The sequence below is a fragment of the Pseudomonas sp. NFACC42-2 genome (assembly GCF_900116055.1).
Classification (GTDB): domain Bacteria; phylum Pseudomonadota; class Gammaproteobacteria; order Pseudomonadales; family Pseudomonadaceae; genus Aquipseudomonas; species Aquipseudomonas marginalis.
The window spans coordinates 1-56,174 of sequence record NZ_FOZO01000025.1; the positions used below are offsets into that span (position 1 = coordinate 1).

The window sequence follows — 56,174 nt, forward strand, 5'->3', positions numbered from 1 at the left end:
CTGCAGGAAAAGACCGAATACGGTGACGATGGCAGTCAGCTCGTTACTCGCTACGAGCGCGATCACGCCGGGCGGCTCGTACGAAAAAACCTGCCCGACGGTAGCCTTGTTGAGTATGCCTACGACCGCCAGGGCAACCTCCTCAGCGTCGACGACGGCCACTGGGCGCTGGCCTACGAATACGACCGCCAAAACCGCCTCACCGCCGAACACCAGGGCTGGGGCACCTTGCGCTACGGCTACGACGCCTGCGGCCAGCTTCAACACCTGCGCCTGCCCGATAACAACCGGCTGGTTTTTAATCATGCGAAAGGCGGCCACCTCGCCAGCGTCGCGTTAAATGCCACGCTGCTGACGTCTCATCTGTTCAGGACCGGCCGTGAACACCAACGCGCCCAGGGAAAACTGCTCAGCAGCTACCAACACGACGAACAGGGCCGCCTGTTCAACCACGGTATCTGTGACAGCGAAGGCGCGCTGTACCAACGCCAATACGACTACGACAAAACCGGCAACCTCACCCGCCTGCTCGACACGCGCAAAGGCGAACACCACTACCATTACGACCCACTAGGCCGCCTCACCCGCGCCGACCACTCCCAAGACCTGCAGGAACGCTTCGGCCACACCCCGGCCGGCAACCTGCTCATGCAAGACCGCCCCGGCCCCGATATCGTCGCCGGCAACCGCCTGATGATCCAGGGCGACCGCCACTACGACTACGACGCCTTCGGCAATCTGATCCGTGAGCGACGGGGCCGTGGGCACATGCTGGTCACCGAATACCGCTACGACTGCCAGCACCGCCTGATCGGCATCACCCAACCCAACGGCCAAACCGCCAGCTATCGCTATGACCCGTTTGGGCGGCGTATCAGCAAAACCGTGGACGGCATCACCACGGAGTTTTTCTGGCAAGGCGACAGGCTGATTGCCGAGCACCATGCGGATAGCCATCGCAGCTATCTCTATGAACCCGACAGCTTTCGTCCGTTAGCCTTATTGGAAGGCTTCGGACCAACGAAAACGAAGCCCTACCACTACCAACTCGACCACCTCGGCACGCCGCAGGAACTGACCGACCCCGACGGCGAAATCGTCTGGTCCGCGCACTACCGCGCCTACGGCCAGATCAGCCGACTCGACAAAGGCAAAATCGATAACCCGCTACGTTTTCAGGGCCAGTACTTTGATCAGGAAAGCGGGCTGCACTACAACCGTCATCGCTACTACAATCCGGATGTTGGTCGCTATCTGACGCCTGATCCGGTGAAGTTGGGCGGCGGGATCAATGCGTACTTGTACGCGCCCAACCCTACTGGGTGGGTGGATCCCCTGGGACTGAGCGTCTGCCCAGGTGGGGATGGATGTAAACCATCCTACAACGCTGAGAGCCCAACAAAGCACGCAAAAGCTAACAATGGCGAGCCAACGCTCCCCGCTCCCGCGTCAAAACAAGACACCACCGTCAGAGTACGGCATTACACAAGCAGAGCAGGCTCAAAAGGAATTGAAAAAACAGGAGTGATATTGGCCCAAGATAACAACAGAGTCTATCTCGAACCTGCAAAGAGCAAAGTGCTAAGTCCTAGAGATGCACAGGAAAAATATCAGATCGACAAAAGCAAAGGCCGAGATTACATTGAAACGGACGTACCTGAGTCACAATTAGAACTGGTAAAAAACCCCAGATACAGCACCATGGAACTAACCGTAAAAGGTAACCTGACATTAAACAACCCTACCTTTACGAGGAGAAAGTAATGCTAGAGCAAAATCAAAAAATAGTTCTTACCGGAAAAGAAGCACTTGACGCCCTTAAAGAAATTGAATACATACTTATATCCCTACACAAAATGGGCAGCTTTTATGCTGAAAAACCTGGCGCTCTGGAAGAGTATCGCAAAGCGACCACTGACTTTATCGATGACTGTGCCGTTACCCAACGATTGTCAAAGGTACGCACGATAATTTCTCAACACTTTGACGACTCTCTCGGCGATGACGAACTGGATGATATAGAGAGACATTTTTCCGACTTGAAATTTTGGAAACCCGATCAACCCTTGAATAAAAAAACACCTGAAACAGAAGTACTGGAAGTCTCGAAGGGAACCATTCAACAAGTAACGTGCAAGCGTAACGAATTACTGGTGGTTTTTACCAACCAGCAAGGTGAACTTCTACTAATCACCTTTCACAACCCCGTAGCATTCAAAGGCATTAGCGCGATTGGAACCGAAACAGATGGCCTTTTTAAAGAAGGAGACAATACGCTTTTAGAAGACGAAAAATGCATTACCCCTCTGCAAAATACGGAAACTTATTGCTTCAAAGCAACCACGAGCAGAGAGATTATTTTTATAGTAACTTCAGAAGGATACAGCGTTGAAAAGATATGATTGAAAACGCAACAGCCTTTCCAGATCAAAAATTCAAATTTTAGCGACTGCCCAACGTATGAAATACTGATCAATACTCCTAATGAGCAAACCGCTACTTACCGTGATTCGGTTTGTGACGAAGCGCATTGCATAAATATCCAACAACCAGAAGAAGCACTCAGAATCTTCTCCAAAATACCACGACACACATATATTCTTCAGAGAAATCCAGATTGGATTGCTTGCATTTCATTTGAGGGCGATATCGACTTCACACTATTGAACCCCCCTACACTACAAAGACCCATGTATTGAATGGCGCTGCCGATTCCAAAACACTCTATATGTACAAAATATCAACCTAGTTGGACGAGAACGCTACTGCTTTATGGTGAGCGATGCCAGGTAGGTAATCTTCCAGTGGTTGCTGATCGATATATGATCCAAGAGGCATAAGTCAAAATTTCACATCACAAAAACTACAGAAAACACCGATCACCAGACTAGACCCTGCGCCGAATCCACAGCACAATCGGCTCACCAAATGAGCCGAATAACCTCTTTATTCGGCTCACGCACCCCAGGCATTCCACCATGGCTCATCCGCACTGGATCTGGCAACACGCCGACTGGCCTCACTTCCACTGGCAACCCGGTCGCCTCGCGGCTTTGCTGCGCGAATGCGGACAAGCCCAGGGCAAGTTGTTGGGCATGCTCGGCTCCGTCAGCCAGGCAGTGAGCGCACAGAATGAACTGGATGCGCTGCTGCAAAATATCCTGACGTCCTCGGCGATTGAGGGTGAACAGTTGAATGTCGGCTCAGTGCGCTCGTCCCTGGCAAGGCGGATGGGCCTGGAAGCGATGGAAGACGGTCAGGTAAGCCGCCGCAGCGAAGGCCTCGCCGAGTTGATGATGGATGCTACTCAACAATTCACCCAGCCGTTTACCCTCGCCCGCCTATTGAACTGGCATCACTTATTGTTCCCGGCCCCGGAAGCGGGCTATGCCGCTCGAGCGCTCAATATTGGATCCTTGAGGGGAGATGAGCCGATGCAAGTGGTGTCGGGCCGGCTTGACCGGGCGACCGTGCATTTCGAGGCCCCGCCACGTCTGGGACTGGAGCAGGCACTGGCGGATTTCCTGGAGTGGTTCGAAACCAGCCGCGATCAGCCGGAACTGGACCCATTGGTACGCGCCGGCGTCGCGCACTTCTGGTTTGTCACACTGCACCCCTTCGATGACGGCAATGGTCGCCTGACACGCGCTATCACCGATTTGGCACTGGCCCAGGGTGAACACCAGGCCATCCGTTTCTATGCCATGTCAGCCAGCATCCTCGAAGACCGCACCGGCTACTACAACGCGCTGGAATCCAGCCAGAAGGCCTCCCTGGATATCACTGCCTGGCTGGAGTGGTTCCTTAAAACCCTGTTACGCAGCATGCAGCAGGCCATGGCGCGGATTGACCGGGTGCTGGAAAAGAGTCGGTTCTGGCAGCAACACCGCGACATCCCTTTGTCGGCTGAACAGATCAAGGTCCTCAATCGACTGCTCGACGGTGGTGAGAAGGGCTTCGAACATGGCATCAGCGCGGCGCAGTACCAGGCGGTCGCAAAGGTCTCCAAGGCGACAGCGACGCGACACCTGGCGGACCTGCTGGAAAAAAACTGTCTGGTCCGTCTCCCCGGAGGCGGCCGCAGCACGCGTTATCAGGTCAATACAAGGGGCGAGTGACACCCCACTCATTTGCCCGCTCATTTGCCCAGAATCCCCATGTCTGCTAGTGTCGCGCCGGTTTACCGTCTACCGGAATAGCCGCCATGGCCCGCAAAAAAGTTGCACTCGATTTCGAACAATCCCTCGCCGACCTGCAAACATTGGTCGAGCGTCTGGAGAACGGCGAGTTGTCGCTGGAGGACTCGCTGACGGCGTTTGAGCAAGGCATCGGCCTGACCCGTGACTGCCAGAGCGCGTTGGCGCAGGCGGAGCAGAAGGTCCAGGTATTGCTGGAGCGTGACGGAGAGTTGGCCGAAGAACCTTTCGATGCGGAACAGCCGGAATGATCGACGCGTATCAGGCCAGTAGCCAAGCCCGGGTGAATGCGGCGCTGGAGCCCTTGTTTGTTGCGCCAAGCCCGGAAATGAAGCGTCTGTATGAAGCCATGCGCTACAGCGTGATGAATGGCGGCAAGCGCGTGCGCCCGTTGCTGGCGTATGCGGCCTGTGAAGCGCTGGGCGCGCCGGCCGAGCAGGCCAACGGTGCCGCCTGTGCGGTCGAGCTGATTCACGCCTATTCCCTGGTACACGACGATTTGCCGGCCATGGACGACGACGATCTGCGTCGCGGCCAGCCCACCACCCATAAAGCCTTTGATGAAGCCTATGCGATCCTCGCCGGCGATGGCTTGCAGAGCCTGGCGTTCAGCGCGTTGCTGGACCCACGCCTGAGCAGCGTCAACGCCGAGATCCGCCTGCGCATGGTCACCGCACTGGCCCTGGCTGCCGGCCCTGCGGGCATGGTGGGCGGGCAGGCGATCGACATGGGTTCGGTCAGCGTCAAGCTGGATCAAAAAGCCCTTGAGCACATGCACCGCCACAAGACCGGCGCACTGATCGAAGCCGCCGTGCACTTGGGAGCCCTGGCCAGCGGGCGTGCCGAAACCGCGCAATTGGCGGCCCTGCAGACCTATTCCCGGGCCATTGGCCTGGCGTTCCAGGTGCAGGACGACATTCTCGACGTGGAAAGCGATACCGCCACCCTGGGCAAACGCCAGGGCGCCGATATCGCACGGGACAAACCGACTTATCCTGCGCTGCTCGGGCTGCAAGCCGCCAAGGGCTACGCCGTGGAACTACGCGATCAAGCGTTGGACGCCCTGCGACCTTTCGACGCGGCGGCCGAGCCGCTGCGTGACCTGGCGCGGTATATCGTCGAACGCCGCCACTGATTACGGCGGCCATTGCAGCCGCATATCGGCCAAGTTCGGAGCTCTGCGTGGGCAGTTTGCGATGCTTGAGGTAAACTGCCGCCTCTTCTATACCTATAACGATTCGCCTGATGCCCACGACGTTTCAAGAGATTCCCCGCAAGCGCCCGTCCACGCCCCTGCTCGACCGTGCTGCCACGCCGGACGGCCTGCGTCGTCTGGGTGAAGCCGAGCTGGAAACCCTGGCCGATGAGTTGCGCCTGGAATTGCTCTACACGGTCGGCCAGACCGGTGGGCATTTCGGTGCCGGCCTGGGCGTCATCGAGCTGACCATCGCGTTGCACTACGTGTTCGACACCCCGGATGACCGGCTGGTGTGGGACGTGGGCCATCAGGCGTATCCGCACAAGATCCTCACGGGCCGTCGCGAGCGCATGGGCACGCTGCGCCAGAAGGACGGCGTTGCCGCCTTCCCGCGCCGCGCCGAAAGCGAGTACGACACCTTTGGCGTCGGCCATTCCAGCACCTCGATCAGCGCAGCGCTGGGCATGGCGATTGCCGCCCGCCTGCAAGGCAGCGACCGCAAGGCGATTGCCGTGATCGGTGATGGCGCGCTGACCGCCGGCATGGCCTTCGAAGCGCTGAACCATGCGCCGGAAGTGAACGCCAACATGTTGGTGATCCTCAACGACAACGACATGTCGATCTCGCGCAATGTCGGTGGCCTGTCCAATTACCTGGCCAAGATTCTCTCCAGCCGCACCTATGCCAGCATGCGCGAAGGCAGCAAGAAGGTGCTCTCGCGCCTGCCTGGCGCGTGGGAAATTGCCCGGCGCACCGAAGAGTATGCCAAGGGCATGCTGGTCCCCGGCACGCTGTTCGAAGAGCTGGGCTGGAACTACATCGGCCCCATCGACGGCCATGACCTGCCGACCCTGATTGCCACGCTGCGCAACATGCGTGACCTCAAGGGCCCGCAGTTCCTGCACATCGTCACCAAGAAAGGCAAAGGCTTCGCCCCGGCGGAAGTCGACCCGATCGGCTACCACGCGATCACCAAGCTGGAACCCCTGGACGCCCCCGCCGCTGCGCCGAAAAAAGCCAGCGGGCCGAAGTACTCCGGTGTGTTCGGCGAATGGTTGTGTGACATGGCCGCCGTCGACCCACTCCTGGTGGGCATTACCCCGGCGATGAAGGAAGGCTCCGACCTGGTGGCGTTCAGCGAGCGTTTCCCGCTGCGCTATTTCGACGTGGCCATTGCCGAGCAGCACGCGGTGACCTTCGCCGCCGGCATGGCCTGTGAAGGCGCCAAGCCTGTCGTCGCGATCTACTCCACCTTCCTGCAGCGCGGTTACGACCAGTTGGTGCATGACGTCGCGGTGCAGAACCTTGATGTGCTGTTTGCCATCGACCGCGCCGGTTTAGTCGGCGAAGACGGCCCGACTCACGCGGGCAGCTTCGACTTGTCCTACTTGCGTTGCATCCCCGGCATGCTGGTGATGACGCCGAGCGACGAAAACGAACTGCGCAAGATGCTCAGCACCGGCCACCTGTATAACGGCCCGGCCGCCGTGCGTTACCCACGGGGCAACGGCCCGAATGCGTTGATCGAGAAGGACCTGGAGCCGATCGAAATCGGCAAGGGCATTGTGCGTCGCCAGGGCAGCAGGACCGCGTTCCTGGTGTTTGGCGTGCAATTGGCCGAAGCGCTCAAGGTGGCCGAGAAGATCGACGCTACCGTGGTCGACATGCGCTTCGTCAAGCCGCTGGATGAAGCCCTGGTGCGCGACATCGCCGCTAGCCATGAGCTGCTGGTGACCGTCGAAGAAAACGCCATCATGGGCGGTGCCGGTGCGGCGGTCAGTGAGTTCCTGGCGCGGGAAAACATCCTCAGGTCGGTGCTGCACCTGGGCTTGCCGGATACCTACGTCGAACACGCCAAGCCAGCGCAGATGCTGGCTGAGTGCGGGCTGGATGAAGCAGGGATCGAGGCTTCGGTGCGCGAGCGCCTGGCGCTGCTGGCCCTGTAGAAACCGGGCCCCAATGTGGGAGGGGCTTACCCCCTCCCACATTTGATTGGAGCCATCCTCAACGCCATGGACAGCCCATGAAACACCTGTACCTTGCCCTGATGCTTCTGCCCTCCCCTGAATTGCTCGCCGACACCCGCGACAACGCCCTGAAACTCCCCGACGTCGTCATCAGCGCCAACCGCCAGGTCCAGGCACGCAACGACAGCAGCGCCGCCAACACCGTGTTCACCCGCGACGACATCGACCGCCTGCAACCCACCAGCCTCACCGACCTGCTCAGCCGTGTGCCCGGCGTACAAGTCGCGCCCTCCGGCGGCCGTGGCAGTTTGCCGGGCATCTACCTGCGGGGCACCAAGTCCGCCCAAAGCCTGGTGCTGGTAGACGGCCAGCGCATCGCCAATACGACGTCCGGCGACAGCGGCCTGCAATACCTCAACGTCGACCAGATTGAGCGGGTGGAAGTGCTGCGCGGCTCGCGCTCGGTGATCTACGGCAGCGACGCGCTTGGCGGGGTGATCCAGGTATTCACCCGGCGCAATGCCGAGCAAGGCGTGCAACCGCGGGTGAAACTCGGGTTCGGCAGCCACAACACCTGGGAGCGCAGCCTTGGCCTTTCGGGTGGTGACAAACAGACGCGCTTCAACCTGGGCGCGAGCCTGGATGACACTGCCGGCATCAACTCAACCCGCCAGTCGTTCCCCAGCGACGGTGACCATGATGCTTATCGCAACCAGTCCGTGAGCCTGAACCTCAGCCACTCCTTCAGCGATGAACTGGAGGCGGGCTTCAATCTGTTGGATAACCGTGGCAAGTCGGAGTACGACAACAGCTTCGGCCGCTACGACGCCGCCACCGGGCAAACCGTCGGCCAGAAACCCTACACCGACTACGCCGTGAGCAGCGCCAGCGGCTATGTCGACGCCACGCTCAATGAGCACTGGCAATCGCGCCTGGAGCTGGGCCACAGCGAGAACCGCGACACCAAGCGCGACACCCTCAGCAAGGATTTCAGCGTATTCAACACCTACCGTGATTCGGTCAACTGGCAGAACGACCTGAGCCTGGACGACCAGAACAGCCTGATCCTCGGCGGCGACTGGTACGAAGACCGCTTCCACGGCTCCACCACCTTTACCGAAAACAGCCGCTGGAACCGCGCCGCCTTCGTGCAGCATCGCTTTCACAGCGCGTGGTTTTCCACCGAACTGGGCCTGCGTCACGACCAGAACCAGCAGTTCGGCGGGCAGAACAGCTGGAGCGGTACCCTGACTTTGCCGGTCAACCCCGACAATGACCTGCTGCTGAGCTACAGCGAAGGCTTCCGCGCGCCGACCTTCAACGACCTCTATTACCCGGATACGCAGTACAGCAACCCCCACCTGCAGCCCGAAACATCAAAAAGCTACGAACTGCAATGGCGCAGCCAGTTGAGTGACAGCACGCGCCTGGAGGCCTCGCTGTACCGCACCGATTTGAGCGATGCGATCATTCTCGACCAAACCGGCAAGCCGCAGAATGTGGCGTCGGCACGCATCAACGGTATTGAGGCGGCGCTCAAGCAGGACCTGTTCGGCTGGCAAAGTAACCTCGGGCTGTCGATCATCGACCCGCGCGACCGCGACAGTGGCCACACCCTGGCCCGCCGGGCACGGCGTACGTTGAGCCTGGACCTCGACCGGCAATTCGATCAGGTGGGCGTGGGCGCCAGTTGGCAGGCGATCAGCCACAGTTACGACGATGAAGCCAACACCCAGCGCCTGGGCGGCTATGGGTTGCTCGGGTTGCGTGGCAGTTGGGCGGTGACGCGGGAAGTGGCGTTGTCGCTGAAGGTCGACAACCTGCTGGACAAGTCCTATGCACGGGCACGCTACAGTTACAACGATCCGGCATTCGTCAACAATCACGATTACCGTGAAGAAGGCCGGGTGTGGATGTTTGGCGTGACCTGGACACCTGAAAGCTGATTGTGGCCTGGACCGGCCTCAGCGGCTCGGAGCAATCACCTGACACAGCCGCGCCAGCGCTTCCAGCATCTGCCCGCTGGGCCGTTCCAGGCCTCTGTCCGGAACCAGCCGTACCCGCGCCGCCATCGCTGGCCAGACCTTCCAGGCGTCCTTCTGAGCCTGATCGCCCACCAGGATCATCTCGGGATTGCGCTGCAATACCGACTCGATGCTGACCTGCGGCGCGGGCAGCTTCAGGTCGTCAAACACATTGCGCGCACCGCACACGCTCAGCGCGTCGCTGATGATCTGGCCGCCGCCCACGGTGTACAGCGGCTGGTTCCACACCTGGTAGAACACCCGCACTGGTTCGGCACGTTGATAGCGCTGACGCAACTGCGCCAGGCGCTGGCGCAGTTGCGCGGCCAATTGCCGGCCAGTGTCGGCACGGCCCAATTGCTCGGCGATGGCCTGGACCTGGGTGGTGAGCTGTTCGAGGCTATGGGGTTCGGCGACGTACACCGGGATATTCAGGCGCTGCAGTTGCTCGCGCTGGGCGGGGCCGACGCTGCCGGGCCAGAGCAGGATCAGGTCGGGCTTGAGGCTGAGCAGGCGCTCCATATCGAGCTGCCCGTAGCGCCCAACCGACGGCACGTTCGCCAGTGCCACCGGCCGGTCGCCGCCATCGAGCACGCCCACCAGCAGGTCGGCAGCACCCAGCTCAGCCACGATTTCAGAAAGTGAAGGCGCCAGACTGACGACACGTTCGACCGCCAGGCCCTGAGCACTGAATGCCAGCAGCAGAATCGCCAGCCAGCGGCGCATCATCCCAACTGACGCGGGATGCGGTAGAGGTAAAACAACACCGTCGTCGACAGCGCCAACAGGAAAAGCGGCACCGCTTCCAGACCGACGAACACCGCCAGTGCGCCCACCCAGGCCGGCACGGCCGCCACCATCAAGGCCGTGCGCCGACGCGCCGCCAGGGTGATCCAGGCAGCCGGTTCTTCAGCGGTATCGAGGGCTTTGGAGGTGGCGATCAGGGCGTGTTTATAGCCGTTGAAGTAGCGCAGGCTGAGGAACATCGACGCCACGCCGGCGATAAAGAACGGCATGGCCAGCACCGGCAACAAGGGCTCGGCCTGGCCAAACACCAGGTTGATCACGAACAGCGGGAGCAGCGCCAGGGCCAGATACTGCCACCAGCTGAAGGACAGTCGCCGTTTCACCTGGCCACGGGTCACGCGCGGTCGACCTCGCCTTGATGCTCATTGCCCATCATGTGGTCGAGCTTGCTGGCCTTGGTCGCCAGGTAGAGTTTGTTATGCGGGTTGTGCCCGGTGTGCAGCGGTACGCGCTCGGCCACGGTGATGCCCATCTCGGTCAAGGCCTTGACCTTGCGCGGGTTGTTGGTCATCAGGCGCAGGGACTTCACGCCCAGGTGCTCCAGCATCGGCAGGCAGATCGCGTAGTCACGCTGGTCGGCGGCGAAGCCCAGGCGCTCGTTGGCCTCGACGGTATCGGCGCCGCCGTCCTGCAGCTCGTAGGCGCGGATCTTGTTCAGCAGGCCAATGCCACGGCCTTCCTGACGCAAGTACAACAGCACCCCACGGCCTTCACGGGCGATGGCGCGCATCGCCGCTTCAAGTTGCGAGCCGCAGTCACAGCGCTGGCTGAACAGCGCATCGCCGGTCAGGCACTCGGAGTGCACGCGACCGAGAACCGGTGCGCCATCGGCGATATCGCCGAGGCTGAGCACAACGTGCTCGCGCCCGGTGGCTCCTTCGAGAAAGCCGCTCATGGTGAACGTGGCAAAAGGGGTAGGCAGCTTGGAAGCAGCGACGAAAACGACGGGCACCGTGTGCTCCTGATTTCAGATTTCACAGAGGCAGGCATTGTAACAGCAGGTTCCTACAGACGCTTAAGCTGAATTATCGCTGATAAAGATCAATCGGTTTGATTGGCCTTCGTCCCGGTTCTATGCAGGTCAGAACGGATACGGCAGTTTCCAGCGCAGGAAAATCGGCTTCAGTTCGCCGCTTTTCACCAGGACCGCCATGCGTTGGTCAAACACGGTGCGTAATGCCCGCCCACGCTCGGTATCGGCAAAGCCAACGTAGAGCGGCAGGTCAATGATGTGGGTGAGCCGGAACTGGGACGGGGCGTCCGCCTGACTGAGGACGTATCGGGCTTCGGTGAGCGCATCAATGTAGAAGTCGACACGACCGTGCTGCAGCATCGGCAAGATGCCATCGCGCCGCTGGATCTGATTGAAACGGCGCACATGGGGCAAATACGCCTCGTACTTGTAGCCCCGCACCCAGGCCAGGCGATAATCCCCCAGCGTCGCGGCGCTCGGTATCGGCGAGGTCGCCAGCCCAAGGGCGTAGATGGGGTCGGAATCGAAGTTCCAGTGCGGGTAGAGCACACCCTTGACTTCATCGCGGTAGGAACCGACCCAGCCATCCACTTCACCGCGCTGGGCCAGGCCGACCGAGCGGGTATAGGGCTCAATGCGGGTTTGCAAAGTGATCCCGACCGGTTCGAAGACGTGTCGCAACACATCCCAGGCCAGGCCGCTGCCGTCGGCATTGGTGTAGTCGTCCCAGGCCTCGCTGGCCAGCATGACCTTGCCGGGCACCACCGGCACCTCCTGCGCCTGGCCCCATGCCGGAAGGACACACAGCAGCATCAGCAGCCAGCGGCGTACATCCATGGCGATGATCTCCTGCAAATCCAACATCCATAACGACGTAATAGAGCGTAGCGCAGCACGCCGACTCAGGGTGCCGGGCAAAAATGTTGATAGCCACGGATGGCCGGGGTGATGTCTTGCCCGAGAGCGTCAAGCAGCGTTACGCCCTGCCCCGCCTGGACCTGGCCGATAACATGCACCGGCCAACCGTCAGCCAGCAACGGCGCCAACTCGACGGGCGGCAGGGTGAACACCAGCACGTAGTCATCGCCGCCGCTCAATGCGGCGACCCGCGCCTCGTCATCACCGACAAACGCCAGCAATGCGTGGGACAGCGGCAGCTTCTGGCGCTCGATCAACAGGCTGACAGCCGAGGCCTTGGCGATATGCCCACAATCGGCCAGAAGACCGTCAGAAATATCCATCGCCGATGTGGCCTTGCCCCGTAGAGCCAGGCCCAAGGCCAACTGCGGTTGTGGCGACCAGTAATGGGCCAGCAGCGGGTCGGCAATCGCTGCATCGGCGCTGCGCTGCCCCAATACCAGCGGCAAGGCACCGGCGGCATTACCCAACTCGCCGCCGACACACAAGAGATCGCCCGGCTGCGCGCCGCTGCGGGTCAACGCTTGACCGGCCGGGACACGACCAAACACGGTCAGGGTCAGGCTCAGCGGACCGCGCGTGGTGTCGCCGCCCACCAGGCCCACACCGCAGTTTTGCGCCATGGCGTTCAACCCCTGGGCATAGCGTTGCAGCCAATCGGCATCGACGGTCGGCGTAGTGAGTGCGAGGGTAAACGCGAGGGGGTGGGCGCCCATGGCCGCCAGGTCGCTGACCGCCACGGCCAGCGAGCGCTGGCCGAGCAGGAACGGGTCACAGGGGTCGGCAAAGTGCACGCCGGCCACTAAGGTATCGGTGGAAATTGCCAGCTGCTCCCCGGCGGGGAGCGCCAGCAGGGCACAGTCGTCGCCGATCCCCAGGGCAATGCCCTCACCGCCCTGTGCGCACGGCGCGGCGGCGAAGTACTGGTGGATCAGCTCGAACTCGCCCATTCAGGACTCAAGCGCAGGTTAGCGCTTGTACGCCTTCACTTCGGCTTCACGCAGGCGCGGGGCCAGCTTGTCGAGCACGCCGTTGACGAACTTGTGACCATCGGTCGAACCGTAGACTTTCGCCAGTTCGATGCCTTCGTTGATCACCACGCGGTATGGCACGTCGACGCGCTTGAGCAGCTCCCAGGTGGACAGGCGCAGTACGGCCAGTTCAACCGGGTCCAGCTCTTCGAGGGTCAGGTCCAGGCACGGCGTCAATGCCGCATCGATCTCGGCCAGGTTGGCCGGAACGCCGTGCAGGATGTCGTGGAAGTAGCTCTGGTCGGCAAACGTGAAGTCGTTATCGACGCGAAACTGCGCTTCGATCTCGTTCAGCGAGGTGCCAGCCATGTGACGCTGGTACAGCGCCTGGGTGGCGAGCTGGCGGGCAGCACGGCGCTTTTCGCTTTTCGACGGCTTGCCGGCGTCCGCTGGGCGCTCGTCGCGTGGGTTGAAGCAATCGCTCTCGTCGGAAATCACTTGGCCTCCAACTGCGACAGCAGGCTGACCATTTCCAGGGCGGACAGGGCAGCTTCAGCGCCTTTGTTACCGGCCTTGGTGCCGGAACGCTCGATGGCTTGTTCGATGGAATCCACGGTCAGTACGCCGAAAGCGACTGGCACGCCGAACTCCATGGACACCTGGGCCAGGCCCTTGGTGCATTCGCCGGCCACGTATTCGAAGTGCGGAGTACCGCCACGAATGACCGCGCCCAGGGCGATGATCGCCGCGTATTCACCCTGCTGAGCAACTTTTTGCGCAACCAGTGGAATTTCGAAGGCGCCAGGGGCGCGGATGATAGTGATGTCGCTCTCGCTCACACCGTGGCGAACCAGGGCATCCACGGCACCGCTTACCAGGCTTTCAACCACGAAGCTGTTGAAGCGGCCAACCACCAGGGCATAGCGGCCTTTGGGGGCGATGAAGGTACCTTCGATGGTCTTCAGGGTCATTCGACAAATCTCTTAAAGAGCCGGGACGCGAAAAGTGCGTCCCTCAGTGATGATTTAACCGCGAACAAGGGGCAAAAAGCGCCGGCCTTTATTCGGAGGGCACGTATTCTACAACTTCCAGATCGAATCCGGATATCGCATTAAATTTCATCGGTGCGCTCATCAGGCGCATTTTGCGCACACCGAGGTCACGCAGGATCTGCGAACCGGCGCCGACGATGCTGTAGGTGGTCGGCGTTTTCACCTGGGTCTGCTCGGCGGTTTCGCGAATATGCGCGAGCAGCACGTCGCCATCCACCGGGTTGCCCAGCAGCAGCACCACACCGCTGCCGGCCTCGGACACCGCAGCCATGGCGGCGCGCAGGCTCCAGCGGCCCGGTTGCTTGACCATCAGCAGGTCGCGCAACGGGTCCATGTTGTGCACGCGCACCAGGGTCGGCTCGTCGGCGCAGATGGTGCCCAGGGTCAGGGCCATGTGCACGTCGCCTTCCACCGAATCACGGTAGGTCACCAAATTGAATTGGCCCAGTTCGCTGTCCAGTGGCTGCTCGGCAATCCGCTGAACGGTACGTTCGTGGATCATCCGGTAGTGAATCAGGTCGGCAATGGTGCCGACCTTGATGTTGTGTTCGGCGGCAAAGGCTTCGAGTTCGGCACGGCGGGCCATGGTGCCGTCGTCGTTCATCACTTCGCAGATCACGCCGCAGGGCTCGAAACCGGCCATGCGCGCCAGGTCGCAGGCGGCTTCGGTGTGGCCGGCGCGAGCGAGGGTGCCGCCCGGTTGAGCCATCAACGGGAAGATGTGGCCGGGGCTGACGATGTCTTCGGCCTTGGCGTCCTTGGCGGCAGCGGCTTGCACGGTGCGGGCACGGTCGGCGGCGGAAATGCCGGTGGTGACGCCGGTGGTCGCTTCAATCGATACGGTGAACTTGGTACCAAACCCTGAACCATTGCGCGGCGCCATCAACGGCAGCTTGAGCAGCTCGCAGCGCTCGCGGCTCATGGGCATGCAGATCAAGCCACGGGCGTGCTTGGCCATGAAGTTGATGTGCTCAGGCTTGCAGGCCTCGGCGGCCATGATGATGTCGCCTTCGTTTTCGCGGTCTTCGTCATCCATCAGGATGACCATCTTGCCTTGGCGGATGTCTTCAACCAGTTCTTCGATGCTATTGAGCGCCACAGGGCACCCCCTTGGTCAGGATTTCAGGTAGCCGTTAGCGGCCAGAAAACTTTCGGTGATGTTCCCGGCTGCAGGCTCTGCGGCCTTATCGCCCAACAGCAGGCGCTCCAGGTAACGGGCAAGCAAGTCGACTTCCAGGTTCACCCGGCGACCAGGCTGGTACGACGCCATGATGGTCTCGCTCAGGGTGTGGGGAATGATGGTCAGTTCGAATTCGGCGCCATTCACGGCGTTCACGGTCAGGCTGGTGCCGTCGACGGTGATCGAGCCTTTGTGGGCAATGTACTTGGCCAGCTCCTTGGGCGCGCGGATGCGGAATTCCACGGCGCGCGCATTTTCGCTGCGGGCCACCACTTCGCCGACGCCGTCGACGTGGCCACTGACCAGGTGGCCGCCCAGGCGAGTGGTCGGGGTCAGGGCTTTTTCCAGGTTGACCGGGCTGCCGGCCTTGAGGTCGTTCATCGCGGTGCAGTCCAGGGTTTCCCGGCTGACGTCGGCGGCAAAGCCGTTGCCCGGCAGTTCGACGACGGTCAGGCACACGCCGCTGACGGCGATGCTGTCGCCCAGCTTGACGTCGCCGAGGTCGAGCTTGCCGGTTTCAACCAGCAGGCGCACGTCGCCGCCCTTGGGGGTCATGGCGCGGATGCTGCCGATGGATTCGATAATGCCGGTGAACATGGCCTTCTCCTGGAAAACGGTGCGGGCACTTGAGCGCCCGGTCAGAATTATACGCTCGCTGCTGGCACAGGGATGGCAGTGACTCGCCAGTCGTCGCCTACAGCGCGCATTTCAGTGATCTTGAGTTGGGGAGCGTCCGCCAGCTTCTCAAGTGGCCAGTCCAGCAAAGGCCGGGCAGCGGAGCCGAGGAACTTGCCGGCGACGAAAATCACGTATTCGTCCACCAGGCCCTGCTGGGCAAACGCGCCCGCCAGGCTAGGGCCGGCTTCCACCAAGACGTCGTTGACGCCACGGGCAGCCAGCGCCACCAGCGCCGAGCGCAGGTCGACCTGGCCGTCCACGCCCGGCACCACCAGGCATTCGGGGCCACGGGGGAACTGGTTTTCCGCGGTGACGCAGGTGATGACCAACGCCGGGCCGGCCTTGAAAAACGGTGCGTTGAGCGGCACGCGCAAACGGCCGTCGATCAGCACACGCAGCGGCGGGCGCGACATGGCCAGGGCCGTGGTGGCGTCGTCCAGGCCGAGTTCGGCGGCGCGTACGGTCAGGCGTGCGCCGTCGGCCAATACGGTGTCGGCACCGGTCAGCACCACGCTGGCCTCGGCGCGCAGGCGCTGCACGGCGGCGCGGGCGGCGGGGCCGGTGATCCATTGGCTTTCGCCGCTGGCCATGGCAGTGCGGCCGTCCAAACTCATCGCCAGCTTGACCCGCACAAACGGCAGGCCATGCTCCATACGCTTGAGGAAGCCCTTATTCAGGGCCCTGGCTTCACCTTCCAGCACGCCGCTGCGCACCTCGATTCCGGCCTGGGCCAGGCGCTGCATGCCGCGCCCGGCGACTTCCGGGTTGGGGTCCTGCATCGCTGCGACCACCCGCGCCAGCCCGGCACTCACCAGCGCATCGGCGCACGGCGGGGTATGGCCGTAGTGGCTGCAGGGCTCGAGGGTTACGTACGCCGTGGCGCCGCGCGCCTTGTCACCGGCAGCCCGCAAGGCATGCACTTCCGCATGGGGCTCGCCGGTGCGCACATGCCAGCCTTCGCCGACAATCTGCCCAGCGCGGACAATCACGCAGCCCACACGCGGGTTGGGGTGGGTGGTGTACAGGCCGTTGCGCGCCAGTTCGAGGGCGCGGGCCATGTAATGGGCGTCCAGCACAGCCTGTTCAGCAGAAAGTGGGTTCATTCTTTGACCGGCTCACGGGCCAGGCGGTCGATCTCTTCGCGGAACTCGTTGAGGTCCTGGAAGCGTCGATACACCGAGGCGAAACGGATATAGGCGACTTCGTCGAGCTTTTGCAACTCGCCCATCACCAGCTCTCCCACCACCAGGCTCTTGACCTCGCGTTCGCCGGTGGCGCGCAGCTTGTGCTTGATATGCGCCAGCGCCGCCTCCAGCCGCTCGACACTCACCGGGCGTTTTTCCAGGGCGCGCTGCATACCGGCGCGCAGTTTTTCTTCGTCGAAGGGCTGGCGGCTGCCGTCGGACTTGATCAGGCGCGGCAATACCAGTTCGGCGGTTTCGAAGGTGGTGAAACGTTCACCGCAGCCAGAGGCCAGGCATTCGCGCCGGCGACGCACTTGATCGCCCTCGGCGACCAGACGCGAGTCAATGACCTTGGTGTCGTTGGCACCGCAGAAGGGACAGTGCATGGTGGCAGGCAACAAAAAAAGGGAGGGCCATGGTAGCGCATCCCTGTGGCAAGACAAGCCATAGCCTTTACGGTATATAGGCAGGCCTATATGTTTCTTATATTTCAAGCCACGGATTTTGTCCTTTTCTGGAGCCGTACATGCAGTTACGACCATTTGTTTTGCTCACCGTGTTCAGTGTCCTGGTCGCCTGCAGCAGCGAAGCCCCCAAGCCGGCCGCCCCTCAACCGACGCCCGCACAAGAGAAAAAAGTCCCCGGCATTGAAGACCTCGGTCCCCTGCCCGTCTATCAACGCGAAATCAGCGGCAGCCTCACCAACGTGCCGGCCGGCGCCGAAGTCGAGATGGCGCTGCTGGTGATCGATGACCGTTCGCGCCCGCAACAACTGTTGGCGAGCAGCGTCTTGACCGGCAACGGCAAGCCCCTGGCCTTCCGCCTGCGCTACAACCCCGAGGCGTTCCCGGCGGGTGCGCGGGTTGAATTGCGTGGCCGTGCCAGCCAGTCCGGCCAGTTGATCCTGCACCTGCCTGCCGTGCGCATCACCCAGGCGATCACCCAGACCACCGGCCCCCTGGAACTCGTCAAGGCACCATGACGCCGCCGCTGGACTTGCAGCGCGCCCTGAGCGCGCTGATCGGCGACGCCCAACTGGTGCCCTGCCCGCTGCCGGGTACCGCGCTTTCATTGTGGCTGCTGGATGCGGACAACATGGACCGCGCCTTCAGCCCCGAGGAAACCCGACGCATCCTGCATGAACCGCCCTACTGGAGTTTTTGCTGGGCCAGCGGCTTGGCGCTGGCGCGGTATCTGGCGGCGAACCCGCAATGGGTGAAAGGTAAGCGTGTGCTGGATTTCGGCGCAGGCTCCGGTGTGGCCGGGATTGCCGCGGTCAAAGCCGGCGCGCTGGAAGTGGTGGCCTGCGACCTGGACCCGCTGGCGTTAGCGTCCTGCCGGGCGAATGCCGAACTCAACGGTGTGGAACTGAGTTACTCGGCGGACTTTTTCGCCGAAGCCGACCGCTTCGACCTGATCCTGGTCGCCGACGTGCTCTACGACCGCGCCAACCTGCCGTTGCTCGACCACTTCCTCAGCCGAGGCCGCGAAGCGCTGGTGGCGGACTCGCGCGTGCGGGACTTCCAGCACCCGGCTTATCGGCGGCTGGAGATACTCGATGCACTGACGTTGCCGGACCTGGCCGAGCCTTGGGAGTTTCGCAAGGTGAGCCTGTACCATTCGCGGCGTTAAACCTGCACGTTAAAAATGTTCAGCAATAGATTGGTTAAGACAACGAAAGGAGGCGCATGGAAAATGCCCTCCTTTTCGCACGCGGCGTGGACAATCGACCTGCATGCTTTTCCAAACAGTTTCACTCATTGCTGACCACGCAACCCCCTTGCAAAAAACGGGCAGCTCACTAGTCTTTGCGGCAATACACCCGCCACGCCTCTGGTTGCGTCAGTAGCCAAGCACAAATTGTGCGGGTTTTTTATGCCCGGTATTTTTTGGGTATGAGGACATTCAGCAAACCCGCCATTGACGTTCCTGCCCAGCTTGAACTGCTCAAGCACCGCGGCTTGAATGTTCAGGACAAGGTTGGCGCCGCGTTTTTTTTGCAATCGGTCAGCTTCTTTCGGCTCACTCCCTATATGCGGCCGTTTCAGCAGCCGGACGATATCAACCATCGTTTTCGTGACGGTAGCCAGTTTGAACAGTTAACTCGTCTCTACGACTTCGACCGACAGCTTCGCTTGCTGACCATGGACGCCATCGAGAGAGTCGAAATAGCATTGCGCTCGGCCATCAGCAACCACATGGGGCCCGCCCATGGCAGTCACTGGTATATAAACTCGCAGATGTTCCATCAGATGTTCGATCATCAGCGGCTGCTTACGACGCTGTCCCTCAAACAATCCACAGCCATGCGTCACTTCCAGCGCGAATGCGAGAGCATCGATCGATTGCGCGCGGACGACATGAGAAAACGCCTCCTTAAACGCCAAAGAGCTAAAGAAAGCTACGCCCGTTACTACCCAGCAACCTACGTCCACCCACCTCTTATGCCAGGCTGGGCCATGTTGGAGGAACTGACGCTGGGTGATTTATCCCACTTATATAAGGGCTTGGCGAAAGACGCGGATAAAAAGGCCATTGCCAAGCGCCTGGGACTTGCGGCCCCCCTCATGCAGTCCTGGCTGCACACCCTGACCACCATTCGAAACATGTGCGCCCATCATTCACGACTGTGGAACCGAGAGTTAGGCATTCGTCCCGAACTGCCAAGGAAAGCCAACTTCTTATGGCCGGGACAGCTCTTTCAGCCAGGGCCACACACCCGCATTTTTGCAGCACTCTGCATTCTGAATCACTTGATGCATCAGGTGAGCCCCCACAGTCACTGGGATCAACGCCTGCATCGCCTGATTTACGAATTTCCGGAAGTTAGCCTGAAAGCGATGGGCTTCCCTCTCGATTGGTATCAGGACCCTTTTTGGCATGCGCTTGGAAACAGAACACCCCGCTGCTTCCGGTAGCCTTCGCCAGCCCTTATAGTTGCCCCATTCCCGCTTTATTCGAGACGCCCCATGAGTGAACCCACGCCGTACATCTTCGACGTCACCAGCGCCAATTTCGACCAGGCCGTGATCCAGAACTCCTTCGAAAAACCCGTGCTCGTGGATTTCTGGGCCGAGTGGTGCGCGCCGTGCAAGGCGTTGATGCCCATGCTGGCGCAGATTGCCCAGAGTTATCAGGGTGAGCTGCTGCTGGCCAAGGTCGATTGCGAGGCGGAGCAGGACATCGTCGCGCGGTTTGGCATTCAAAGCCTGCCGACGGTGGTGCTGTTCAAGGATGGCCAGCCGGTGGATGGATTTGCCGGGGCGCAGCCGGAGTCGGCGGTGCGGGCGCTGCTGGAGCCTCACGTGAAGATGCCACCACCGGCGGCGGCTGACCCGCTGGAGCAGGCCCAGGCGCTGTTTGCCGATGGCCGCATCAGCGACGCCGAGGCCGTGCTGGTGGCGCTGCTGGGTGAAGACAACACCAACGCCGCCGCGTTGATTCTGTACGCCCGCTGCCTGGCCGAACGCGGTGAGTTGGGTGAAGCCCAAACCGTGCTCGATGCGGTGAAGAGCGATGACCACAAAGCCGCCCTCGCCGGCGCCAAGGCGCAAATCACCTTCCTGCGCCAGGCCGCCGACCTGCCGGACGCCGCCGAGTTGAAAAGCCGCCTGGCGCAAAACCCGCAGGACGACGAAGCCGCCTATCAACTGGCCATCCAGCAACTGGCGCGCCAGCAATACGACGCGGCGCTGGAAGGCTTGCTCAAGCTGTTTATTCGCAACCGCAGCTACAGCGAAGGCCTGCCGCACAAGACCTTGCTGCAGGTGTTCGAACTGCTGGGCAATGATCACCCGCTGGTGACCGTGTACCGCCGCAAGTTGTTCGCCGCGCTGTACTAATCGCCGATCCAACTGTACAGCGGCGTATCCCCGCCGCTGGCCACCTTGACCTTGGCGCTATGGCGCAGGCGCACCAACAGGCGCTTGCCCGCCGCAGCATCCCCCGCCAAACCTTCCAGTCGATCAAGCAGTTCCAGGCCGCTGAGTTGCCCGGCGTTGCGCAACAGGTCCTGGGCGTTCCGCCACAGATCATCGTTCGGCTTGACCGGCGCTGCCGGCGCGGCGGGTGCACTTGCCATGGACGTTGCCTGCAACTGCGCGCCGAGTCGCGCCCAATCGCCGTCGTCCAGCTCCAGGGTCAAGTCCACCGGCAGGTCGCCGATGGTTCCACGAATTCGCAACATCGTCCTTACTCCTGCATTTTTTCTGACGAGCATGCTCCCATGCGGCTTGCGCAACGCCAAGCGGGCGGTCAAACTCTCGGCACTATTGTTATAAGATCACATAACAAAACTTTCATCTCCTGGAGCTTTCCCATGCGCCGTCTGTTGCTTGCTTTGCCGTTTGCCCTGTTGCCACTCGCCATCGCTCACGCCGCTGACGAGCATGACCACGATCACGAACACGGCAGCCTCGGCGCCCACGAACACGGCGTCGGCCGCCTTAACGCGGTACTCGACGGCCAGGCCCTGGAACTTGAACTGGACAGCCCGGCGATGAACCTGGTGGGCTTCGAACACCTCGCCACCACTGCTGCCGACAAAGCCAAGGTCGCCGCCGCACGCAAACAGCTGGAGAACCCACTGGCGCTGTTCAACCTGCCCAAGGCCGCCGGTTGCGTGATCAGCTCCCAGGAACTCAACAGCCCGCTGTTCGGCGACAAACCGGAAGCCGACCACGACGACGATGATGACCACGACGCCAAAGACGGTGCTCACGAGCATCATCACGATCACAGTGAAATCCACGCCCACTACCAATTCACCTGTGCCACGCCGAACGCCCTGGGCAACCTGGACCTGACCCAGGTGTTCAAGACCTTCCCCGCCACCCAGAAAATTCAGGTACAACTGATCGGCCCGAGCGGCCAGCAAGGTGTTGAAGCGACCGCCACAGCAGCCACCCTGAAGTTCTGAGTGCCCATGACCCACCCATTGATCGAACTGTCTGACCTGGGCTTTAACTGGCCCGGTCACCCACAGTTACTGGACATCCCCGCGTTCCGCCTGGAAGCGGGGGAAACCCTGTTTCTCAAGGGACCGAGCGGCAGTGGCAAAACCACCTTGCTCGGCCTGCTCGGCGGTGTGCAGAAGCCCAGCCAGGGCAGCATCCGCCTGCTCGGCCAGGAGCTGACCGAACTCTCGGCCGGCGCGCGGGACCGCTTTCGTGTTGACCACACCGGCTATATCTTCCAGCAGTTCAACCTGCTGCCGTTCCTGTCGGTGCGCGAGAACGTCGAGTTGCCCTGCCACTTTTCCAAGCTGCGCGCGCAACGGGCAAAGCAGCGCCACGGCAGTGTCGACACAGCCGCCGCCACATTGCTGGCGCACCTGGGCCTGAAGGATAAGGACTTGCTGGAGCGCCGCGCCGACTCGCTGTCCATCGGCCAACAGCAGCGGGTGGCCGCCGCCCGTGCGTTGATCGGCCAACCGGAGTTGGTGATCGCCGACGAGCCCACCTCGGCCCTGGACTACGACGCCCGCGAAGCCTTCATTCGACTGCTGTTCGCCGAATGCCGCGAAGCCGGCGCCAGCCTGTTGTTTGTCAGCCATGACCAGAGTCTGGCGCCGCTGTTCGATCGCAACCTGTCGCTGGCCGAACTCAATCGCGCCGCCACGCCCGCAGAGGTTTGAGATGTATCTGTTTCGTCTAGCCATGGCCAGCCTGGCTAACCGCCGCTTTACCGCGATCCTCACCGCCTTCGCCATCGCCTTGTCGGTGTGCCTGCTGCTGGCGGTGGAACGCGTGCGCGTTGAGGCGCGCAACAGTTTCGCCAGCACCATCAGCGGCACCGACCTGATCGTCGGCGCACGCTCCGGTTCGGTCAACCTGCTGCTGTACTCGGTGTTCCGCATCGGCAACGCCACCAACAACATTCGGTGGGACAGCTACGAGCACTTCGCCGCCAGCCCCCAGGTGAAATGGGCGATCCCGATTTCCCTCGGCGACTCCCACCGCGGCTACCGCGTCATGGGCACCAACGAGTCGTACTTCGAGCACTACCAGTACGGGCGCAAACAGAACCTGGAACTGGCCAGCGGCCGCGCCTTCGCCACCGACCCGTTCGAAGTAGTACTCGGCGCCGAAGTCGCCGATGCCCTGCACTACAAGCTCGGCGATAAGCTGGTGCTGGCCCACGGCGTGGCGGTGGTCAGCCTGGTAAAACACGATGACAAGCCGTTCACCGTGGTCGGTATTCTCAAGCGCACCGGCACGCCGGTGGACCGCACGCTGCATATCAGCCTCGGCGGCATGGAGGCGATCCATATCGACTGGCACAACGGCGTACCGGCCCAGGGCAAGGGTCGCATCAGTGCCGACCAGGCGCGCAACATGGACCTCACCCCGCAAGCCATCACGGCCTTTATGCTCGGCCTGAACAACAAGATTTCCACCTTCGCCCTGCAGCGGGAGATCAACGAATTCCGTGGCGAGCCGATGCTGGCGATCCTGCCCGGCGTGGCGCTGCAAGAGCTGTGGAGCATGATGGGCACCGCCGAAAAAGCCTTGTTCGTTATCTCGCTGTTCGTGGTGCTGACCGGTTTGATCGGCATGCTCACGGCGATCCTCACCAGCCTCAACGAACGCCGCCGCGAAATGGCGATCCTGCGCTCGGTGGGCGCGCGGCCGTGGCATATCGCAACCTTGCTGATTTTCGAAGCCTTCGCCCTGGCCCTGTCCGGTGTGATCGCAGGCGTGGGCTTGCTGTATGTGTGCATCGCCGCATCGCGCGGGTATTTGCAGGCCAATTACGGCCTCGACCTGCCGATGTCGTGGCCCAGCGAATATGAATGGACCCTGCTCGCCGGTATCCTGGCTGCAGCCCTGCTCATGGGCAGCGTGCCCGCGTGGCGCGCCTACCGACAATCCCTGGCCGATGGCCTGTCCATACGTTTATGAGGAAGGCTTCGATGCGTCGCGCTCTGTTTGCGTTATTGCTGCTGGTGGCGGTGCCGGCCTGGGCGGAGGACCAGCCCAGGGATTTGTCCTGGCAGGAGATGATTCCGCCGGACGCGCCGCCGGAAATCCCCAACATGAAACCGCTGCACAACCTGTCGAACATGGCCGATGCCTTGTCCGTCGAAGCGGCGCCAGCGGCCAAGCAGGATCTGCCCAATGCGCCGGTGGTGCAGAGCCTCGATGGCCAGCACATCCGCCTGCCCGGGTATATCGTGCCGCTGGAAGTCAGCGAAGAAGGCCGCACCACCGAGTTCCTGCTGGTGCCGTACTTCGGCGCGTGCATCCATGTGCCGCCGCCGCCATCGAACCAGATCGTGCACGTGAAAAGCGAACTCGGCGTGAAGCTCGATGAGCTCTACCAGCCGTACTGGATCGAGGGGGCGATGCAGGTCAAACCGTCCACCAGTGAACTGGCCGACGCCGGCTACCAGATGGATGCCGAGAAAATTTATATCTACGAACTGCCGGAATAACGCTGATCGCCCTTTCATTGAGCTGAGTCAAAAGACCGAACGGAACGATCTTTACCATTGGACGTACAACTTCTAAACGTCCTCTGGAGCTCCCATGAACAAGTCTCTGCTCGGCGCGTCCCTCTTCGCCCTCGCACTCGCCGCCCCTGCCGTCCACGCTCACGAAGCGGGCGACATTCTGATTCGTGCCGGTGCAATCACCGTGAACCCGAAGGCAGACAGCAGCACCGTCAAAGTTGACCAGGGCCCACTGGCCGGCGCCAACCTGGGCGGCAAGGCGACCATGAGCAGCGACACCCAGCTGGGCCTGAACTTCGCCTACATGCTCACCAGCCATGTCGGTATCGAACTGCTGGCGGCTACGCCGTTCGAGCATGACGTGAAGATCAAGGGCACCGCCCTCGGCGCCGCCAACGGCAAGCTCGGTACGCTGAAACACCTGCCACCGACCCTGAGCGTCGTGTACTACCCGCTGGACAACAAATCCCCGTTCCAGCCGTACGTAGGCGCCGGTATCAACTACACCTGGATCTACGACGAACACGTCGGCAGCCGCGCCTCCGAAGCCGGCTTCAGCAACTTCAAGGCCGAGAACTCCTGGGGCTGGGCTGCGCAGATCGGCGCGGACTACATGATCAACGACAAGTGGATGATCAACGCCCAGGCGCGCTACATCGACATCAGCACCAAGGCCACCGTGGAAAACAACGCCGTGGCGCCTGGCACCCGCGCCAAGGTCAATGTGGACGTTGACCCGATGGTTTACATGGTGGGTATCGGCTACAAGTTCTAAGCAACACTGCATAACCAATGTGGGAGGGGGGTTGCTGTGGTGAGGGGGCTTGTCCCCCGCTGGGTGCACCGCGGTCCAATGGGACTGCTGCGCAGTCCGGCGCGGGGCAAGCCCGCTCACTACAGCAAGCCCCCTCCCACATTTTGCTTTGTGTCGTGTCAGCTATGGCGGTAGAACCGGTCCAGCAACGCCGGTAACCCCGCTCGCCACGCCCGCGGCTTGATGCCGAAGGTGTGGAGGATTTTCTTGCAGGCCAGCACCGCATGCTGCGGTTCGTCTGCCGCATCTGGCCGGGCCGCGTGGGCCTGGGCGGTGGGCGCTTCGACGGCCAGCGCATGGTAGCTGCGCGCTTCGGTGAGGATCGCCTGGCCCAGCGCCAGCGGCGTGGTCGCCTCATGCCCGGCGTAGTGGTAAGTGCCCCACAGCGGCGCCGCGCAATCGAGTTGCTTGAGCACCGAGATGATCACCCGCGCGGCATCGTCCACCGGCGTCGGGTTACCGCGTCGGTCGTCCGCCATCAACAACTCATCCGGTTTCTCGGCCCGCGCCAGGAAGCGCCCGAGGGTGCCGTCGACACTGTCATCCAGCAGCCAGCCAAAACGCAACAGCACATGCTGCGGGCACGTCGCGCGCACGCTCTGCTCGATCCGCCACAACGCCTGGCCACGCAGGCCCAGGGGCACCGGCTCGTCCTTTTCGCTGTAGGCGGTGGCGCGGGAGCCATCGAACACGCGGTAGCTGGACGGTTGCAGCAGGGTAATGTTGTGGTGCTGGCACAGTTCGGCCAGGCGCTCGATGGCGAACTCCTGGGCGGCCAGGCGGGTTTCGCTGACGGCTTCGGCCTGGAACCAGTCGAAATAGTAGGCGAGGTTGATCAACGCATCGGGACGGGTGTCGTCGAGCAATTGGGTGAGGCTTGCGGCATCCCAGCCGTCTTGGGGCGGTTTGGGTGCGAGGAAACCAATGTCTTCCTCTGCACCGAGGCGAATCAGCGCCTGCCCGAGGGCATTCCCGCCGCCCAGTAACATAAGGCGCATTCGCATAGATTGAGCAGGCCCGGTCTGTTTGGAACGATGGTTATGGTCGGCAGGCGGGTGAGGCATGCCGTAGGTTTATTCCAGAATCGTTGCATTTTGCGGGTTTGTAGCGCAACCGTCACGGATAAAGTGCGGGGTTGCAACTTGTTGGAGTGGGCTGCATAACTTAGGCATGAACCTTCCTGAATCAACCGACACGGTCTTGAACGGCTTCCACCCCGCCGTCAGCACCTGGTTCCGCCACACCTTCCCCTCGGTGACCAGCGCCCAGGCCCAGGCGTGGCCGCTGATCCGCCAGCGCCGCTCGACGCTGATCGCGGCGCCCACCGGCTCCGGCAAGACGCTGACGGCCTTCCTCGCGGTGCTCGATGACCTGGTGCACCAGGGCCTGGCCAACGGCGGGCAACTGCCGGACGAGACGCTGGTGGTGTATGTGTCGCCGCTCAAGGCGCTGTCCAATGACATCCAGATCAACCTGCAAACCCCGCTGGCCGGGATTACCGAGCATTTGCAGCGCCTGGGCCTGCCGCCGCTGGTGATCCGCACCGCCGTGCGCACCGGCGACACCCCGCAGAAAGACCGCGCACAGATGCGCAAGCGCCCACCGCATATCCTGGTGACCACACCAGAATCGCTCTACGTGCTGCTGGGCTCGGACTCCGGCCGGCACATGCTGGCCAGCGCGCGCACGGTGATCGTCGATGAAATACACGCCATCGCCGCCAGCAAGCGAGGCAGCCACCTGGCCCTGAGCCTGGAACGCCTGCAAGGCTTGTGCGCCGAGCCGCTGACCCGCATCGGTCTGTCGGCCACGCAAAAGCCCATCGAGGCGGTGTCGCGCTTTCTGGTGGGCACTGAGCGAGCGTGCGAGATCGTCGACATCGGCCATGCCCGCCGCCGTGACCTGGATATCGAAGTGCCGCCGGTGCCGCTGTCGGCGGTGATGGCCAACGATGTCTGGGAGCTGGTCTACGACCGTCTCGCCGCCCTTGCCCGTGAGCATCGCACCACGCTGATCTTCGTCAACACCCGGCGCCTGGCCGAACGCCTGGCTCGGCACCTGAGCGAGCGCCTGGGCAAGAGCGCCGTGGCCGCCCACCACGGCAGCCTGGCCAAGGAGATGCGCCTGGACGCCGAGCAACGGCTCAAGGCCGGCGAGCTGCAAGTGCTGATCGCCACCGCGTCCCTGGAGCTGGGGATTGATATCGGCGATGTCGACCTGGTGTGCCAGATCGGTTCGCCGGGCTCCATCAACGGTTTTCTGCAGCGGGTGGGCCGCTCCGGGCATCAGGTCGGCGGCACGCCCAAGGGGCGCCTGTTCGCCACCACCCGCGACGATCTGATCGAATGCGCCGCCCTGCTCGATTGTGTGCGGCGGGGAGAACTGGACACCTTGCAGATCCCGGTGGCGCCCCTGGACGTGCTGGCCCAGCAGATCATCGCCGAGGTCAGTGCCCAGGAGTGGCCGGAGCAGGCCCTGCTCGACCTGATCCACCGCGCCGCGCCCTACGCCGCCCTGGATGAACGCCACTACCAGGCGCTGCTGCAGATGCTCGCCGACGGCTACAACGGGCGCCAGGGTATCCGCAGCGCGTACCTGCACCGCGATGCCCTGACCCGCACCCTGCGCGGTCGCCGTGGCGCCAGGCTGACCGCCGTGACCAGCGGCGGCACCATCCCCGACAACGCCGACTACAGCGTGTTGCTCGAACCCCAGAGCCTGAACATCGGCAGCGTCAACGAAGACTTCGCGGTGGAAAGCATCGCCGGGGACATCTTCCAGCTCGGCAATACCTCCTACCGCATCCTGCGGGTCGAGGCCGGCAAAGTGCGGGTCGAAGACGCCCACGGCCAGCCGCCGACCATCCCGTTCTGGCTCGGCGAAGCGCCGGGGCGCAGCAATGAGTTATCCGCCGCGGTCGCACGTTTGCAGGGGCAACTCGACAGCCTGCTCAGCGCCAGCCCCGGCGACCTGCAACCGGCGCAAGACTGGCTCACCGGCACCCTTGGCCTGAACCGCGCCAGCGCCGAACAGATCCTCGACTACCTGGCCCGCGCGCGCCTGGCCCTCGGCGCTTTGCCGTCCCAGGACACGTTGATCATGGAGCGGTTTTTCGACGAGTCCGGCGGTACCCAACTGATCATCCACACGCCGTTCGGCAGCCGCGTCAATCGGGCCTGGGGCCTGGCCTTGCGCAAGCGCTTTTGCCGCACCTTCAATTTCGAATTGCAGGCGGCAGCCAGCGAAAATGCGATCGTACTGTCGCTGTCCACCAGCCATAGTTTCGAGCTGGATGAGGTGTGGCGTTACCTCAACAGCCACAGTGCCGAACACCTGCTGATCCAGGCGGTGCTGGATGCGCCGCTGTTCGGCGTGCGCTGGCGTTGGAACGCCGGCGTGGCCCTGGCGCTGCCGCGCTTTACCGGCGGACGCAAAGTGGCGCCGCAGCTGCAGCGCATGAAGAGCGAAGACCTGATCGCCAGTGTGTTCCCCGACCAGATCGCCTGCCTGGAAAACCTCGCCGGCGAACGCGAAGTACCCGAGCACCCGCTGGTGGAACAAACCCTCGACGACTGCCTGCACGAAGCCATGGACAGCGACGCCTGGCTTGCCCTGCTGCGGCGCATGGAGCGCGGCGAAGTGCGCTTGATCAGCCGCGACCTGCCGGCGCCCTCGCCCATGGCCGCCGAGATCCTCAGCGCGCGCCCCTACACCTTTCTCGACGATGCACCGTTGGAAGAGCGCCGCACCCAGGCCGTGCTCAACCGCCGTTGGAGCGACCCACAGAGCACCGACGACCTCGGCGCACTGGATGCGGACGCCATCGCCGGCGTGCGCGAAGAGGCCTGGCCGGCGCCCCATGGCGTGGATGAAATGCATGAGGCGCTGATGAGCCTGGCGTGCATCGCCAGCCACGAAGTCACGGCGCCATGGGCCGAGTGGCTGAACGCCTTGGCCAAGGCCGGGCGCGCCTTTCAATTACCCAATGGCCTGTGGGTGGCGGTGGAACGCCTGGGGTGTTTGCAGGCGATCTACCCTAACAACTTGCCGTTGCTCCCCGGCTTCGATGAGCCCTGGACCTTTGACGACGCGCTGGTGGAGGTGCTGCGTGCGCGCCTGGGTGGCTTCGGCCCGCAGAGCATTATCGAGATCGCCGCGCCACTGGTCTTGCCGCTGGCCGACGTCACCCAGGCGCTGGCCCGCCTGGAGCAGGAAGGCTACGTGCTGCGCGGTCGCTTCAGCCCCGGAGCACTTGAGGAACAATGGTGCGAACGGCATCTGCTCGCCCGCATTCATCGCTACACGGTCAAGCGCCTGCGCCGGGAAATCGAGCCGGTGGCACTGCAGGATTTCATGCGCTTCCTGTTCGATTGGCAGCACCTGTCCGACAGCACGCGCGGCCAGGGCAGCGCGATGCTGCCGCAGATTGTCGGCCAGTTCGAAGGTTATGCCGCCGCCACGTCGGCCTGGGACAGTGACCTGCTCAGTGCACGGATCAAGGATTACTCATCGACCTGGCTCGACGAGCTGTGCCGCAGCGGCAAGCTGGTGTGGACGCGCTTGAGCAACAAGTCCGGCGCCATCGCCCTGCGCAGCACGCCGGTGGTGCTGTTGCCGCGCAGCCAGGTGGCATTGTGGAGCGGGCTCACCGAACCCACCGACAGCACGACGCTGTCGCCCAAGGCGCAGAAAGTCCACCTGGCCTTGCGCGAACACGGCGCGCTGTTTTTCGATGAGCTGGTGCACGAAGCCCATCTGCTGCGCAGCGAACTGGAAACCGCCTTGCAGGAACTGGTCGGCGCCGGCCTGGTGAATGCCGACAGTTTTGCCGGGTTGCGCGCACTGACCACCCCGGCCAGCAAGCGCCAGGCGCGCAGCAGTCGGCGCGGGCGTGGGGCGTTTATCGGCGGCATGGACGATGCCGGGCGCTGGGCGCTGATTCGCCGCCCATCGACCGCCGCCGGCCCGCACTCGGCCGAAACCCTGGAACATGTGGCGATGACTTTGCTGCGCCGTTATGGCGTGGTGTTCTGGCGCTTGCTGGAGCGCGAGGCGGATTGGTTGCCCAGTTGGCGCGAACTGCTACGCACATTCCATCGGCTGGAGGCCCGGGGTGAGATTCGCGGCGGGCGGTTTGTCAGCGGGCTGGCGGGTGAGCAGTTTGCCTTGCCCGAAGCGATCCCGTTGCTGCGCGAAGTGCGGCGCAGGCCCCATGACGGGAGTTTGATTGCGGTGTGCGGGGCTGACCCGCTGAACCTGGTGGGCACACTGTTGCCGGGCAGCAAGGTGCCGGCGGTGAGTGGGAATCGAATTGTGTATCGGGATGGGTTGCCGGCGGCGGTGAGGGTGGGGGGCAAGCAACAGATATTGCTGGATGTGGATCAGCAGTCAATACGGGACAAGCTGATCCAGCACCGCGCAAATCCGTAGCAGCTGTCGAGCCCCGGCGAGGCTGCGTCGGCCGCGACTCGATTCTGAATCGGCAGCGCGCCTGACGCAGCCTCGCTGGCGCTCGGCAGCTGCTACGGGGTGGAGGATTATTGAGTACGCGGCTGCTCCGTCAACACCACCGACGCCGGCACCTCTTCATCCGGCTCATCCACCTGGGATGTACGCTTTGGCAACAAAACCTGCTGTGGATAAGTCTGTGCGAAGTGCACCTCATCGCAGTTATCCACAAGCTTTTTCAAACGCTGGTTGAACGCACGGCTCACCGCATATTGCCCGCCGGACACGGTACGGAACTGCGCCGTGAGCACCACGCCATTGAGGTCCATCTTGTCGACGCCAAACACCTCCAGCGGCCCTTGCAGGTTGTACTTGAGGAACACATCGTCGCGGATCGACTGCCCGGCCTCGCGGATCAGCTCCACGGCCTTGTCCACATCGGTGTCGTAGGTGAACTGCACCGAGAAGAACGCATAGGCAAATTGCCGCGACTGGTTGGTGACCGCCTTGATCTGCCCGAACGGCACCGAATGCACGAACCCCTTGCCATCGCGCAGGCGCAGGGTGCGGATGGTCAGGCCTTCGACAGTGCCAGCGTGGCCGGAATCGAGCACCACCCAGTCGCCGATGGACAAGGTGTCTTCGATGATGATGAACAGGCCGGTGATCACGTCCTGCACCAATTGCTGGGAGCCGAAACCAATCGCCAGGCCGACCACACCGGCCCCCGCCAGCAACGGCGCGACGTTGATGCCCAGGTTGGCCATGGTGGTGATTGCGCAAATCACCACCAGGATGATTTTCACCGCATTGCGCAGCAGCGGCAGGATGGTCTTCACCCTTGTGCTGGGCTGGCGATTGGAGCGTTTGTTCACCGGCGGTTTCAGCGCTTCCTGGATCGCCGTGTCGAGCACCACCCAGAACAACCAGGTCATCAGCAGGATCAGGCCGATACTGCTGAGGGAATCGCTGATCGCACGGCCCACCGAGTTGCGCTGGGCAAATTCGAACAGCGACACGCCCCAGATGCGCCCGAGGATTTCGATAAAGGCGATGGCCATGACGATACGCAGGATCGCGTGCAACAGGCTGAGGAAACGCTCCTTATAGGCACTGCTGCGTTGGATCGCCACTTGGCTGCGGGACTTGAACAGGTGTTGCAGCACCGTGCTCAGGAATACCGTGCCGATCAACAGAATCGTGGTGAACAGCGCGCAGCGCAGGGCTTTCTGGTTGTCGTCTCCGGCGCCGATCAGGTTGATCGCCGAGACCAGCACCATCAACAGGATCGGCCAGTACCAAAGGCCGGAAAATACCCGCAGCGACTGCTGCAACGCCGGGTGTTTCAGGCGCTGGGCCAGCGGGCGGTTGCGGATCAGGTGGGCCACCGGACGGCGCAGGCGCACCACCAGTACGCCAAAGATCACTGCCGCGAACAGGCCGGTAAACACCGCGATACTGCTGGTGATATTGCCCCCGAGCTGGCGGGCGATCTGCGGACTGGTCAGGGCGTCGCTGAGGGCGGCGAGGAAGCCGATCAGGAACAGCGGCTTGGGGCAGTAGTTGCGAATGATCTGCACCGCCGGCCGCTTATGGCCGACGTTGAACATCACAATCACGCACAGCAGCATCGACGTGGAGAAGATGCCGCTGCTGGTCGCATAGGCAAAGCACAGCGCCAGGGCGCGACCTATGGACGTGGGCAGGAAGTGACTGACGTAGAGCGTCAGCGGCAGGCAGATCAGCGCCGGGATCGTGTAGGGCACCACATAACCCAGTACGCCTTGCAGGCGCCCGCGGCGCTCGACGAACGGGCGCCGGTTCAAGCGCCGCACGATAAAGCGCCCCAGCAACGTCAAGAGCGCGAAGGCGCCAATCCACACACTGGACAGCAGCAGGAAGTCGCCGGCCACGCTCCACGGCGAACGCTCCGACGTCTGGTCAACCAACCGGCCGACTTCATCCGCCGCGCGATCCGCGCGTAAACGCCAGGCATCAACAAGGTTCTGATTGAGGTCGAGCTTGTTCTGCACATCATCGATGCTGGAACTGATGGCACCGAGCAATCCGCCCTCCACCAGCAACTCCGGTTTGGCCGGCGCCTCGGGCTCCGGCGCGGTGGCCGCGGCGTACAGTGCGCCGCTGCCGCAGAACAGCAGCGCGCCGAGCAGTAATGCAGTCTTTAGATTCAGCAAAACACCGGGCTCCTTCAGAAGGGTCTGTAAGGAACTGACGAATTTGAGCACTGATCGTTCCCCTGTTTCAGCATCTTTGCCGCTTGGGCAACTATCAAATGCGGCCTGCATGCCGGGGTGAGGCGTGGTGGCCCTTGGCACAGTTTTGAACCTGCACCGTCTGTAGGACGGTGGAAACTTTCGCGCAAATTGCACGGTCATCCCAAAACGGAGGTCAATCGACCCACATCGACGGGAGTAACCATGGCGGCGATTCATATCGGCATTTCCGGCTGGCGCTACACGCTTTGGCGGGGGGATTTCTACCCCGAGGGGCTGACCCAGAAACGCGAGCTGCAGTTTGCGTCACGCGCCGTCAACAGCATCGAGATCAACGGTTCGTTCTACGCGCTGCAAACTCCCAAGCGTTACGCCGAGTGGTATGCCCAGACGCCTGAAGACTTCATGTTCAGTGTCAAGGCACCGCGCTACATCACGCATATCCTGCGCCTGCAGGATGTGCACAAGCCGATGGCGAACTTCTTCGCCTCCGGAGTGCTGGAGCTGAAAGACAAACTCGGCCCGATCCTGTGGCAGTTTCCGCCCAGCTTTAAATTCGATCCGCTGCTGTTCGAAGCCTTCCTCGCCGAATTGCCCACCGACACCCGGCAGGCCGCCACCCTCGCCCACCAGCATGAGCCGCGCCTGAACGGCAAGGCCAGCCTGCAGGCCCACGGCAAGCGCGCCCTGCGCCACGCGGTGGAGATTCGTCATAACAGTTTTGCGGTGCCGGAGTTTGTGCAGATGCTGGAAAAGCACGGCGTGGCGCTGGTGGTGGCAGACACCGCCGGCAAGTGGCCGTATCTCGAAGATGTTACCGCCAACTTCATGTACTTGCGTTTGCACGGCGACAAACAGCTGTACGCCAGCGGTTATACCGATGAAGCCCTCAAGCGCTGGGGCGATCGCATCGAACGTTGGGCCCACGGCAAGCAACCGGCCGATGCGCACCTGGCCGCCCCGCAGCACAAACCGCGCGCCCGCAAACAGCGGGATGTGTTTTGCTTTTTCGACAATGACATCAAAGTGCGTGCGCCCTTCGATGCACGCCACTTGCTGCAGCGTTTCGGGCTGGACAGGCAGCTTTGCACCGAACCCGGCAAGTTGCCTGAACCGGGGGTGTTGCCATGACGCATCCGGAATGGGTCCCCATTACGCCCACCGTCGCCATCACCCACTTCACGGTTCTGACGGTCAATATCCACAAGGGCTTCACCGCCTTGAACCGACGTTTCATCCTGCCGGAACTGCGCGAAGCAGTGCGCAGTGTGGGCGCTGATATGGTGTTCCTGCAGGAAATCCACGGCACCCACGAGCGCCATCCCCAGCGCTACAGCGACTGGCCGAACATGCCGCAGTACGAGTTCCTCGCCGACAGCATCTGGCCGCAGTTCGCCTACGGGCGCAACGCGGTCTACCCCCATGGCGATCATGGCAATGCGTTGCTGTCGAAATTCCAGATCGTGCGCTACGACAACCTCGATATCTCCCAAAGCGGCCATGAAAACCGTGGCCTGTTGCATTGCGTGCTGCGCTTGCCTGGCACCGGACAGGAAGTGCATGCGATCTGCATCCACCTGGGCTTGCGCGAGGTGCATCGCCAGCAGCAATTGCGCTTGTTGGAGCAGCGTATCAGCGAGATCCCGGCGGATGCGCCGTTGGTGGTGGCCGGCGATTTCAATGACTGGCGCCAACGCGCCGACCTCAGCCAGAGCGGCCTGCAGGAAGTCTTCATGCAGGCCCACGGCAAACTCGCACGCACCTTCCCGGCGCGCTTGCCGCTGCTGGCACTGGACCGCATCTATGTGCGCAATCTAAAGATTCATAACCCCAAGGTGCTGACCACCCGCCCCTGGTCCCATCTGTCAGACCACGTGCCCCTGTCGGTGGAGATTGAACTATGAACATTGCCGTTGAGCACATTGCTACCGACCAGCCGCCGGATGAAGCCAAGGCCCGCGACCTCGATTACGGCTGGCAGCCTGACAACCGGCTCGAGTTGCTGGAGAACGGCGAGGCCTACTTTCCCAAAGTGTTCGACGCCTTGCGCGGGGCACAGCGGGAGATCCTGCTGGAGACCTTTATCCTCTTCGAAGACAAGGTCGGCCATGAGCTGCAACGCATCTTGATCGACGCGGCGCAGCGTGGTGTCAAGGTGGTGGTCAGCCTGGATGGCTTTGGCTGCGGTGAACTGAGCCCCGCTTTTCTCGGCGAATTGGCCCAGGCCGGGGTGGCCGTGCAGATGTTTGATCCGGCGTCCAAGACCCTGGGTATTCGCACCAACTGGTTTCGCCGCCTGCACCGCAAGATCGTGGTGGTGGATGCCGCCGTGGCGTTTATCGGCGGGATCAATTTTTCTGCCGATCACCTGGGGGATTTCGGCCCCGAGGCCAAGCAGGATTACGCGGTTCAGGTGATAGGCCCGGCGGTGGCCGACCTGCATCATTTCGCCCTCGCCCAAAGCGGCCGCCAGGTGCGCACACGGCGCGGTTGGCGACGGCGCCAGCAACGGCCATCGCCTTGGCCGACCGATACAGGCGACGGCCTGGTGCGCCTGATTTACCGCGACAATCTGCAACACCGCGACGACATTGAAGAGGCGTATATCCATGCCTTGAGCAAAGCCCAGGAACGCGCGGTGATTGCCAATGCCTATTTCTTCCCCGGTTACCGCCTGCTGCGCGAGATCCGCAATGCGGCGCGCCGTGGCGTGAAGGTGCAATTGATCATGCAGGGCCAGCCCGATGTGCTGCTGGCCAAGCTGGCCGCGCGCATGCTCTACGACTACTTGCTCAAGGATGGCGTGGTGATTCATGAATATTGCCAGCGCCCGCTGCACGGCAAGGTCGCGCTGGTGGATGACGAGTGGAGCACCGTGGGTTCGAGCAACCTCGACCCGTTGAGCCTGTCGCTGAACCTGGAGGCCAACGTGCTGATTCGTGACCGGGCGTTCAATCAGCAACTGTACGAACGCCTGGACGCACTGGCCAAGGAGCATTGCCAGACCATGCCGGAAAACCGCAAGCCGCGCCTGTGGCTATGGCGACTGACCGTCGGTTTCCTGGTGTTCCATGTGATGCGCCACTTCCCCGCGCTGACCGGCTGGTTGCCGGCGCACAAGCCACGGTTGAAACCCTTCGAGGCTCGCACCCATGACATCTGAAGCCAGCGATTCACGCTTCAAGCGCTGGAAGAAACCGCTGACCGTGGCGTTCTTCCTGTTGCTGATCGTGCTGTTCACCCTGCTCGCAAGGCGTATCGACTGGAGCGAAGTGTTCCAGACCCTGGGCGATTTCAAGCTGCGCACCCTGCTGATCGCGGGCACGCTGACGTTGTGCAGCTTTATCGTCTACGCCTGCTTCGACTTGATCGGCCGCACCTACATTCGCCAACCGCTGCGCTGGAAGCAGATCCTGCCGGTCGGGATCATCAGCTATGCGTTCAATCTGAACCTGAGTGCCTGGGTCGGCGGAATCGCCATGCGCTATCGGCTGTATTCGCGGCTGGGGGTGAGCACCGGCAATATCGCCAAGATTCTCGGGCTGAGCCTGGCCACCAATTGGTTCGGTTATATGGCATTGGCCGGGGTGGTGTTCAGCAGCGGCCTGGTGACCATGCCGCCGGGCTGGAAGCTCAGCAGCGGCGCCCTGCAGGGCGTGGGTGTGCTGTTGGTGCTGGCGAGCCTGGGCTATCTGGCGGCGTGCCAATTCTCGAAAAAGCGTGCGTGGTCGATTCGCGGCATCGAGATCAACCTGCCGTCGCTGCGCATGGCCTGCTTGCAGTTGGCATTGGGCGCGTTGAACTGGTCGCTGATGGCGGCGGTGATTTTCACCTTGTTGCCCGCCAAGCTGGACTACCCGCTGGTGCTGGGCGTGCTGCTGATCAGCGCGATCGCCGGTGTCATCACCCATATCCCCGCCGGGCTCGGGGTACTGGAAGCGGTGTTTATCGCACTGCTGCAACATGAAGCGTCGCGCGGCAGTTTGCTGGCCGGGCTGATCGCCTATCGCGCCATCTACTTTATCCTGCCGCTGCTGATCGCCCTGGTGATGTACCTCGGTGTCGAGGCCAAAGCCAAGGCGCTACGGGTGAAGAAAACACCGGCATGATCGCGTTACTGGGACTGGATGATGCTCAACCGTTCCCCCACCACCATCTCGGTGATCCAGTCCACCAGGATCGAGGTGTAGGCCTGTTGTGACACTGGATCGCTCAGGGAGTGGTCGGCACCATCGATGATGCGGTGCGTCAGGGAGTGCGTGTGCTGGCACGCCGCGCGGTAGCTCATGATGGTGGCGTGGGGCACATGGTCGTCGGTTTCCGATTCGACAATCAGCACATCACCGGTAAATTGCGCGCAGGCATGCAGCGCGCGGTTGGTTTCGGCATGCACCAGGGTGCTGCGGTAATCCATCAGGTCGGCCTTATCGAGGTCACGCTTGGGCTTGAGCCATTCCTGGTCGCGGTACAGCGCCGGCACGCGCAGCGCCAGCCAGCGCACCGGACGCAATGAGGTGAGAATCGCCGCCAGGTAGCCGCCGTAGCTGGTGCCCACCACCGCCACCGCCGAGGTGTCGATGGCCGGGTGCGAGAGCAGTCGGTCGTAGGCCGCCAGCAGATCGCGCAGGTTGTCTTCCCGGGTGACGCGGGACAAGGGGATACCTGTGCCCGCGTGGCCACGCAGATCGAACGTCAGGCACACGCATCCCAGGCCGGCGATACCTTTGGCGCGCTCCAGGTCACGCTCCTGGCTACCGCCCCAGCCGTGCACGAATAACACCCCCGGCACCTTCGATTTGGGGCTGAGGAACGTGCCGCTCATCTGTTCGTCGTCGATGTCGATCGCAATGCTTTCGCTTCTAGCCGTCATAAGATTTAACCGTCACGTACTTGAGAAGAAAGTCGCTGTTTTCCGCCGGGCCTCGGTACACCTCGATAGCATCCGCGGGCAGCGCCTGGTCCACGTATGTTTCTACCGAAGACACCTGAATGGCCTTGAGGCCCGGGTGGTTGATAAAGCTCTGCAGCGCCGCGACTTCCGCGCTGCTGGCGCCACCCATGCGCCAGGATTGTTCAAGCACACCACTGCGCCGCTGGCCGTCGCTGTCCAGGCCCTGGGCGATATCGTAGTTGCGCCGGGACGCGTAGAAACCCGGGTAAGCCTCATCGGCGGCCGCGTCGAAGACCTGGGCTTGCTCGATGGCTTGGCGCACGTCGCCGGGCAGCTCGAGCTTGAGCAAATCGTCATAACCGCCAGGCACCACCAGCAGGTTGGAGCCACCGTAGACCTCCTCGCCCTGTCCGTCCTGGGTCAGGTATTGCTCGCCGCAGTAGCTGATGACGTGATCGCCGATAAAACTCTGGCCCACACTATGGGTGACCACATCGTGCAGGTCTTGTTCCAGCACCACGCCTTCGCTGAACATCCGGCCCGCTTCGGGGCGCGCCAGCACAGCCTCGAACTCATCCAGGCTGTGGATAACTTCCTGGCCGCGCCCGGCGCAGGCATGCACCGGTTTCAGGCGGATCGGCCCGCTGTAGAGCAGGCGTTTGGCGGCTTCCTGTGCATCGTTGAGCGCAAATACGCTCAGGCCGTCCAGCACAACGTCGCGCACGCGCTCGCAGAACAAGGGCGACCAGCCTTCGGGGGCCGCGGCGTCCGGCCCCAGGCCGTGACTGATGGCTTTGGTGCCGATGAAATCATGCTCCACATAACCGCCCCACAGGTCTTCGGGCCCCTTGATATCAAGGGCCCGCGCCTGTGCAGGGCCAATCAGTGTTTGCGTGGGAAGCAGGTAGCGTTCACGGCCGGCGTGTTTGCGTGGATCGTAATCACCGCCGTACTTGAGCCCAAGGATTTGCGCCAGCCAGCGCGCAAGGGCTCGGTTGGTTTCGACTTCATGCCGGGGAGCGCCCTCTCGCGTGGAGTGAGCGACTACCCATTTCTTGCGTTGAGTCGGGGTCATGCATCCCCCTTGGCCATCCCGCCATGTGTGTGGGTGGAAGGTTGCAGGGATCAGGCCAAGGCAGGTTCAAAAGTGATGGCTTTGAAATCAATCGCTTGCGCAAAAAGCGATAGCAGTTGGCCTGTACTATTCTGCACGACACCCCCTTGACCGTGGGGCGTTCTGCACGATTCACACGCCAAAACGGCTGCGGTAATCACTGGGTGCCAAACCGGTGATCTTCTTGAAGGTGGCGCGAAACGCACCAGGGTCCTGATACCCCACGGTCCAGGCGATGTGGTCGATGGTGGCGGTGGTGAACTCCAGCATTTGCCGCGCCTTGCCGACACGTAAATGCTGGCAGTATTCGGTGGGCTTCAATCCCGTGGCACTGCGAAAACGCCGTAGGAACGTGCGCTCTTCCAGCCCCGCCTCTTGCGCCATGGCGGCCACGGACACATCCACCGCGCCACTGGCTTGCAACCAATGCTGGACCTTGAGGATGGCCGCATCGCCATGGCTGAGGATCGGCGCAAAGTTGCTGCCGCACTGGCTGGCACTGTCGCTGTGCTCGATCACCAGGAAACGCGCGGTAGCGGCGGCGACGCTGGGGCCCATCAGGCGGTCGACCAGGCGCAGGCCCAGCTCGGACCAGGCCATCAGCCCGGCGGTGGTGATCAGGTCGCCGTCATCGACGATCGGTTTATCCGCCTCAAGGCGTACAGCCGGATAACGGGTCGCGAAGGATTTGGCTGAGGACCAATGCGTGGTGGCGCTGCGCCCGTCCAACAGACCGCTGCGCGCCAGCAGGATCGAGCCGATGCATACGCCGCCGAGCACGGTGCCTGCTGCGTGTTGCTGGCGAATCCACTCGAGCAGTGCGGGCGGCGCCTGGTCTTCGGTGAACTCGCCGATTGAAGGCGGCACCAGCACCGCCATCATCGGTTGCTCAGGCCCTGGGTGGCTGTCGAATACCCGCGTGGGTGTGCCATGGCCATCTACCTGCCAGTGGCTCACCCGCAGCAACGGCAGCTGTGCGGATTGATGCTCGGCGGCGATCCGGTTGGCGACACCGAACAGATCGGTCAGCCCATGCACCGCTGCCAACTGCGCACCGTGGTAGATCAACACGCCCAGCTCAACAACCGCCATTGTCAGTTTTCCCCCTGTTATTGTCGGTGCAGCCAATCCCCCGCCCCGGCGCCAGCTAACATACTGGCCCCATCAACCCATCACGAGGCAATACCCATGGCCAAGCAAGCGCTCATCCTAATCGATATCCAGAACGACTACTTCCCTCAAGGCAAGTGGCCGCTCGATGGCGTGGAAGCCGCCGCGGACAAGGCTGCGCAGGTGCTCCAGGCGTTTCGCCAGAACGGGGATGCAGTGATTCATGTGCGCCATGAGTTCACGTCCGAGGATGCACCGTTTTTCACGCCGAACTCTGAGGGTGCCTATTTGCACCCCAAGGTGCTGAACGAGGGCAGCGAGCCGGTGGTGCTTAAACATTTCGTGAATGCGTTCCGCGAAACCCCTCTACGCGCCCTTCTGGAACAGCGCAGCATCACCGAACTGGTGGTGGTCGGCAGCATGAGCCATATGTGCATCGATGCGGTGGTGCGGGCGGCAGCGGACCTGGGCTACAAGGTCACGGTGATTCATGACGCGTGTGCCACCCGCGATCTGGAATTCAACGGGCAGGTGATTCCGGCGGCGCAGGTGCATGGCGCGTATATGGCGTCGCTGGCATTTGGCTACGCGGGCGTAGTGTCGGCGGATGAGTATTTGGAGGCGCAAGCAGCAGCGGCGTAAGCGCTGCTTGCTTCTGTGCCGTCAGCGGGTCGCGATGATAAACAGGCGCGGGAAGGGCAGTAATACAGTGCCATCGCCTAGTGCTGGATAAGCCCGTGTAATCCGCGCCTGGTATTCCTGTAGGAAAGCGGCTTTTTCGCTATCGGTCAGTGGCGCGAGAAAGGGTCGCAAGCCCGAGCCCTTGAACCACTCCACCACAGCGGCATGATCCGACAGCGGATGCTGGTACGTGGTGTGCCACACATCCACGGTACTGCAGTGTTGGCTCAGCAACTCGTAGTAGTAGCTCACCGAGTGGCGCTCATTGTGTTGGAACGCGCCGATCTTTGCCGCCCATGGGCCATCTGCCGCCACTTCACGCGCCAGCCGGTGGGCGGGTTCATTGAGGTTGTCCGGGGTTTGTACGGCGAGCGTGCCGCCAGGCGTCAACTGGTCGACCAGATGCGGATAGAGCGTGGCGTGGTTTGGCAGCCATTGCAGCGAAGCGTTGGCGAGGATCACGTCGAATGTCTGCGACGGACTCCAGGCACCGATGTCCGCCAGCTCAAAGTTCAGCGCGGGCAGGCGCTTGCGGGCGTCGACCAGCATATCCTCGGAACTGTCCAGGCCCGTCACCTGCGCCTGCGGGAAACGCTCGGCCAATACCTGGGTGGAGTTGCCGGGGCCGCAACCCAGGTCCACCGCTGTGTGCACCGCGGTATTCGGAATGGCCGCGACCAGGTCACGGACCGGACGAGTGCGTTGTTGTTCAAACATCGTGTATTGCTTGGCAGACCAGGTCATCGCGGCTCTCCTTGTTCTGTGGAAGTGGGTTACAGCCTAAATCGAGTGGCCCCTGAGGACAAATGCCAGGGCCAGCGATCGTCCATCCCATGATTTAATCCGTTACGGGTGCAGCTTCATGCATCACGAAATTACAAAAAAGCCCCGAGAGCAGGGCTCACGGGGCTTTTTGGGAAAGCTATACGGATTGCGCCGAGCGATATCCTAGAACGGAATATCGTCATCAAAGCTGTCGAAATCCGGAGCCGGTTGCGGAGCGGCCTGTTGCGGCGCTGGACGTGACTCACGCTGTGGCTGCTGGCTTGGCTGCGGACGCGACTGCTGTGGACGCGGTGCCGAGTTGGACATACCGCCCTGGCCTTGTTGGTCGCCCTGTGGACGACCGCCCAGCAGTTGCATGGTGCCTTGCATGTCGACCACGATTTCAGTGGTGTAACGCTTGATGCCGTCTTTTTCCCACTCGCGGGTTTGCAGCTTGCCTTCGATGTAGACCTGCGAACCTTTGCGCAGGTATTCACCGGCGATCTCTGCGACCTTGCCGAACATCGACACACGGTGCCATTCGGTTTTCTCGACCTTCTGGCCGGTCTGCTTGTCGGTCCACTGTTCGCTGGTCGCCAGACTCAGGTTGGTCACGGCGTTACCGTTAGGCAAGTAGCGAACTTCGGGATCCTGGCCGCATGTACCGACCAATATGACTTTGTTAACCCCACGGGCCATAACGTTCTCCTATGCTGGGCGCGCTGTCGGCACTGGGTTGACCAGTTGCTCAAGCGTCGCGCGATCCAATAATTCGGTGTCCAATTTGATGTAAATGGCCGCCTCTTCCGCGACCACGACAGCATCCGTTACCCCTACGACGGCCTTCAGGCGCTCTACCAGGCCGCTTTCACGGATCGCCTCAGGCGATAGCGGCAAACGCAGACTTGTGACGTAGGGAGGTTCGCGCATGGTAACAGCAAAGGCCAACCAAAGTGCAGCCAGCCCGGCGCATCCAAGGAACACAACCGACAAACCGCCATGCTGGAACATCCAGCCGCCCATGATGCCGCCCAACGCCGAACCCAGGAACTGGCTGGTGGAATACACCCCCATCGCCGTGCCCTTGCCACCGGCCGGTGAAACTTTACTGATCAGCGAAGGCAACGAAGCCTCCAGCAGGTTGAACGCGGTGAAGAACACCACCGTACCGATAACCAGCGCCCGTAGGCTGTCGCCGAACTGCCAGAAGAATAGTTCAGTGAGCATCAATGTCGCGACGGCGCCGAGCAAAACTCGTTTCATTTTGCGTTTCTTCTCGCCATAGATAATGAACGGGATCATGGCGAAGAACGAAATCAGCAGTGCCGTGAGGTAGACCCACCAGTGCTGTTCCTTGGGCAGCCCGGCTTTTTCCACCAGCGCCAGGGGCAAGGCGACGAAGCTGCACATCAGCATTGCGTGTAATACGAAGATACCTAAATCCAGGCGCAACAGATCCGGGTGCTTGAGCGTCGGCAACAGGGCCTTGCGTGCGACGCCCGACTCACGGTGCTGCAATGTGCCAGTGGAGCGCGGCACCATGAAGGCCACGATCACGATCCCGAACAACGCCATGCCGCCGGTGGCAAGGAACAAGCCATGCAAGCCAAAGGCACGCGTCAGCAACGGGCCCACGACCATAGCCACGGCGAACGACAGACCGATGGTCATGCCGATCATGGCCATGGCCTTGGTGCGGTGTTGCTCACGGGTCAGGTCGGAAAGCAGCGCCATGACGGCAGCGGAAATCGCCCCGGCACCTTGCAGGATGCGTCCGGCGATCACGCCCCAGATCGAATCGGATTGTGCCGCGAGCACGCTGCCGAGGGCGAAGACAATCAGCCCGAGGTAAATCACCGGACGCCGGCCAATCCGATCGGAAATGATTCCGAACGGAATCTGAAAAATCGCCTGGGTCAGGCCATAGGCGCCAATCGCCAGGCCGATCAGTGCGGGGGTCGCGCCTGCCAGATCCATTCCATAGGTCGCCAGTACCGGCAACACCATGAACATGCCAAGCATACGGAACGCGAACACCAGGGCCAGACCGCTTGCTGCCCGGGTCTCGCCGCTACTCATGCGTTCGCTGTGGGGATCGTGCATGGAAAAACCTCGTGTGAACCGGCGGCGATTCTACCAGTCCCATCGATTGAGAGGGTATATGCGGCGCTTTGCCGCGCAGCTTTCATGTAAGGCTGCACCCGGCACTTTGACAGTGTATATTCATCCAGTCTTTAGCCGTATACTCCTGCATTATTTACGCCCGCCGTGCGAGGCCATCTTGGACAAGATCCTGATTCGTGGGGCTAGAACCCACAACCTGAAGAACATCGACCTGACCCTGCCCCGGGACAAACTGATCGTCATCACCGGCTTGTCCGGCTCCGGCAAATCGTCCCTGGCGTTCGACACGCTGTATGCCGAAGGTCAGCGTCGCTATGTGGAATCGCTGTCGGCCTATGCCCGGCAGTTCCTGTCGATGATGGAAAAGCCGGACGTCGACACCATCGAAGGCCTCTCGCCGGCGATTTCCATCGAGCAGAAGTCGACTTCCCATAACCCACGCTCCACCGTGGGCACCATCACCGAAATCTACGACTACCTGCGCCTGCTCTACGCGCGGGTAGGCATCCCGCGCTGCCCGGACCACGACATTCCGCTGGAAGCGCAGACCGTCAGCCAGATGGTCGACCTGGTGCTGGCCCAACCGGAAGGTGCCAAGCTGATGCTGCTGGCGCCGGTGATTCGCGAGCGCAAGGGCGAACATCTCTCTGTATTCGAAGAGCTGCGTGCTCAAGGTTTCGTACGTGCGCGTATCAACGGCAAGCTGTATGAGCTGGACGAAGCGCCGAAACTCGACAAGCAGAAGAAGCACTCGATTGATGTAGTGGTCGATCGCTTCAAGGTGCGGTCCGACCTGCAGCAGCGTCTGGCGGAATCGTTCGAGACCGCGTTGAAGCTGGCGGATGGCATTGCCCTGGTGGCGCCGATGGATGACGAGCCGGGTGAAGAGATCATCTTCTCCGCGCGCTTTGCCTGCCCGATCTGTGGCCACGCCATCAGCGAGCTGGAGCCCAAGCTGTTCTCCTTCAACAACCCGGCCGGTGCCTGCCCGACCTGCGATGGCCTGGGCGTGAAGCAATTCTTCGACATCAAGCGCCTGGTCAACGGCGACCTGACATTGGCGGAGGGCGCGATACGCGGCTGGGACAGGCGTAACGTCTATTACTTCCAGATGCTCGGGTCGTTGGCGTCCCATTACAAGTTCAGCCTTGAAGTACCTTTCAACCAACTGCCGGCAGACCAGCAGAAAGTCATCCTTAATGGCAGCGGCTCGCAGAACGTCGACTTCAAGTACCTGAACGACCGTGGCGACATCGTCAAGCGCTCCCACCCGTTCGAAGGCATCGTGCCGAACCTGGAGCGGCGCTACCGCGAGACTGAATCGGCGAGTGTGCGCGAGGAGCTGGCAAAATTCCTCAGCACCCAACCGTGCCCGGATTGCCGGGGCACTCGCCTGCGTCGTGAGGCGCGGCATGTGTGGGTGGGTGAGAAGACGCTGCCGGCGGTGACCAACCTGCCGATCGGCGATGCCTGTGAATACTTTGGTGTACTGAAGCTCACCGGGCGCCGTGGGGAAATTGCCGACAAGATCCTCAAGGAGATTCGCGAGCGCCTGCAGTTCCTGGTTAACGTTGGCCTGGACTATCTGTCGCTTGATCGCAGCGCGGACACGTTGTCCGGTGGTGAGGCGCAGCGAATTCGCCTGGCCAGCCAGATTGGTGCCGGCCTGGTGGGGGTGTTGTACATCCTCGATGAGCCTTCGATTGGTTTGCACCAGCGGGACAACGATCGCCTACTTGGCACGCTGAAACACCTGCGGGATATCGGCAATACGGTGATCGTGGTCGAGCACGATGAAGACGCGATTCGCCTGGCGGACTATGTGGTCGATATTGGCCCAGGCGCCGGCGTGCATGGAGGACATATTGTCGCCGAGGGCACGCCTGCCGAGGTAATGGCACATCCCGACTCGTTGACCGGCAAGTACCTGTCCGGTCGCGTGAAGATCGCAGTGCCAACCAAGCGTACACCGCGCAACAAGAAGATGGCGTTGCACCTCAAGGGCGCGCGCGGCAACAATTTGCGCAATGTTGACCTGGAAATACCACTGGGCCTGCTGACCTGCGTGACCGGTGTTTCCGGCTCAGGCAAGTCGACGCTGATCAACAACACGCTGTTCCCCTTGAGTGCCACCGCCTTGAACGGCGCCACCACCCTGGAAGCCGCCGCGCACGACAGCATCAAGGGCCTGGAACACCTGGACAAGGTGGTCGATATCGACCAAAGCCCGATTGGCCGCACACCGCGCTCCAACCCCGCGACCTACACCGGGCTGTTCACGCCTATTCGTGAGCTGTTTGCTGGCGTGCCGGAATCCCGTTCACGGGGCTACGGGCCAGGCCGCTTCTCGTTCAACGTCAAGGGCGGTCGCTGTGAAGCGTGCCAGGGCGATGGCCTGATCAAGGTGGAGATGCACTTCCTCCCGGACATCTACGTGCCGTGCGATGTGTGCAAGAGCAAGCGTTACAACCGCGAGACTCTGGAGATCAAGTACAAGGGCAAGAGCATCCACGAGACCCTGGAGATGACCATCGAAGAAGCGCGGGTGTTCTTTGATGCGGTTCCGGCGCTTGCGCGCAAGCTGCAGACGCTGATGGATGTGGGTCTGTCATATATCAAGCTGGGGCAGTCGGCGACCACGCTGTCCGGTGGTGAGGCGCAGCGGGTTAAGCTGTCTCGCGAGCTGTCCAAACGCGATACGGGCAAGACCTTGTATATCCTGGACGAACCGACAACTGGCTTGCACTTTGCGGATATTCAGCAATTGCTGGATGTGTTGCACCGCTTGCGCGATCACGGCAACACCGTAGTGGTGATTGAGCACAACCTGGATGTGATCAAGACGGCCGACTGGCTGGTGGATCTAGGGCCGGAAGGCGGATCCAAGGGTGGCCAGATCATTGCGGTAGGTACGCCGGAGCAGGTCTCCGAGATGCCACAATCGCATACGGGCTACTACTTGAAACCATTGCTGGCGCGCGACCGGGCCTGATTTATCAAGCTCAATAAAAAGCCCCTGTCACTGCTGAGGTGACAGGGGCTTTTTTGTAGTTGGAAATCAGAACTGCGATTGCAGGTAGTTTTCCAGGCCAATCAGCTTGATCAAGCCCAACTGCTTTTCCAGCCAGTAGGTGTGATCTTCTTCGGTATCGTTCAACTGCACGCGCAGGATTTCCCGCGTGACGAAGTCGCTGTGCTGTTCGCAGAGCTCGATGCCCTTGCAGAGAGCAGCACGCACTTTGTATTCAAGACGAAGATCCGCTGCAAGCATGTCAGGTACGCTGGTGCCCACATCCAGATCGTCGGGACGCATACGTGGCGTGCCTTCGAGCATCAGGATACGGCGCATCAGTGCATCGGCGTGCTGTGCCTCTTCTTCCATTTCGTGGTTGATACGCTCGTAGAGTTCGGTAAAACCCCAGTCTTCGTACATGCGCGAGTGGATGAAATATTGGTCACGAGCTGCCAGTTCGCCCGTCAGCAACGTGTTGAGGTAATCGATTACGTCGGGGTGACCTTGCATCGCCCTACATCTCCCTGCTTGAAAGTCTGTAGTTTGAACCATGCTGACTCGGAGGTCACGGGACTAACGGCAGAAAAGTGAAGATTTCCGCAGAAAAGTAGCTGAAATAACGCAAAAACCGCCCAAATGAGGGCGGTTCTGCTTATCGTTTAGAGTCAGTTAAGCGATACACCCAGTGCCTTTGCGATTGCTTCTCCATAAGCAGGATCTGCCTTGTAGAAGTGCTGCAATTGACGCTGGACCACATCATCGGAAACTCCGCCCATTGCCCCTGCGATATTGCTGGTGAGCAACGCTTTCTGCTCATCGCTCATCAGACGAAACAACGCACCAGCATGGCTGTAGTAGTCGGTGTCTTCACGGTGATCGTAACGATCAGCCGCACCGCTCAAGGGCAATGCAGGCTCAGCGTACTGTGGCGCTTGCTTCGGAGCTTCGGCGTAGCTGTTCGGTTCGTAGTTCGGTGTGGCCCCACCATTGCTGCCAAACGCCATCGAACCATCACGCTGGTAGCTGTTGACCGGGCTACGCGGAGCATTCACCGGCAATTGCTGGTGGTTGGTACCCACGCGGTAGCGGTGAGCATCTGCGTAAGCGAAAACCCGACCTTGGAGCATACGGTCTGGCGACAGGCCAACGCCTGGAACCATGTTGCTTGGGCCAAATGCAGCCTGCTCTACTTCAGCGAAGTAGTTCTGCGGGTTGCGGTTAAGTTCCAGCTCACCCACTTCAATCAACGGGAATTCTTTCTGCGACCAGGTCTTGGTCACATCAAACGGATTCTCGTAATGGGCGTTCGCCTGGGCCTCGGTCATGATCTGGATGCAGACCCGCCATTTCGGGAAGTCACCGCGCTCGATCGCACCAAACAGATCACGCTGGGCGTAATCAGGATCAGTACCGGCCAGGCGGGCCGCTTCAGCCGGCGCCAGGTTCTTGATGCCTTGCTTGGTTTTGTAGTGCCACTTCACCCAGTGCCGCTCGCCGCTGGCGTTAATCAAGCTGTAGGTGTGGCTGCCAAAGCCGTGCATATGACGGTAGCCATCGGGAATACCACGATCCGAAAACAGAATGGTGACCTGGTGCAGCGCCTCTGGAGAGTGCGACCAGAAGTCCCACATCATTTGCGCGCTTTTCAGGTTGCTTTGCGGCAACCGCTTCTGAGTGTGGATGAAATCTGGGAATTTCAGCGGATCGCGTATGAAGAACACCGGTGTGTTGTTACCCACGATGTCCCAATTACCTTCTTCGGTGTAGAACTTCAAGGCAAAACCACGAGGGTCGCGCTCAGTGTCTGCCGAGCCACGTTCACCGCCCACAGTAGAGAAACGCAGGAACGTTGGAGTTTGCTTACCAACGGACTCGAACAATTTGGCGCTGGTGTATTGGGTAATGTCCCGGGTGACCGTGAAGGTCCCGTAGGCACCCGACCCCTTGGCGTGTACGCGACGCTCAGGGATGTTTTCACGGTTGAAATGGGCAAGTTTCTCGATCAGGTGAAAATCGTCAAGAAGCAGCGGGCCGCGCGGGCCGGCTGAACGGGAATTCTGGTTATCCGCAACGGGAGCGCCGCTGGCGGTGGTAAGGATTTTATTCTGGCTCATGCTCAATTTTCCTCAGGTCGGACTTGGAACTGCCGGCTAATCGGCTTGGAGGGAGTATTGACCATCGACATGACACCTACAAATTCATTAAATCGTAAGCTTCAATAGAAAATAACTAACAATACCCCCGCGCACATAGTGCTGAGCGCTGTCTGAGGAAGCTTGTACAAATCGCGCTTTTGTTACGCCCACAAAAAACCGGGCACTAGGCCCGGTTCTTCGTTACAGCTTGTCGTCTTACTCGGCGCTTACAGCTTCGCCGGCAGTAGCACGATCAACCAACTCGACGTACGCCATAGGCGCGTTGTCGCCAGCGCGGAAACCGCACTTGAGGATGCGCAGGTAGCCACCCTCACGGGTAGCGTAACGCTTGCCCAGGTCGTTGAAGAGCTTACCAACGATAGCTTTCGAACGAGTACGGTCGAAAGCCAGACGGCGGTTAGCCAGGCTGTCTGTCTTGGCCAAAGTGATCAGCGGCTCAGCAACGCGACGCAGTTCTTTAGCTTTCGGCAGTGTAGTTTTGATCAGCTCGTGCTCGAACAGCGACACCGCCATGTTTTGAAACATGGCCTTGCGGTGCGAGCTGGTACGGCTCAGGTGACGACCACTTTTACGATGACGCATGGTTCATTCCTTACCAAACTCACGTTCGGTGATTACGACGATCAGGCAGTCGCCTTGTCGTCCTTCTTAAGACTTGCAGGCGGCCAGTTGTCGAGGCGCATGCCGAGGGACAGACCGCGGGAGGCCAGAACGTCCTTGATTTCAGTCAAGGATTTCTTGCCCAGGTTCGGAGTCTTCAACAGTTCTACTTCGGTACGCTGAATCAGGTCGCCGATGTAGTAAATGTTTTCCGCCTTAAGGCAGTTAGCCGAACGTACAGTCAGTTCCAGATCGTCAACCGGGCGAAGCAGGATCGGATCGATCTCGTCTTCCTGCTCGATTACCACTGGTTCGCTGTCACCTTTGAGGTCGACGAACGCAGCCAACTGCTGTTGCAGAATGGTTGCAGCGCGGCGGATAGCCTCTTCAGGATCCAGAGTACCGTTGGTTTCCAGATCAATAACCAGCTTGTCCAGGTTAGTACGCTGCTCGACACGGGCGTTTTCCACCACGTATGCGATACGGCGAACCGGGCTGAACGAAGAGTCAAGCTGCAAGCGACCAATGCTGCGGCTTTCGTCTTCATCGCTCTGACGCGAGTCGGCCGGTTCATAACCACGACCACGAGCTACGGTGAGCTTCATGTTCAGGGCGCCGTTAGACGCCAGGTTAGCGATTACGTGATCGGGGTTAACGATCTCGACATCATGATCCAGCTGAATATCGGCAGCGGTAACCACCCCCGAACCCTTCTTCGACAAGGTCAGCGTAACTTCGTCACGGCCGTGCAGCTTGATAGCCAGACCTTTAAGGTTCAACAGGATTTCAATTACGTCTTCCTGTACACCTTCGATGGCGCTGTACTCGTGGAGCACACCGTCAATCTCGGCCTCGACTACTGCACAGCCGGGCATTGAGGACAACAGGATGCGGCGCAGCGCGTTGCCCAGGGTGTGGCCAAAACCACGCTCGAGAGGCTCGAGAGTGATCTTGGCGCGGGTTGGACTGACAACCTGCACATCAATGTGGCGGGGTGTCAGGAACTCATTTACCGAAATCTGCATGGATGCACCTATTTTCTAGCCCTTACTTGGAGTAGAGCTCGACAATCAGGCTTTCGTTGATGTCGGCGGACAGATCACTGCGAGCAGGAACGTTCTTGAAAACGCCCGACTTCTTCTCAGTGTCTACTTCTACCCATTCTACGCGGCCACGTTGGGCACACAGATCGAGAGCTTGGACAATGCGAAGTTGGTTTTTTGCTTTCTCGCGAACTGCGACCACGTCACCAGCACGAACCTGGTAGGACGGAACGTTTACGGTCTGACCGTTAACGCTGATCGACTTGTGCGATACCAGCTGACGGGATTCGGCACGAGTCGAACCAAAGCCCATACGGTATACAACGTTGTCCAGACGGCATTCGAGCAGTTGCAGCAGGTTTTCACCGGTTGCACCTTTCTTGCCAGCAGCTTCTTTGTAGTAGCCACTGAACTGACGCTCGAGAACGCCGTAGATACGACGGACCTTCTGCTTTTCACGCAGCTGGGTGCCGTAATCGGACTGGCGACCGCGGCGTTGGCCGTGGATACCAGGTGCTGCTTCAATGTTGCACTTCGATTCGATCGCGCGCACGCCGCTCTTCAGGAAGAGATCGGTGCCTTCGCGACGAGCGAGTTTGCATTTTGGACCAATGTAACGAGCCATTCTTTACAATCTCCTGGATTACACGCGGCGCTTCTTCGGCGGACGGCACCCGTTGTGCGGGATTGGCGTCACGTCGGTGATGCTGGCGATCTTATAGCCACAGCCGTTCAAAGCACGGACAGCAGACTCACGACCTGGACCTGGACCTTTGACGTTAACGTCGAGGTTTTTCAGGCCATATTCCAGCGCAGCTTGACCAGCACGTTCAGCAGCTACTTGAGCAGCAAACGGCGTGGACTTGCGGGAACCGCGGAAACCCGAACCACCGGAGGTAGCCCAAGAAAGCGCGTTACCTTGACGGTCGGTGATGGTCACGATGGTGTTGTTAAAAGATGCATGGATGTGGGCGATGCCATCAACCACTGTCTTTTTAACTTTTTTACGAGGACGAGCAGCAGGTTTTGCCATGATAATTTTCCTGTCGATTCGCTGGGGCGATTACTTGCGGATCGGCTTACGCGGACCTTTACGGGTACGCGCGTTAGTCTTGGTACGCTGACCGCGTACTGGAAGACCACGACGATGACGCAGACCGCGATAGCAACCGAGGTCCATCAAACGCTTGATTTTCATGTTGATTTCGCGACGCAGGTCACCTTCAGTGGTGAACTTCGCCACTTCGCCACGCAGCAATTCAATCTGCTCGTCGCTCAGATCCTTGATCTTAGCGGCTGGGTTTACCCCAGCAACTGCGCAAATTTTCTGCGCAGTAGTGCGACCAACACCATAGATGTAGGTCAGCGAGATAACAGTGTGCTTGTTATCTGGAATGTTAACGCCTGCAATACGGGCCATTCAGTGGGACTCCAATTGACAGCTACCTACGCCCCGGAAGCCAAGAAATAGGGCGCGAGATAATATCGCTGTAATAACAAATAATCAACCCGGCAGCGCACTAGCTGCCGGGCTTCAAGCGGATCACACTCAGCCTTGGCGCTGTTTGTGACGCGGTTCCGCGCTGCAAATTACTCGAACAACACCTTCGCGGCGAATAATCTTGCAGTTACGGCACAGCTTTTTCACCGATGCACGAACTTTCATCACCAACTCCTCGAACCTTATGGGTACTCAGCGCAACATGCCGCTGCCGTAACCCTTCAGGTTGGCTTTCTTCATCAGGGATTCGTACTGGTGCGAAACGAGGTGCGATTGTACTTGGGACATGAAGTCCATCACAACCACGACCACGATCAGCAACGAGGTCCCGCCAAGGTAGAACGGAACGTTTGCTGCAACCACCAGGAACTGGGGCAACAAGCACACGGCCGTCATATATAGAGCACCGAACAGGGTCAAACGAGTCAGAACGCCATCAATGTAGCGTGCCGACTGCTCACCTGGACGAATACCCGGAATAAAGGCACCGGACTTCTTCAGGTTTTCCGCTACGTCTTTCGGATTGAACATCAACGCCGTATAGAAGAAGCAGAAGAAAATAATCCCTGCACTAAACAGCAGAATATTCAACGGCTGACCAGGAGCGATCGACTGAGAGAGGTCCTGCAGCCAGCCCATATTTTCAGACTGACCAAACCAGGTACCCAACGAAGCCGGAAACAGCAAAATGCTGCTCGCGAAAATTGCCGGAATAACACCGGCCATATTCACTTTCAGCGGCAAGTGGCTGGTCTGCGCAGCAAAAACCTTACGGCCCTGCTGACGCTTGGCGTAGTGAACAGCAATACGACGCTGGCCACGCTCAATGAACACCACAAAACCGATAATCGCTACTGCCAGCAAACCGATGGCAACCAGAGCGAAGATATTGATATCACCCTGACGTGCAGACTCGAAAGACTGCCCGATTGCCCTCGGAAGACCGGCGACGATACCTGCGAAAATCAACATCGAGATACCGTTACCAACACCACGCTCAGTAATCTGCTCACCCAGCCACATCATGAACATCGCACCAGCCACAAACGTGGATACCGCGACGAAATGGAAGCCAAAGTCACCAGTGAACGCAACGCCCTGCCCTGCCAGGCCAACGGACATGCCGATAGCTTGGACCAGGGCGAGGACGACAGTGCCGTAGCGGGTGTACTGGCTAATCTTGCGACGGCCAGCTTCACCTTCCTTCTTCAACTGCTCCAGCTGCGGGCTGACGGCGGTCATCAGTTGCATGATGATCGATGCCGAGATATACGGCATGATCCCCAGTGCAAAAATGCTCATCCGTTCCAGCGCACCGCCAGAAAACATGTTGAACAAGCTAAGAATGGTCCCCTCATTCTGTCGAAACAGGTCTGCGAGTCGGTCCGGGTTGATACCTGGAACCGGGATGTGTGCGCCTATTCGGTAGACGATAATCGCCAGGAACAGAAAACGCAGACGAGCCCAAAGTTCAGACATACCGCCTTTGCCGAGCGCTGAGAGAGCACCTTGCTTAGCCATTTATTCCTCGAACTTGCCGCCAGCTGCTTCGATAGCCGAACGCGCACCTTTGGTGGCGCCGATTCCCTTGCCGATAGTGACAGCGCGAGTCACTTCACCGGACAGCATGATTTTCACACGCTGTACGTTGACGTTGATCACGTTGGCATCTTTCAGGGTCTGCACAGTAACGATGTCGCCTTCCACTTTAGCCAGCTCGGACAGACGCACTTCTGCGCGGTCCATGGCCTTCAGGGAAACGAAGCCGAACTTAGGCAGGCGACGATGCAGCGGCTGTTGACCGCCTTCAAAGCCTGGAGCAATGGTGCCACCGGAGCGGGAGGTTTGACCTTTGTGGCCACGGCCACCAGTCTTACCCAAACCGCTACCGATACCACGGCCCGGACGATGCTTTTCGCGACGGGAACCCGGCGCTGGACTCAGATCATTGAGTTTCATCGATTAACCCTCGACACGCAGCATGTAGTAAGCCTTGTTGATCATCCCGCGATTCTCGGGAGTATCCTGGACTTCTACAGTGTGACCGATGCGACGCAGACCCAAACCCTTAACGCACAATTTGTGGTTAGGGATGCGGCCGGTCATGCTTTTGATCAGCGTTACTTTAACGGTAGCCATGATCAGAAGATCTCCTTGACGCTTTTGCCACGCTTGGCGGCAATGGATTCAGGAGATTGCATAGCTTTCAAACCCTTGAAAGTGGCGTGAACCACGTTTACCGGGTTAGTCGAGCCATAGCACTTGGCCAGAACGTTCTGAACACCAGCAACCTCGAGGACAGCACGCATAGCGCCGCCAGCGATGATACCGGTACCTTCAGAAGCAGGCTGCATGTACACCTTCGAAGCGCCGTGAGCGGACTTCATTGCGTACTGCAGCGTGGTGCCGTTCAGATCAACTTGGATCATGTTGCGACGGGCAGCTTCCATTGCCTTCTGGATCGCAGCAGGCACTTCACGTGACTTGCCACGGCCGAAGCCAACGCGCCCTTTACCATCACCCACCACGGTCAACGCGGTGAAAGTGAAGATACGGCCGCCTTTAACGGTTTTGGCTACGCGGTTAACTTGAACCAGCTTCTCAATGTAGCCTTCGTCGCGCTTTTGGTCGTTATTTGACATAACTTAGAACTCCAGCCCAGCTTCACGAGCAGCATCAGCCAGCGCTTTAACGCGGCCGTGGTACTTGAAGCCAGAGCGGTCGAAAGCCACTTGCGAGACGCCAGCGGCCTTAGCACGCGTAGCGACCAGCTGGCCAACCTTTGTGGCCGCGTCGATGTTGCCAGTGGCACCATCACGCAGTTCTTTATCCAAAGTCGAGGCGCTGGCCAGGACTTTGTTGCCGTCGGCCGAGATGACCTGGGCGTAGATGTGCTGCGACGAGCGGAACACGCAGAGACGCACGACTTCGAGTTCGTGCATTTTCAGGCGTGCTTTGCGAGCGCGACGCAGTCGAGTAACTTTTTTGTCGGTCATTTGCTATGCCCTACTTCTTCTTGGCTTCTTTACGACGGACGACTTCGTCCGCGTAGCGCACACCTTTGCCTTTGTACGGCTCTGGTGGACGGAAGTCGCGGATCTCAGCAGCCACTTGACCTACCAGTTGCTTATCGATGCCCTTGATCAGGATATCGGTCTGGCTAGGAGTCTCAGCGGTGATGCCTTCCGGCAGTTCGTAATCCACTGGGTGCGAGAAGCCAAGGGCCAGGTTCAAAACCGTGCCTTTTGCTTGCGCTTTGTAACCAACACCGACCAGCTGGAGCTTACGCTCGAAGCCTTGGCTTACGCCTTGGACCATGTTGTTTACCAACGCACGCGTGGTACCAGCCATTGCGCGAGTTTGTTGATCGCCATTGCGAGCAGCGAAACGCAGCTCACCAGCTTCTTCAACGATCTCAACGGACGAATGGATATTCAGTTCAAGAGTGCCCTTGGCACCCTTCACCGAAAGCTGTTGGCCTGCGAATTTGACTTCGACACCGGCTGGCAGCTTAACGGGGTTCTTAGCGACGCGAGACATGCTTATCCCCCCTTAGAACACAGTGCAAAGAACTTCGCCGCCGACACCGGCAGCGCGCGCAGCACGATCCGTCATCACACCTTTGTTGGTGGAGACGATAGACACGCCCAGACCGCCACGAACTTTCGGCAGATCTTCAGCGGACTTGTACTGACGCAGGCCTGGACGGCTAACGCGCTTCACTTCCTCGATGACCGAACGGCCTTCGAAGTACTTCAGCTCGATGGACAGCAGTGGTTTGATTTCGCTGCTGATCTGATAACCCGCAATGTAGCCTTCGTCTTTCAGGACTTTGGCAACAGCAACCTTCAACTTGGAAGACGGCATGCTTACGACGGACTTTTCAGCCATCTGGGCATTACGGATACGAGTTAGCATGTCCGCTAACGGGTCCTGCATACTCATGGGCTAGACGCTCCTAATACAAAAAAATTAGCCTTGCGGCTACATATGTCGCTGAGAATCTCCGGGTAAAAAACACGGGCTCAGGCGAGCCGCGTATTTTAGACACACTCCGGAAATGAAACAAGCCCCAAAAG

58 protein-coding genes are annotated in these 56,174 nt (G+C 60.8%); 23 read left to right on the plus strand and 35 right to left on the minus strand.

Annotation, left to right across the window (positions count from 1 at the left end; translation table 11 throughout):
- From BM416_RS27025 to BM416_RS27060, 7 genes are all read left to right on the plus strand, one after another.
- Positions 1–1,764 (plus strand): RHS repeat-associated core domain-containing protein (locus BM416_RS27025; protein ID WP_175539105.1); only part of this gene is annotated, 1,764 nt, incomplete at its 5' end.
- Positions 1,764–2,402, plus strand: coding sequence for a hypothetical protein (locus tag BM416_RS30955; RefSeq protein WP_092490048.1), 639 nt, complete (start codon positions 1,764–1,766; stop codon positions 2,400–2,402). The genes BM416_RS27025 and BM416_RS30955, both read left to right, overlap by 1 nt.
- A gap of 576 nt (positions 2,403–2,978) precedes the next feature.
- Positions 2,979–4,118 (plus strand): Fic family protein, encoded by a 1,140-nt coding sequence (locus BM416_RS27040; RefSeq protein WP_092490050.1) that lies wholly within the window; start codon positions 2,979–2,981, stop codon positions 4,116–4,118.
- Between the two features lie 86 nt (positions 4,119–4,204).
- On the plus strand, positions 4,205–4,447 hold the full coding sequence (locus BM416_RS27045; protein WP_003176346.1) for an exodeoxyribonuclease VII small subunit: 243 nt from the start codon (positions 4,205–4,207) through the stop codon (positions 4,445–4,447).
- On the plus strand, positions 4,444–5,331 hold the full coding sequence (ispA, locus tag BM416_RS27050; protein ID WP_027605202.1) for a (2E,6E)-farnesyl diphosphate synthase: 888 nt from the start codon (positions 4,444–4,446) through the stop codon (positions 5,329–5,331). The genes BM416_RS27045 and ispA overlap by 4 nt, the downstream gene beginning before the upstream one ends.
- A gap of 110 nt (positions 5,332–5,441) precedes the next feature.
- Positions 5,442–7,340: a 1-deoxy-D-xylulose-5-phosphate synthase gene (dxs, locus tag BM416_RS27055; protein ID WP_092490051.1), complete on the plus strand. Its 1,899-nt coding sequence runs from the start codon at positions 5,442–5,444 to the stop codon at positions 7,338–7,340.
- A gap of 77 nt (positions 7,341–7,417) precedes the next feature.
- On the plus strand, positions 7,418–9,307 hold the full coding sequence (locus BM416_RS27060) for a TonB-dependent receptor domain-containing protein (RefSeq protein WP_092490052.1): 1,890 nt from the start codon (positions 7,418–7,420) through the stop codon (positions 9,305–9,307).
- Positions 9,308–9,325: 18 nt separating this feature from the next.
- Here the strand turns inward: BM416_RS27060 and BM416_RS27065 are convergent, their stop codons facing one another.
- The 11 genes from BM416_RS27065 to nrdR form a co-directional block, all read right to left on the minus strand.
- Complete coding sequence (locus BM416_RS27065; protein ID WP_092490053.1) at positions 9,326–10,114, minus strand: cobalamin-binding protein; 789 nt, start codon at positions 10,112–10,114, stop codon at positions 9,326–9,328.
- Positions 10,111–10,530, minus strand: coding sequence for a hypothetical protein (locus BM416_RS27070; protein ID WP_027605198.1), 420 nt, complete (start codon positions 10,528–10,530; stop codon positions 10,111–10,113). Before BM416_RS27070 ends, BM416_RS27065 begins: the two co-directional genes overlap by 4 nt.
- Positions 10,527–11,144, minus strand: coding sequence for a GTP cyclohydrolase II (gene ribA / locus BM416_RS27075; protein ID WP_092490054.1), 618 nt, complete (start codon positions 11,142–11,144; stop codon positions 10,527–10,529). Before ribA ends, BM416_RS27070 begins: the two co-directional genes overlap by 4 nt.
- 129 nt (positions 11,145–11,273) lie before the next feature.
- Positions 11,274–12,002, minus strand: a complete 729-nt coding sequence (locus BM416_RS27080) for a substrate-binding periplasmic protein (RefSeq protein WP_092490078.1) — start codon at positions 12,000–12,002, stop codon at positions 11,274–11,276.
- 65 nt (positions 12,003–12,067) lie between these two features.
- A complete protein-coding gene (thiL, locus tag BM416_RS27085) occupies positions 12,068–13,033 on the minus strand; it encodes a thiamine-phosphate kinase (RefSeq protein ID WP_092490055.1) in 966 nt (321 codons plus the stop codon).
- Between the two features lie 18 nt (positions 13,034–13,051).
- Positions 13,052–13,552 (minus strand): transcription antitermination factor NusB, encoded by a 501-nt coding sequence (nusB, locus tag BM416_RS27090; protein ID WP_027605194.1) that lies wholly within the window; start codon positions 13,550–13,552, stop codon positions 13,052–13,054.
- A complete protein-coding gene (gene ribE, locus BM416_RS27095) occupies positions 13,549–14,025 on the minus strand; it encodes a 6,7-dimethyl-8-ribityllumazine synthase (protein ID WP_003176356.1) in 477 nt (158 codons plus the stop codon). The genes nusB and ribE overlap by 4 nt, the downstream gene beginning before the upstream one ends.
- Positions 14,026–14,113: 88 nt before the next feature.
- Positions 14,114–15,205 carry a bifunctional 3,4-dihydroxy-2-butanone-4-phosphate synthase/GTP cyclohydrolase II gene (gene ribBA, locus BM416_RS27100; protein ID WP_027605193.1) on the minus strand — a complete coding sequence of 364 codons (1,092 nt, stop codon included), beginning with the start codon at positions 15,203–15,205 and terminating at the stop codon, positions 14,114–14,116.
- A gap of 15 nt (positions 15,206–15,220) precedes the next feature.
- Positions 15,221–15,883 (minus strand): riboflavin synthase, encoded by a 663-nt coding sequence (locus BM416_RS27105; RefSeq protein WP_027605192.1) that lies wholly within the window; start codon positions 15,881–15,883, stop codon positions 15,221–15,223.
- Between the two features lie 47 nt (positions 15,884–15,930).
- Complete coding sequence (gene ribD / locus BM416_RS27110) at positions 15,931–17,067, minus strand: bifunctional diaminohydroxyphosphoribosylaminopyrimidine deaminase/5-amino-6-(5-phosphoribosylamino)uracil reductase RibD (protein ID WP_065942243.1); 1,137 nt, start codon at positions 17,065–17,067, stop codon at positions 15,931–15,933.
- Positions 17,064–17,534: a transcriptional regulator NrdR gene (nrdR, locus tag BM416_RS27115; RefSeq protein ID WP_027605190.1), complete on the minus strand. Its 471-nt coding sequence runs from the start codon at positions 17,532–17,534 to the stop codon at positions 17,064–17,066. The genes ribD and nrdR overlap by 4 nt, the downstream gene beginning before the upstream one ends.
- 140 nt (positions 17,535–17,674) lie before the next feature.
- Between nrdR and BM416_RS27120 the strand changes: the two genes are divergently transcribed.
- From BM416_RS27120 to trxA, 4 genes are all read left to right on the plus strand, one after another.
- The gene (locus BM416_RS27120) at positions 17,675–18,130 is read left to right on the plus strand and encodes a YbaY family lipoprotein (protein WP_092490056.1); all 456 of its coding nucleotides are present in this window, start codon (positions 17,675–17,677) and stop codon (positions 18,128–18,130) included.
- Positions 18,127–18,780 (plus strand): class I SAM-dependent methyltransferase, encoded by a 654-nt coding sequence (locus BM416_RS27125; protein ID WP_092490057.1) that lies wholly within the window; start codon positions 18,127–18,129, stop codon positions 18,778–18,780. The genes BM416_RS27120 and BM416_RS27125 overlap by 4 nt, the downstream gene beginning before the upstream one ends.
- A gap of 263 nt (positions 18,781–19,043) precedes the next feature.
- Positions 19,044–20,066 carry an Abi family protein gene (locus tag BM416_RS27130; RefSeq protein ID WP_092490058.1) on the plus strand — a complete coding sequence of 341 codons (1,023 nt, stop codon included), beginning with the start codon at positions 19,044–19,046 and terminating at the stop codon, positions 20,064–20,066.
- A gap of 51 nt (positions 20,067–20,117) precedes the next feature.
- Positions 20,118–20,990: a thioredoxin gene (gene trxA, locus BM416_RS27135; RefSeq protein WP_092358200.1), complete on the plus strand. Its 873-nt coding sequence runs from the start codon at positions 20,118–20,120 to the stop codon at positions 20,988–20,990.
- Here trxA and BM416_RS27140 read toward each other — a convergent pair.
- Complete coding sequence (locus BM416_RS27140; RefSeq protein ID WP_092490059.1) at positions 20,987–21,334, minus strand: hypothetical protein; 348 nt, start codon at positions 21,332–21,334, stop codon at positions 20,987–20,989. The genes trxA and BM416_RS27140 overlap by 4 nt on opposite strands.
- A gap of 132 nt (positions 21,335–21,466) precedes the next feature.
- On the opposite strand from BM416_RS27140, the gene BM416_RS27145 reads away from it, so the two are divergent.
- The 5 genes from BM416_RS27145 (at position 21,467) to BM416_RS27165 (ending at position 25,376) form a co-directional block, all read left to right on the plus strand.
- The gene (locus tag BM416_RS27145; RefSeq protein ID WP_092490060.1) at positions 21,467–22,066 is read left to right on the plus strand and encodes a DUF2796 domain-containing protein; all 600 of its coding nucleotides are present in this window, start codon (positions 21,467–21,469) and stop codon (positions 22,064–22,066) included.
- A 6-nt stretch (positions 22,067–22,072) separates the two neighbouring features.
- Positions 22,073–22,783, plus strand: a complete 711-nt coding sequence (locus BM416_RS27150) for an ABC transporter ATP-binding protein (RefSeq protein ID WP_092490061.1) — start codon at positions 22,073–22,075, stop codon at positions 22,781–22,783.
- 1 nt (position 22,784) lies between these two features.
- Complete coding sequence (locus BM416_RS27155) at positions 22,785–24,050, plus strand: ABC transporter permease (protein ID WP_027605183.1); 1,266 nt, start codon at positions 22,785–22,787, stop codon at positions 24,048–24,050.
- An 11-nt stretch (positions 24,051–24,061) separates the two neighbouring features.
- The gene (locus BM416_RS27160) at positions 24,062–24,583 is read left to right on the plus strand and encodes a DUF3299 domain-containing protein (RefSeq protein ID WP_065925132.1); all 522 of its coding nucleotides are present in this window, start codon (positions 24,062–24,064) and stop codon (positions 24,581–24,583) included.
- Positions 24,584–24,677: 94 nt separating this feature from the next.
- Positions 24,678–25,376 (plus strand): OmpW/AlkL family protein, encoded by a 699-nt coding sequence (locus BM416_RS27165; protein WP_027605181.1) that lies wholly within the window; start codon positions 24,678–24,680, stop codon positions 25,374–25,376.
- 158 nt (positions 25,377–25,534) lie between these two features.
- Here the strand turns inward: BM416_RS27165 and BM416_RS27170 are convergent, their stop codons facing one another.
- Positions 25,535–26,419, minus strand: coding sequence for a sugar nucleotide-binding protein (locus tag BM416_RS27170; RefSeq protein WP_092490062.1), 885 nt, complete (start codon positions 26,417–26,419; stop codon positions 25,535–25,537).
- Between the two features lie 166 nt (positions 26,420–26,585).
- On the opposite strand from BM416_RS27170, the gene BM416_RS27175 reads away from it, so the two are divergent.
- Positions 26,586–30,845, plus strand: coding sequence for a DEAD/DEAH box helicase (locus tag BM416_RS27175; RefSeq protein ID WP_092490063.1), 4,260 nt, complete (start codon positions 26,586–26,588; stop codon positions 30,843–30,845).
- A 107-nt stretch (positions 30,846–30,952) separates the two neighbouring features.
- On the opposite strand, the gene BM416_RS27180 is transcribed toward BM416_RS27175, so the two are convergent.
- On the minus strand, positions 30,953–33,058 hold the full coding sequence (locus tag BM416_RS27180; protein ID WP_092490064.1) for a mechanosensitive ion channel family protein: 2,106 nt from the start codon (positions 33,056–33,058) through the stop codon (positions 30,953–30,955).
- A 243-nt stretch (positions 33,059–33,301) separates the two neighbouring features.
- Here BM416_RS27180 and BM416_RS27185 point away from each other — a divergent pair, with 243 nt between their 5' ends.
- Genes BM416_RS27185 through BM416_RS27200 form a run of 4 tightly spaced genes read left to right on the plus strand, consistent with a single transcriptional unit; the run spans position 33,302 to position 37,206 of the window.
- Positions 33,302–34,228: a DUF72 domain-containing protein gene (locus tag BM416_RS27185; RefSeq protein WP_092490065.1), complete on the plus strand. Its 927-nt coding sequence runs from the start codon at positions 33,302–33,304 to the stop codon at positions 34,226–34,228.
- The gene (locus tag BM416_RS27190; RefSeq protein ID WP_027605176.1) at positions 34,225–35,001 is read left to right on the plus strand and encodes an endonuclease/exonuclease/phosphatase family protein; all 777 of its coding nucleotides are present in this window, start codon (positions 34,225–34,227) and stop codon (positions 34,999–35,001) included. Before BM416_RS27185 ends, BM416_RS27190 begins: the two co-directional genes overlap by 4 nt.
- A complete protein-coding gene (gene clsB, locus BM416_RS27195; protein WP_092490066.1) occupies positions 34,998–36,260 on the plus strand; it encodes a cardiolipin synthase ClsB in 1,263 nt (420 codons plus the stop codon). The genes BM416_RS27190 and clsB overlap by 4 nt, the downstream gene beginning before the upstream one ends.
- Entirely contained in the window at positions 36,250–37,206 is a 957-nt protein-coding gene (locus BM416_RS27200) for a lysylphosphatidylglycerol synthase domain-containing protein (protein ID WP_092490067.1), read from the plus strand. Before clsB ends, BM416_RS27200 begins: the two co-directional genes overlap by 11 nt.
- Before the next feature lie 5 nt (positions 37,207–37,211).
- Here BM416_RS27200 and BM416_RS27205 read toward each other — a convergent pair whose 3' ends face one another.
- The 3 genes from BM416_RS27205 to BM416_RS27215 form a co-directional block, all read right to left on the minus strand.
- Positions 37,212–37,967 (minus strand): alpha/beta hydrolase family protein, encoded by a 756-nt coding sequence (locus BM416_RS27205; protein ID WP_092490068.1) that lies wholly within the window; start codon positions 37,965–37,967, stop codon positions 37,212–37,214.
- Positions 37,957–39,063: a DUF3182 family protein gene (locus BM416_RS27210; RefSeq protein ID WP_092490069.1), complete on the minus strand. Its 1,107-nt coding sequence runs from the start codon at positions 39,061–39,063 to the stop codon at positions 37,957–37,959. The genes BM416_RS27205 and BM416_RS27210 overlap by 11 nt, the downstream gene beginning before the upstream one ends.
- Before the next feature lie 171 nt (positions 39,064–39,234).
- Positions 39,235–40,194, minus strand: coding sequence for a GlxA family transcriptional regulator (locus BM416_RS27215; RefSeq protein WP_092490070.1), 960 nt, complete (start codon positions 40,192–40,194; stop codon positions 39,235–39,237).
- 96 nt (positions 40,195–40,290) lie between these two features.
- On the opposite strand from BM416_RS27215, the gene BM416_RS27220 reads away from it, so the two are divergent.
- A complete protein-coding gene (locus BM416_RS27220) occupies positions 40,291–40,854 on the plus strand; it encodes a cysteine hydrolase family protein (RefSeq protein ID WP_092490071.1) in 564 nt (187 codons plus the stop codon).
- A 21-nt stretch (positions 40,855–40,875) separates the two neighbouring features.
- Here the strand turns inward: BM416_RS27220 and tam are convergent, their stop codons facing one another.
- The 3 genes from tam to BM416_RS27235 form a co-directional block, all read right to left on the minus strand.
- Positions 40,876–41,637, minus strand: a complete 762-nt coding sequence (gene tam / locus BM416_RS27225; RefSeq protein ID WP_092490072.1) for a trans-aconitate 2-methyltransferase — start codon at positions 41,635–41,637, stop codon at positions 40,876–40,878.
- Positions 41,638–41,841: 204 nt separating this feature from the next.
- Positions 41,842–42,357: a single-stranded DNA-binding protein gene (locus BM416_RS27230; RefSeq protein WP_003232445.1), complete on the minus strand. Its 516-nt coding sequence runs from the start codon at positions 42,355–42,357 to the stop codon at positions 41,842–41,844.
- A gap of 9 nt (positions 42,358–42,366) precedes the next feature.
- Positions 42,367–43,761 (minus strand): MFS transporter, encoded by a 1,395-nt coding sequence (locus BM416_RS27235; protein WP_015886131.1) that lies wholly within the window; start codon positions 43,759–43,761, stop codon positions 42,367–42,369.
- Between the two features lie 178 nt (positions 43,762–43,939).
- Here BM416_RS27235 and uvrA point away from each other — a divergent pair, with 178 nt between their 5' ends.
- Entirely contained in the window at positions 43,940–46,774 is a 2,835-nt protein-coding gene (gene uvrA, locus BM416_RS27240; protein ID WP_092490073.1) for an excinuclease ABC subunit UvrA, read from the plus strand.
- Between the two features lie 66 nt (positions 46,775–46,840).
- On the opposite strand, the gene bfr is transcribed toward uvrA, so the two are convergent.
- From bfr to rpsH, 15 genes are all read right to left on the minus strand, one after another.
- Positions 46,841–47,305 (minus strand): bacterioferritin, encoded by a 465-nt coding sequence (bfr, locus tag BM416_RS27245; protein WP_017525959.1) that lies wholly within the window; start codon positions 47,303–47,305, stop codon positions 46,841–46,843.
- A 155-nt stretch (positions 47,306–47,460) separates the two neighbouring features.
- A complete protein-coding gene (locus BM416_RS27250) occupies positions 47,461–48,909 on the minus strand; it encodes a catalase (protein WP_092490074.1) in 1,449 nt (482 codons plus the stop codon).
- 237 nt (positions 48,910–49,146) lie between these two features.
- Positions 49,147–49,533: a 50S ribosomal protein L17 gene (rplQ, locus tag BM416_RS27255; RefSeq protein ID WP_003176402.1), complete on the minus strand. Its 387-nt coding sequence runs from the start codon at positions 49,531–49,533 to the stop codon at positions 49,147–49,149.
- A 41-nt stretch (positions 49,534–49,574) separates the two neighbouring features.
- Positions 49,575–50,576, minus strand: a complete 1,002-nt coding sequence (gene rpoA, locus BM416_RS27260; protein ID WP_003176403.1) for a DNA-directed RNA polymerase subunit alpha — start codon at positions 50,574–50,576, stop codon at positions 49,575–49,577.
- Between the two features lie 22 nt (positions 50,577–50,598).
- Positions 50,599–51,219 carry a 30S ribosomal protein S4 gene (gene rpsD / locus BM416_RS27265; protein ID WP_003176404.1) on the minus strand — a complete coding sequence of 207 codons (621 nt, stop codon included), beginning with the start codon at positions 51,217–51,219 and terminating at the stop codon, positions 50,599–50,601.
- 18 nt (positions 51,220–51,237) lie between these two features.
- A complete protein-coding gene (gene rpsK / locus BM416_RS27270) occupies positions 51,238–51,627 on the minus strand; it encodes a 30S ribosomal protein S11 (protein ID WP_002555466.1) in 390 nt (129 codons plus the stop codon).
- A gap of 30 nt (positions 51,628–51,657) precedes the next feature.
- Positions 51,658–52,014: a 30S ribosomal protein S13 gene (gene rpsM / locus BM416_RS27275; RefSeq protein WP_024077676.1), complete on the minus strand. Its 357-nt coding sequence runs from the start codon at positions 52,012–52,014 to the stop codon at positions 51,658–51,660.
- 129 nt (positions 52,015–52,143) lie between these two features.
- Positions 52,144–52,260 carry a 50S ribosomal protein L36 gene (rpmJ, locus tag BM416_RS27280; protein WP_002555468.1) on the minus strand — a complete coding sequence of 39 codons (117 nt, stop codon included), beginning with the start codon at positions 52,258–52,260 and terminating at the stop codon, positions 52,144–52,146.
- Between the two features lie 27 nt (positions 52,261–52,287).
- On the minus strand, positions 52,288–53,616 hold the full coding sequence (gene secY / locus BM416_RS27285; protein ID WP_003194637.1) for a preprotein translocase subunit SecY: 1,329 nt from the start codon (positions 53,614–53,616) through the stop codon (positions 52,288–52,290).
- Complete coding sequence (gene rplO, locus BM416_RS27290; protein ID WP_003176407.1) at positions 53,617–54,054, minus strand: 50S ribosomal protein L15; 438 nt, start codon at positions 54,052–54,054, stop codon at positions 53,617–53,619.
- A gap of 3 nt (positions 54,055–54,057) precedes the next feature.
- Positions 54,058–54,234 (minus strand): 50S ribosomal protein L30, encoded by a 177-nt coding sequence (gene rpmD, locus BM416_RS27295; protein WP_003176408.1) that lies wholly within the window; start codon positions 54,232–54,234, stop codon positions 54,058–54,060.
- 2 nt (positions 54,235–54,236) lie between these two features.
- Positions 54,237–54,737 carry a 30S ribosomal protein S5 gene (gene rpsE, locus BM416_RS27300; protein WP_003186035.1) on the minus strand — a complete coding sequence of 167 codons (501 nt, stop codon included), beginning with the start codon at positions 54,735–54,737 and terminating at the stop codon, positions 54,237–54,239.
- A 3-nt stretch (positions 54,738–54,740) separates the two neighbouring features.
- The gene (rplR, locus tag BM416_RS27305) at positions 54,741–55,091 is read right to left on the minus strand and encodes a 50S ribosomal protein L18 (RefSeq protein WP_003186037.1); all 351 of its coding nucleotides are present in this window, start codon (positions 55,089–55,091) and stop codon (positions 54,741–54,743) included.
- Positions 55,092–55,101: 10 nt separating this feature from the next.
- Entirely contained in the window at positions 55,102–55,635 is a 534-nt protein-coding gene (gene rplF, locus BM416_RS27310) for a 50S ribosomal protein L6 (protein ID WP_003176412.1), read from the minus strand.
- A 12-nt stretch (positions 55,636–55,647) separates the two neighbouring features.
- The gene (gene rpsH, locus BM416_RS27315; RefSeq protein WP_003176413.1) at positions 55,648–56,040 is read right to left on the minus strand and encodes a 30S ribosomal protein S8; all 393 of its coding nucleotides are present in this window, start codon (positions 56,038–56,040) and stop codon (positions 55,648–55,650) included.
- Between the last annotated feature and the right edge of the window lie 134 nt (positions 56,041–56,174).

Excerpts from the sequence above, each read along its gene's own strand:
- rpoA (WP_003176403.1), bottom strand. The coding sequence starts at position 50,576 with ATGCAGATTTCGGTAAATGAGTTCCTGACACCCCGCCACATTGATGTG.
- BM416_RS27205 (WP_092490068.1), bottom strand. The coding sequence starts at position 37,967 with ATGACGGCTAGAAGCGAAAGCATTGCGATCGACATCGACGACGAACAG.
- ispA (WP_027605202.1), top strand. The coding sequence starts at position 4,444 with ATGATCGACGCGTATCAGGCCAGTAGCCAAGCCCGGGTGAATGCGGCG.
- rpsE (WP_003186035.1), bottom strand. The coding sequence starts at position 54,737 with ATGTCAAATAACGACCAAAAGCGCGACGAAGGCTACATTGAGAAGCTG.
- rpmD (WP_003176408.1), bottom strand. The coding sequence starts at position 54,234 with ATGGCTACCGTTAAAGTAACGCTGATCAAAAGCATGACCGGCCGCATC.
- BM416_RS27190 (WP_027605176.1), top strand. The coding sequence starts at position 34,225 with ATGACGCATCCGGAATGGGTCCCCATTACGCCCACCGTCGCCATCACC.
- tam (WP_092490072.1), bottom strand. The coding sequence starts at position 41,637 with ATGACCTGGTCTGCCAAGCAATACACGATGTTTGAACAACAACGCACT.
- BM416_RS27125 (WP_092490057.1), top strand. The coding sequence starts at position 18,127 with ATGACGCCGCCGCTGGACTTGCAGCGCGCCCTGAGCGCGCTGATCGGC.
- ribE (WP_003176356.1), bottom strand. The coding sequence starts at position 14,025 with ATGACCCTGAAGACCATCGAAGGTACCTTCATCGCCCCCAAAGGCCGC.
- BM416_RS27215 (WP_092490070.1), bottom strand. The coding sequence starts at position 40,194 with ATGGCGGTTGTTGAGCTGGGCGTGTTGATCTACCACGGTGCGCAGTTG.
- BM416_RS27220 (WP_092490071.1), top strand. The coding sequence starts at position 40,291 with ATGGCCAAGCAAGCGCTCATCCTAATCGATATCCAGAACGACTACTTC.
- BM416_RS27200 (WP_092490067.1), top strand. The coding sequence starts at position 36,250 with ATGACATCTGAAGCCAGCGATTCACGCTTCAAGCGCTGGAAGAAACCG.
- BM416_RS27160 (WP_065925132.1), top strand. The coding sequence starts at position 24,062 with ATGCGTCGCGCTCTGTTTGCGTTATTGCTGCTGGTGGCGGTGCCGGCC.
- BM416_RS30955 (WP_092490048.1), top strand. The coding sequence starts at position 1,764 with ATGCTAGAGCAAAATCAAAAAATAGTTCTTACCGGAAAAGAAGCACTT.
- BM416_RS27140 (WP_092490059.1), bottom strand. The coding sequence starts at position 21,334 with ATGTTGCGAATTCGTGGAACCATCGGCGACCTGCCGGTGGACTTGACC.
- rplR (WP_003186037.1), bottom strand. The coding sequence starts at position 55,091 with ATGACCGACAAAAAAGTTACTCGACTGCGTCGCGCTCGCAAAGCACGC.
- rplF (WP_003176412.1), bottom strand. The coding sequence starts at position 55,635 with ATGTCTCGCGTCGCTAAGAACCCCGTTAAGCTGCCAGCCGGTGTCGAA.
- BM416_RS27235 (WP_015886131.1), bottom strand. The coding sequence starts at position 43,761 with ATGCACGATCCCCACAGCGAACGCATGAGTAGCGGCGAGACCCGGGCA.
- thiL (WP_092490055.1), bottom strand. The coding sequence starts at position 13,033 with ATGGGCGAGTTCGAGCTGATCCACCAGTACTTCGCCGCCGCGCCGTGC.
- rpsM (WP_024077676.1), bottom strand. The coding sequence starts at position 52,014 with ATGGCCCGTATTGCAGGCGTTAACATTCCAGATAACAAGCACACTGTT.
- rpsH (WP_003176413.1), bottom strand. The coding sequence starts at position 56,040 with ATGAGTATGCAGGACCCGTTAGCGGACATGCTAACTCGTATCCGTAAT.
- BM416_RS27120 (WP_092490056.1), top strand. The coding sequence starts at position 17,675 with ATGCAGTTACGACCATTTGTTTTGCTCACCGTGTTCAGTGTCCTGGTC.
- BM416_RS27165 (WP_027605181.1), top strand. The coding sequence starts at position 24,678 with ATGAACAAGTCTCTGCTCGGCGCGTCCCTCTTCGCCCTCGCACTCGCC.
- BM416_RS27065 (WP_092490053.1), bottom strand. The coding sequence starts at position 10,114 with ATGATGCGCCGCTGGCTGGCGATTCTGCTGCTGGCATTCAGTGCTCAG.
- BM416_RS27175 (WP_092490063.1), top strand. The coding sequence starts at position 26,586 with ATGAACCTTCCTGAATCAACCGACACGGTCTTGAACGGCTTCCACCCC.
- bfr (WP_017525959.1), bottom strand. The coding sequence starts at position 47,305 with ATGCAAGGTCACCCCGACGTAATCGATTACCTCAACACGTTGCTGACG.
- BM416_RS27080 (WP_092490078.1), bottom strand. The coding sequence starts at position 12,002 with ATGGATGTACGCCGCTGGCTGCTGATGCTGCTGTGTGTCCTTCCGGCA.
- BM416_RS27155 (WP_027605183.1), top strand. The coding sequence starts at position 22,785 with ATGTATCTGTTTCGTCTAGCCATGGCCAGCCTGGCTAACCGCCGCTTT.
- rpsK (WP_002555466.1), bottom strand. The coding sequence starts at position 51,627 with ATGGCAAAACCTGCTGCTCGTCCTCGTAAAAAAGTTAAAAAGACAGTG.
- BM416_RS27150 (WP_092490061.1), top strand. The coding sequence starts at position 22,073 with ATGACCCACCCATTGATCGAACTGTCTGACCTGGGCTTTAACTGGCCC.
- BM416_RS27170 (WP_092490062.1), bottom strand. The coding sequence starts at position 26,419 with ATGCGAATGCGCCTTATGTTACTGGGCGGCGGGAATGCCCTCGGGCAG.
- rplQ (WP_003176402.1), bottom strand. The coding sequence starts at position 49,533 with ATGCGTCATCGTAAAAGTGGTCGTCACCTGAGCCGTACCAGCTCGCAC.
- BM416_RS27210 (WP_092490069.1), bottom strand. The coding sequence starts at position 39,063 with ATGACCCCGACTCAACGCAAGAAATGGGTAGTCGCTCACTCCACGCGA.
- rplO (WP_003176407.1), bottom strand. The coding sequence starts at position 54,054 with ATGAAACTCAATGATCTGAGTCCAGCGCCGGGTTCCCGTCGCGAAAAG.
- BM416_RS27045 (WP_003176346.1), top strand. The coding sequence starts at position 4,205 with ATGGCCCGCAAAAAAGTTGCACTCGATTTCGAACAATCCCTCGCCGAC.
- BM416_RS27185 (WP_092490065.1), top strand. The coding sequence starts at position 33,302 with ATGGCGGCGATTCATATCGGCATTTCCGGCTGGCGCTACACGCTTTGG.
- BM416_RS27145 (WP_092490060.1), top strand. The coding sequence starts at position 21,467 with ATGCGCCGTCTGTTGCTTGCTTTGCCGTTTGCCCTGTTGCCACTCGCC.
- trxA (WP_092358200.1), top strand. The coding sequence starts at position 20,118 with ATGAGTGAACCCACGCCGTACATCTTCGACGTCACCAGCGCCAATTTC.
- BM416_RS27105 (WP_027605192.1), bottom strand. The coding sequence starts at position 15,883 with ATGTTCACCGGCATTATCGAATCCATCGGCAGCATCCGCGCCATGACC.
- BM416_RS27250 (WP_092490074.1), bottom strand. The coding sequence starts at position 48,909 with ATGAGCCAGAATAAAATCCTTACCACCGCCAGCGGCGCTCCCGTTGCG.
- BM416_RS27230 (WP_003232445.1), bottom strand. The coding sequence starts at position 42,357 with ATGGCCCGTGGGGTTAACAAAGTCATATTGGTCGGTACATGCGGCCAG.
- nrdR (WP_027605190.1), bottom strand. The coding sequence starts at position 17,534 with ATGCACTGTCCCTTCTGCGGTGCCAACGACACCAAGGTCATTGACTCG.
- BM416_RS27060 (WP_092490052.1), top strand. The coding sequence starts at position 7,418 with ATGAAACACCTGTACCTTGCCCTGATGCTTCTGCCCTCCCCTGAATTG.
- rpmJ (WP_002555468.1), bottom strand. The coding sequence starts at position 52,260 with ATGAAAGTTCGTGCATCGGTGAAAAAGCTGTGCCGTAACTGCAAGATT.
- rpsD (WP_003176404.1), bottom strand. The coding sequence starts at position 51,219 with ATGGCTCGTTACATTGGTCCAAAATGCAAACTCGCTCGTCGCGAAGGC.
- BM416_RS27130 (WP_092490058.1), top strand. The coding sequence starts at position 19,044 with ATGAGGACATTCAGCAAACCCGCCATTGACGTTCCTGCCCAGCTTGAA.
- secY (WP_003194637.1), bottom strand. The coding sequence starts at position 53,616 with ATGGCTAAGCAAGGTGCTCTCTCAGCGCTCGGCAAAGGCGGTATGTCT.
- BM416_RS27040 (WP_092490050.1), top strand. The coding sequence starts at position 2,979 with ATGGCTCATCCGCACTGGATCTGGCAACACGCCGACTGGCCTCACTTC.
- ribD (WP_065942243.1), bottom strand. The coding sequence starts at position 17,067 with ATGAACCCACTTTCTGCTGAACAGGCTGTGCTGGACGCCCATTACATG.
- dxs (WP_092490051.1), top strand. The coding sequence starts at position 5,442 with ATGCCCACGACGTTTCAAGAGATTCCCCGCAAGCGCCCGTCCACGCCC.
- clsB (WP_092490066.1), top strand. The coding sequence starts at position 34,998 with ATGAACATTGCCGTTGAGCACATTGCTACCGACCAGCCGCCGGATGAA.